Origin of the sequence: Halococcus morrhuae DSM 1307, from assembly GCF_000336695.1 — an archaeon.
Lineage (GTDB): Archaea > Halobacteriota > Halobacteria > Halobacteriales > Halococcaceae > Halococcus > Halococcus morrhuae.
In genome coordinates this window covers 1-56,496 of the sequence record NZ_AOMC01000142.1, presented here as the reverse complement: position 1 = coordinate 56,496, position 56,496 = coordinate 1, and the positions used below count along the sequence as shown (strand labels likewise).

At 64.9% G+C, this 56,496-nt stretch carries 56 protein-coding genes and 3 pseudogenes; 28 read left to right on the top strand and 31 right to left on the bottom strand.

Annotated features, from left to right (window positions below):
- Positions 1-357: 357 nt before the first annotated feature.
- Complete coding sequence (locus C448_RS12070; RefSeq protein ID WP_004055120.1) at positions 358-1,134, bottom strand: SDR family NAD(P)-dependent oxidoreductase; 777 nt, start codon at positions 1,132-1,134, stop codon at positions 358-360.
- Between the two features lie 89 nt (positions 1,135-1,223).
- Here C448_RS12070 and C448_RS12065 point away from each other — a divergent pair, with 89 nt between their 5' ends.
- The 3 genes from C448_RS12065 (at position 1,224) to C448_RS12055 (ending at position 4,019) form a co-directional block, all read left to right on the top strand.
- Positions 1,224-2,405 carry a thiolase C-terminal domain-containing protein gene (locus C448_RS12065; protein WP_004055118.1) on the top strand — a complete coding sequence of 394 codons (1,182 nt, stop codon included), beginning with the start codon at positions 1,224-1,226 and terminating at the stop codon, positions 2,403-2,405.
- A gap of 15 nt (positions 2,406-2,420) precedes the next feature.
- Positions 2,421-3,488 (top strand): FAS1-like dehydratase domain-containing protein, encoded by a 1,068-nt coding sequence (locus tag C448_RS12060; protein WP_004055116.1) that lies wholly within the window; start codon positions 2,421-2,423, stop codon positions 3,486-3,488.
- A 105-nt stretch (positions 3,489-3,593) separates the two neighbouring features.
- On the top strand, positions 3,594-4,019 hold the full coding sequence (locus tag C448_RS12055; RefSeq protein WP_004055115.1) for a Zn-ribbon domain-containing OB-fold protein: 426 nt from the start codon (positions 3,594-3,596) through the stop codon (positions 4,017-4,019).
- A 9-nt stretch (positions 4,020-4,028) separates the two neighbouring features.
- Here C448_RS12055 and C448_RS12050 read toward each other — a convergent pair whose 3' ends face one another.
- Complete coding sequence (locus tag C448_RS12050) at positions 4,029-4,997, bottom strand: MBL fold metallo-hydrolase (protein ID WP_004055113.1); 969 nt, start codon at positions 4,995-4,997, stop codon at positions 4,029-4,031.
- A gap of 109 nt (positions 4,998-5,106) precedes the next feature.
- Positions 5,107-5,889 carry an IclR family transcriptional regulator gene (locus tag C448_RS12045; protein WP_004055111.1) on the bottom strand — a complete coding sequence of 261 codons (783 nt, stop codon included), beginning with the start codon at positions 5,887-5,889 and terminating at the stop codon, positions 5,107-5,109.
- Positions 5,890-6,107: 218 nt separating this feature from the next.
- Between C448_RS12045 and C448_RS12040 the strand changes: the two genes are divergently transcribed.
- Together C448_RS12040 and C448_RS12035 are read left to right on the top strand one after the other, a co-directional pair.
- Positions 6,108-6,899 (top strand): electron transfer flavoprotein subunit beta/FixA family protein, encoded by a 792-nt coding sequence (locus C448_RS12040; protein WP_004055109.1) that lies wholly within the window; start codon positions 6,108-6,110, stop codon positions 6,897-6,899.
- Entirely contained in the window at positions 6,896-7,867 is a 972-nt protein-coding gene (locus tag C448_RS12035; protein WP_004055107.1) for an electron transfer flavoprotein subunit alpha/FixB family protein, read from the top strand. Before C448_RS12040 ends, C448_RS12035 begins: the two co-directional genes overlap by 4 nt.
- A 720-nt stretch (positions 7,868-8,587) precedes the next feature.
- Here C448_RS12035 and C448_RS12030 read toward each other — a convergent pair.
- From C448_RS12030 to C448_RS11970, 13 genes are all read right to left on the bottom strand, one after another.
- The gene (locus tag C448_RS12030) at positions 8,588-9,454 is read right to left on the bottom strand and encodes a universal stress protein (RefSeq protein ID WP_004055106.1); all 867 of its coding nucleotides are present in this window, start codon (positions 9,452-9,454) and stop codon (positions 8,588-8,590) included.
- Between the two features lie 216 nt (positions 9,455-9,670).
- A complete protein-coding gene (locus C448_RS12025; protein WP_004055104.1) occupies positions 9,671-10,318 on the bottom strand; it encodes a TetR/AcrR family transcriptional regulator in 648 nt (215 codons plus the stop codon).
- A gap of 130 nt (positions 10,319-10,448) precedes the next feature.
- Complete coding sequence (locus tag C448_RS12020; protein ID WP_004055102.1) at positions 10,449-11,537, bottom strand: Gfo/Idh/MocA family protein; 1,089 nt, start codon at positions 11,535-11,537, stop codon at positions 10,449-10,451.
- Positions 11,538-11,601: 64 nt separating this feature from the next.
- Positions 11,602-11,805, bottom strand: coding sequence for a hypothetical protein (locus C448_RS12015; RefSeq protein WP_004055100.1), 204 nt, complete (start codon positions 11,803-11,805; stop codon positions 11,602-11,604).
- Position 11,806: 1 nt separating this feature from the next.
- On the bottom strand, positions 11,807-12,988 hold the full coding sequence (locus tag C448_RS12010; RefSeq protein WP_004055098.1) for an ABC transporter ATP-binding protein: 1,182 nt from the start codon (positions 12,986-12,988) through the stop codon (positions 11,807-11,809).
- Positions 12,989-12,993: 5 nt separating this feature from the next.
- Positions 12,994-13,926 carry a carbohydrate ABC transporter permease gene (locus C448_RS12005; protein ID WP_004055096.1) on the bottom strand — a complete coding sequence of 311 codons (933 nt, stop codon included), beginning with the start codon at positions 13,924-13,926 and terminating at the stop codon, positions 12,994-12,996.
- A gap of 1 nt (position 13,927) precedes the next feature.
- Complete coding sequence (locus C448_RS12000; RefSeq protein ID WP_004055094.1) at positions 13,928-14,908, bottom strand: carbohydrate ABC transporter permease; 981 nt, start codon at positions 14,906-14,908, stop codon at positions 13,928-13,930.
- Complete coding sequence (locus C448_RS11995; RefSeq protein ID WP_049916311.1) at positions 14,908-16,353, bottom strand: substrate-binding domain-containing protein; 1,446 nt, start codon at positions 16,351-16,353, stop codon at positions 14,908-14,910. Before C448_RS11995 ends, C448_RS12000 begins: the two co-directional genes overlap by 1 nt.
- An 84-nt stretch (positions 16,354-16,437) precedes the next feature.
- The gene (locus C448_RS11990; protein WP_004055091.1) at positions 16,438-16,896 is read right to left on the bottom strand and encodes a universal stress protein; all 459 of its coding nucleotides are present in this window, start codon (positions 16,894-16,896) and stop codon (positions 16,438-16,440) included.
- 56 nt (positions 16,897-16,952) lie between these two features.
- Positions 16,953-17,429: a hypothetical protein gene (locus C448_RS11985; RefSeq protein WP_004055090.1), complete on the bottom strand. Its 477-nt coding sequence runs from the start codon at positions 17,427-17,429 to the stop codon at positions 16,953-16,955.
- 93 nt (positions 17,430-17,522) lie between these two features.
- Positions 17,523-18,179: a hypothetical protein gene (locus C448_RS11980; RefSeq protein ID WP_004055087.1), complete on the bottom strand. Its 657-nt coding sequence runs from the start codon at positions 18,177-18,179 to the stop codon at positions 17,523-17,525.
- A gap of 201 nt (positions 18,180-18,380) precedes the next feature.
- A complete protein-coding gene (locus C448_RS11975) occupies positions 18,381-19,421 on the bottom strand; it encodes a dipeptide epimerase (RefSeq protein ID WP_004055086.1) in 1,041 nt (346 codons plus the stop codon).
- Positions 19,418-20,431 (bottom strand): DUF1611 domain-containing protein, encoded by a 1,014-nt coding sequence (locus C448_RS11970; protein ID WP_004055083.1) that lies wholly within the window; start codon positions 20,429-20,431, stop codon positions 19,418-19,420. The genes C448_RS11975 and C448_RS11970 overlap by 4 nt, the downstream gene beginning before the upstream one ends.
- Before the next feature lie 99 nt (positions 20,432-20,530).
- On the opposite strand from C448_RS11970, the gene C448_RS11965 reads away from it, so the two are divergent.
- Positions 20,531-21,088 carry a metal-dependent hydrolase gene (locus C448_RS11965; RefSeq protein WP_004055081.1) on the top strand — a complete coding sequence of 186 codons (558 nt, stop codon included), beginning with the start codon at positions 20,531-20,533 and terminating at the stop codon, positions 21,086-21,088.
- Positions 21,089-21,091: 3 nt separating this feature from the next.
- On the opposite strand, the gene C448_RS11960 is transcribed toward C448_RS11965, so the two are convergent.
- Positions 21,092-21,718, bottom strand: a complete 627-nt coding sequence (locus tag C448_RS11960; RefSeq protein ID WP_004055079.1) for a DUF7282 domain-containing protein — start codon at positions 21,716-21,718, stop codon at positions 21,092-21,094.
- Positions 21,719-21,761: 43 nt separating this feature from the next.
- Here C448_RS11960 and C448_RS17100 point away from each other — a divergent pair.
- A pseudogene (locus tag C448_RS17100) lies at positions 21,762-21,908 on the top strand (hypothetical protein); the annotation flags it as partial.
- A gap of 120 nt (positions 21,909-22,028) precedes the next feature.
- Here the strand turns inward: C448_RS17100 and C448_RS11955 are convergent.
- Both C448_RS11955 and C448_RS16360 read right to left on the bottom strand, forming a co-directional pair.
- A complete protein-coding gene (locus C448_RS11955) occupies positions 22,029-22,502 on the bottom strand; it encodes a YbaK/EbsC family protein (RefSeq protein ID WP_004055077.1) in 474 nt (157 codons plus the stop codon).
- A 38-nt stretch (positions 22,503-22,540) separates the two neighbouring features.
- Positions 22,541-22,714 carry a DUF7331 family protein gene (locus C448_RS16360; protein ID WP_162832758.1) on the bottom strand — a complete coding sequence of 58 codons (174 nt, stop codon included), beginning with the start codon at positions 22,712-22,714 and terminating at the stop codon, positions 22,541-22,543.
- Between the two features lie 148 nt (positions 22,715-22,862).
- Here C448_RS16360 and C448_RS11950 point away from each other — a divergent pair, with 148 nt between their 5' ends.
- Both C448_RS11950 and C448_RS11945 read left to right on the top strand, forming a co-directional pair.
- Complete coding sequence (locus C448_RS11950; protein WP_004055075.1) at positions 22,863-23,477, top strand: DUF7547 family protein; 615 nt, start codon at positions 22,863-22,865, stop codon at positions 23,475-23,477.
- A gap of 54 nt (positions 23,478-23,531) precedes the next feature.
- Positions 23,532-24,035 carry an HTH domain-containing protein gene (locus tag C448_RS11945; RefSeq protein WP_004055073.1) on the top strand — a complete coding sequence of 168 codons (504 nt, stop codon included), beginning with the start codon at positions 23,532-23,534 and terminating at the stop codon, positions 24,033-24,035.
- Here the strand turns inward: C448_RS11945 and C448_RS11940 are convergent.
- The 4 genes from C448_RS11940 to C448_RS11925 are packed head-to-tail and all read right to left on the bottom strand — an operon-like array spanning position 24,032 to position 27,528.
- The gene (locus C448_RS11940) at positions 24,032-24,427 is read right to left on the bottom strand and encodes an OB-fold domain-containing protein (protein ID WP_004055071.1); all 396 of its coding nucleotides are present in this window, start codon (positions 24,425-24,427) and stop codon (positions 24,032-24,034) included. The two genes, C448_RS11945 and C448_RS11940, sit on opposite strands and share 4 nt — an antisense overlap.
- Entirely contained in the window at positions 24,424-25,581 is a 1,158-nt protein-coding gene (locus C448_RS11935; protein ID WP_004055069.1) for a thiolase family protein, read from the bottom strand. Before C448_RS11935 ends, C448_RS11940 begins: the two co-directional genes overlap by 4 nt.
- 43 nt (positions 25,582-25,624) lie before the next feature.
- Positions 25,625-25,942 carry a hypothetical protein gene (locus C448_RS11930; protein WP_004055068.1) on the bottom strand — a complete coding sequence of 106 codons (318 nt, stop codon included), beginning with the start codon at positions 25,940-25,942 and terminating at the stop codon, positions 25,625-25,627.
- Positions 25,942-27,528 carry an acyl-CoA carboxylase subunit beta gene (locus tag C448_RS11925; RefSeq protein WP_004055065.1) on the bottom strand — a complete coding sequence of 529 codons (1,587 nt, stop codon included), beginning with the start codon at positions 27,526-27,528 and terminating at the stop codon, positions 25,942-25,944. Before C448_RS11925 ends, C448_RS11930 begins: the two co-directional genes overlap by 1 nt.
- Positions 27,529-27,826: 298 nt before the next feature.
- On the opposite strand from C448_RS11925, the gene C448_RS11920 reads away from it, so the two are divergent.
- The 6 genes and pseudogenes from C448_RS11920 to C448_RS11890 all read left to right on the top strand — a co-directional run bounded on the left by C448_RS11920 (position 27,827) and on the right by C448_RS11890 (position 35,895).
- A complete protein-coding gene (locus C448_RS11920; RefSeq protein WP_004055064.1) occupies positions 27,827-28,993 on the top strand; it encodes an alpha-1,4-glucan-protein synthase in 1,167 nt (388 codons plus the stop codon).
- Between the two features lie 69 nt (positions 28,994-29,062).
- Positions 29,063-29,572 (top strand): cupredoxin domain-containing protein, encoded by a 510-nt coding sequence (locus tag C448_RS11915; protein WP_004055062.1) that lies wholly within the window; start codon positions 29,063-29,065, stop codon positions 29,570-29,572.
- Positions 29,573-29,710: 138 nt separating this feature from the next.
- Positions 29,711-30,979, top strand: a complete 1,269-nt coding sequence (locus C448_RS11910) for an extracellular solute-binding protein (RefSeq protein WP_004055060.1) — start codon at positions 29,711-29,713, stop codon at positions 30,977-30,979.
- Position 30,980: 1 nt separating this feature from the next.
- Positions 30,981-32,585 carry an ABC transporter permease gene (locus C448_RS11905; protein WP_004055059.1) on the top strand — a complete coding sequence of 535 codons (1,605 nt, stop codon included), beginning with the start codon at positions 30,981-30,983 and terminating at the stop codon, positions 32,583-32,585.
- A pseudogene (locus C448_RS17095) lies at positions 32,575-33,856 on the top strand (ABC transporter ATP-binding protein). Before C448_RS11905 ends, C448_RS17095 begins: the two are co-directional and overlap by 11 nt.
- Positions 33,856-35,895 carry a DUF7846 domain-containing protein gene (locus C448_RS11890; RefSeq protein WP_004055057.1) on the top strand — a complete coding sequence of 680 codons (2,040 nt, stop codon included), beginning with the start codon at positions 33,856-33,858 and terminating at the stop codon, positions 35,893-35,895. Before C448_RS17095 ends, C448_RS11890 begins: the two are co-directional and overlap by 1 nt.
- On the opposite strand, the gene C448_RS11885 is transcribed toward C448_RS11890, so the two are convergent.
- The 3 genes from C448_RS11885 to C448_RS11875 form a co-directional block, all read right to left on the bottom strand.
- Complete coding sequence (locus C448_RS11885) at positions 35,896-36,588, bottom strand: dolichyl-phosphate hexose transferase (protein WP_004055055.1); 693 nt, start codon at positions 36,586-36,588, stop codon at positions 35,896-35,898. It lies immediately after the preceding gene.
- Positions 36,589-36,636: 48 nt separating this feature from the next.
- Complete coding sequence (locus C448_RS11880; protein WP_004055054.1) at positions 36,637-37,737, bottom strand: hypothetical protein; 1,101 nt, start codon at positions 37,735-37,737, stop codon at positions 36,637-36,639.
- A gap of 122 nt (positions 37,738-37,859) precedes the next feature.
- Positions 37,860-38,141, bottom strand: a complete 282-nt coding sequence (locus tag C448_RS11875; RefSeq protein ID WP_004055053.1) for a helix-turn-helix domain-containing protein — start codon at positions 38,139-38,141, stop codon at positions 37,860-37,862.
- Positions 38,142-38,318: 177 nt separating this feature from the next.
- Here C448_RS11875 and C448_RS11870 point away from each other — a divergent pair, with 177 nt between their 5' ends.
- Together C448_RS11870 and C448_RS11865 are read left to right on the top strand one after the other, a co-directional pair.
- The gene (locus C448_RS11870) at positions 38,319-39,413 is read left to right on the top strand and encodes a DUF1616 domain-containing protein (RefSeq protein ID WP_049916310.1); all 1,095 of its coding nucleotides are present in this window, start codon (positions 38,319-38,321) and stop codon (positions 39,411-39,413) included.
- A complete protein-coding gene (locus C448_RS11865; protein WP_239640576.1) occupies positions 39,391-40,014 on the top strand; it encodes a metal-dependent hydrolase in 624 nt (207 codons plus the stop codon). Before C448_RS11870 ends, C448_RS11865 begins: the two co-directional genes overlap by 23 nt.
- A 54-nt stretch (positions 40,015-40,068) precedes the next feature.
- Here the strand turns inward: C448_RS11865 and C448_RS11860 are convergent, their stop codons facing one another.
- The 3 genes from C448_RS11860 to C448_RS11850 are packed head-to-tail and all read right to left on the bottom strand — an operon-like array spanning position 40,069 to position 42,956.
- Positions 40,069-41,073: a GNAT family N-acetyltransferase gene (locus C448_RS11860; protein WP_004055050.1), complete on the bottom strand. Its 1,005-nt coding sequence runs from the start codon at positions 41,071-41,073 to the stop codon at positions 40,069-40,071.
- The gene (locus C448_RS11855; RefSeq protein ID WP_004055049.1) at positions 41,070-42,713 is read right to left on the bottom strand and encodes an alkaline phosphatase family protein; all 1,644 of its coding nucleotides are present in this window, start codon (positions 42,711-42,713) and stop codon (positions 41,070-41,072) included. The genes C448_RS11860 and C448_RS11855 overlap by 4 nt, the downstream gene beginning before the upstream one ends.
- Positions 42,714-42,746: 33 nt before the next feature.
- Positions 42,747-42,956, bottom strand: coding sequence for a hypothetical protein (locus tag C448_RS11850; RefSeq protein WP_004055048.1), 210 nt, complete (start codon positions 42,954-42,956; stop codon positions 42,747-42,749).
- A 770-nt stretch (positions 42,957-43,726) separates the two neighbouring features.
- Between C448_RS11850 and C448_RS11845 the strand changes: the two genes are divergently transcribed.
- From C448_RS11845 to C448_RS11810, 9 genes are all read left to right on the top strand, one after another.
- The gene (locus C448_RS11845) at positions 43,727-45,277 is read left to right on the top strand and encodes a flippase (RefSeq protein WP_004055047.1); all 1,551 of its coding nucleotides are present in this window, start codon (positions 43,727-43,729) and stop codon (positions 45,275-45,277) included.
- Positions 45,278-45,425: 148 nt separating this feature from the next.
- The gene (locus tag C448_RS16935; RefSeq protein WP_275039131.1) at positions 45,426-45,548 is read left to right on the top strand and encodes a hypothetical protein; all 123 of its coding nucleotides are present in this window, start codon (positions 45,426-45,428) and stop codon (positions 45,546-45,548) included.
- Positions 45,545-46,135, top strand: coding sequence for an acyltransferase (locus tag C448_RS11840; RefSeq protein ID WP_004055046.1), 591 nt, complete (start codon positions 45,545-45,547; stop codon positions 46,133-46,135). Before C448_RS16935 ends, C448_RS11840 begins: the two co-directional genes overlap by 4 nt.
- Positions 46,132-47,214: a DegT/DnrJ/EryC1/StrS family aminotransferase gene (locus C448_RS11835; RefSeq protein WP_004055045.1), complete on the top strand. Its 1,083-nt coding sequence runs from the start codon at positions 46,132-46,134 to the stop codon at positions 47,212-47,214. Before C448_RS11840 ends, C448_RS11835 begins: the two co-directional genes overlap by 4 nt.
- Complete coding sequence (locus C448_RS11830) at positions 47,211-48,182, top strand: Gfo/Idh/MocA family protein (protein WP_004055044.1); 972 nt, start codon at positions 47,211-47,213, stop codon at positions 48,180-48,182. Before C448_RS11835 ends, C448_RS11830 begins: the two co-directional genes overlap by 4 nt.
- Positions 48,179-49,537, top strand: coding sequence for a nucleotide sugar dehydrogenase (locus C448_RS11825; protein ID WP_004055043.1), 1,359 nt, complete (start codon positions 48,179-48,181; stop codon positions 49,535-49,537). Before C448_RS11830 ends, C448_RS11825 begins: the two co-directional genes overlap by 4 nt.
- The gene (locus C448_RS11820; protein WP_004055042.1) at positions 49,530-50,567 is read left to right on the top strand and encodes a glycosyltransferase; all 1,038 of its coding nucleotides are present in this window, start codon (positions 49,530-49,532) and stop codon (positions 50,565-50,567) included. The genes C448_RS11825 and C448_RS11820 overlap by 8 nt, the downstream gene beginning before the upstream one ends.
- Positions 50,564-51,628, top strand: coding sequence for a non-hydrolyzing UDP-N-acetylglucosamine 2-epimerase (gene wecB / locus C448_RS11815; RefSeq protein ID WP_004055041.1), 1,065 nt, complete (start codon positions 50,564-50,566; stop codon positions 51,626-51,628). The genes C448_RS11820 and wecB overlap by 4 nt, the downstream gene beginning before the upstream one ends.
- Complete coding sequence (locus C448_RS11810) at positions 51,621-52,511, top strand: polysaccharide deacetylase family protein (protein ID WP_004055040.1); 891 nt, start codon at positions 51,621-51,623, stop codon at positions 52,509-52,511. Before wecB ends, C448_RS11810 begins: the two co-directional genes overlap by 8 nt.
- Positions 52,512-52,532: 21 nt before the next feature.
- Here the strand turns inward: C448_RS11810 and C448_RS11805 are convergent, their stop codons facing one another.
- A complete protein-coding gene (locus C448_RS11805) occupies positions 52,533-54,065 on the bottom strand; it encodes an aldehyde dehydrogenase family protein (protein ID WP_004055039.1) in 1,533 nt (510 codons plus the stop codon).
- Between the two features lie 251 nt (positions 54,066-54,316).
- On the opposite strand from C448_RS11805, the pseudogene C448_RS15640 reads away from it, so the two are divergent.
- Positions 54,317-54,475: pseudogene (locus C448_RS15640) on the top strand (carbon starvation CstA family protein); the annotation flags it as partial.
- Positions 54,476-54,663: 188 nt separating this feature from the next.
- Here C448_RS15640 and C448_RS11800 read toward each other — a convergent pair.
- Complete coding sequence (locus C448_RS11800) at positions 54,664-55,149, bottom strand: transposase (RefSeq protein WP_004055037.1); 486 nt, start codon at positions 55,147-55,149, stop codon at positions 54,664-54,666.
- Between the two features lie 237 nt (positions 55,150-55,386).
- On the opposite strand from C448_RS11800, the gene C448_RS11795 reads away from it, so the two are divergent.
- Positions 55,387-56,493, top strand: a complete 1,107-nt coding sequence (locus tag C448_RS11795) for an IS630 family transposase (RefSeq protein ID WP_004055036.1) — start codon at positions 55,387-55,389, stop codon at positions 56,491-56,493.
- Positions 56,494-56,496 lie beyond the last annotated feature (3 nt).

The following is a 56,496-nucleotide window of genomic DNA, read 5'->3' as shown; positions in this document are numbered from 1 at the left end:
GCGACGTGGTGTTCTGGATGCTCCACGAATACGCTGAAGAGTTGACTTCGACATTGTCGAATGTAAAACGTACGTACTGCTACTGGGCCGCAAACCGGGACAGGACCGTCCATGTCTTCGCAGTCGCCGGCCAAACGATCGAGGTCCCAGTATCAATTCGGATTGCACAGTCCACAAAACGGGGATGGAAGATTACCATACTACATTTTCGAAAGTATCGAAACACATCGAGGCATTCGTCCGCATCGAGCCGGTCCCATGCGCCATCTCACGCGACGCTGATCGGACGATCGTGAAACGAAAGGAGGTCGCGGCGTTCGGCCGCGATCGAATCGTCCGCTGTACCGTAGTCTGGCCTTAGAACGCGAACAGATCCGCACCGCCGGTGACACCGACGAGCTGGCCGGTGACGTAGTTCGCCTGCTCGCTCGACAGGTAGGCGATGAGGTTCGCGACGTCTTCCTCGCGGCCGGCCCGCCGCATCGGGATCATCTCCACGATCCGGTGCATGTGCTCGTCCATCGCCTCGATCTCCTCCAGCTCCAGATCGGCGAGCTCGCTCGCCGCGAGGCTCGGCGCGACGATGTTCGCGGTGACGCCCGACTGTGCGCCTTCGAGCGCGAGCGTCTTGCCGAAGCCGATGAGCGCGGATTTCGTCGCCGAGTAAGAGGCCTGGCCGAACCCGCCGAGCCAGCCCGCGATCGACGTCATGTTCACGACCCGACCCCAGCCACGCTCGCACATCGCGGGGAACACCTCGCGGGTGACGTTGTACGTCCCGGTGAGGTTGACCGCCACGTCGCGGTCCCAGAGATCGTCGTCGTAGTTTTCGAGCTTCGAGCGTGCGTCGACCGCCGCCGCGTTGTTGACGAGGATGTCGACGCCGCCGCTCTCCTCGCGGATCGCCTCGATCGTCGAGGCGACGCCATCGCGGTCGGTGAGATCGCACTCGATCGGTTCGACGCTGCCGGCGAGGTCGTCGAGGTCGGCCGCGACCGACTCGGCACCCTCCAGGTCGACGTCGAGACAGTAGACGTCCGCGCCTTCGTCGGCGAGTATCTCACAGTCGGCGCTGCCGATCCGGCCACCGCCGCCGGTGACGACGGCGGTCTTGTCGCTGATTCCGAGATCCATTGCGAACAGCAATTCCGAGGTCGGAGTATTAAACCTACTGCTCCCGGCACGTCCGGGGGATTTATTACTCGGACCATGGATGAGTTGGTATGCCGTGGAATTCAGACGCATGTATCGTCGGACTCGGCGAGACCGAATACGTGAAACAGGGCGAGATGACCGACCGCAGCGAGTTCGAACTCGCCTGTGAGGCGATCGAGAACGCCGCCGGGGACGCCGGCGTCGACATCGAGGACGTCGACGGCTTCTCGTCGTACGCGAACGACCGGAACAAGGGCTCGCTCGTCGCCGACGCGCTCGGCATCCCTGAAGTGAAGTTCTCGAACAAGGTCTGGGGCGGCGGTGGCTGTGGCGGCTCCGCCGCGGTGATGAACGCCGCGATGGCCGTCGAATCGGGCGCGGCGGAGTACGTCGTCGCCTACCGCGCGCTCTGCCAGGGCCAGTTCGGCCGTCGTGGCCAGACCCAAGGGATCGATTACGCGGAGGGCACCGACGCATTCGCCCACTCGCTGGGGCTCGAAACGCCGCCGCAGATGTACGCGCTGCCCGCACAGCGCTACATGCACGAGTACGACGTCCCACAGGAGCATTTGGGTCACGTCGCGCTCACCTCGCGCGCCCACGCGAACCGCAACCCGCGGGCCGTGATGTCCGACCGCGAGATGACGATGGAAGAGTACATGGACTCGCCACCCATCACCGACCCGTACAAGCTCTACGACTGCTGTCTGGAGAGCGATGGGGCCTGTGCCGTGCTCGTCACCTCCGCCGAGAACGCCGCCGACCTGCCACAGCCGGCCGTCGAGATCACGTCGGCCGCGCAGGGCGGTGGGCCTGGTTGGGGCAGCGGCGTCCTCTCTTCGCACAACATGCCGCTTGAGGACTATCCGACCTCGAACGCCGCGCGGGTCGCCGATCGGCTGTTCGAGAGCGCCGGGCTCACGCCCGACGACATCGACGTCGCACAGTTGTACGAGAACTTCACCGGGATGGTGCTGATGACCGCCGAGGACTACGGCTTCGCGCCCCGCGGTGAGGCCGGCGAACTGTTCGTCGACGGCAACGCCATCGGGCCCGACGCCGATCTCCCGATCAACACCTCGGGCGGCAACCTCTCGGAGGCGTATATCCACGGGTTCAATCTGGTCGTCGAGGCTGCCCGACAGGTCAGAGGAACTTCGCCGACACAGGTCGACGACGTCGAGTACAGCCTGGTCGCCAGCGGTCCCGGCGTGACCCCCCACAGCGGGCTGATCCTCTCGCCCGCGTAGTTACACAGCACAAACATGAGTTCAGACAACAGCAACGACGACGTCACGGCGATCGACGTAGCGACGGGATCGTTCGAGGAGGCACAGGAGTGGGTCGGCCGATCGGGAGACACGTTCTTCGCGGCCGAGCCGGTCAACCGCTCGATGATCCAGTTCTACGCCGAACTGATCGAGGACGCGAACCCCTCCTTTTGGGACGAGCGCTTCGCGGCGAACCACTGGGGAGCCATCCGGAGCCCGCCAGGTCTGTTCTGGACCTGGAAGATGGATCCGGAGTGGACGCCCGGGCCGGATGCCGAGGGGGCCGACGGCGAGGACGTCTCGGTGACGGACGTACCGTTGCCGGGCGGAAAGGACACCATCATCAACACGCAGTCGAAGACCACGATCCATCGACCGCTGCTGGTCGGCACGCAGCTGAACTGGCAGACCTCGATCGAATCCGTGAGCGAGGAGAAGGAGACGCGGGTCGGGACAGGTAACTTCGTCACCGAGAAGACGACCTATCGCGACGGCGGTGGCGAACTCGTTGCCGAGGAGTCGAACGTGATGCTCCGCTACAGCGCCGACGACGAGGAGGAACGTACGGAATCGTTCGAGACGCCCTTCGCCGAGGGTCGTCGTGCAGTCGATGTGCCGGATGGACAGGGACCCGACGATCCGTACGCGTCGATCGACATCGACGAGGTTTCGCCGGGTGACGGGGTCGACGGGTTCGAATTCCCCGTCACGTACACGAAGGTCGTTCACAACGCGGCCGCGACGCGGGACTTCTCGGGTCATCACCACGATCCCGAGTACACCCGTTCGCGGGGCAACGAGACGATCTTCCTCAACACGATGGCGCTTCAAGGGTTGGCCGATCGGGTGGCGGTGCAGTGGGCCGGCCCGGAGTGGCGGATCGCCGAACGCGAGATCGCGATCCAGGGAACGGCCTATGCCGGCGACAAACTCTCCGTCGGAGCCGAGGTCACGGACGTCGACGAGAACGAGGGTCGGATCGAGCTCGGCGTGACGATGGACAACGACGGCCGGGACGTCTGCCCGTCGTCGGTCACGCTCGTCAGAGACGGGGTGAAATAGCCCGATGATGGGATACGATAGCCGGATATCGATGCCGTCGAACCACGGGCGGACGAACGGACGGAACGTTTATTCCACGGTGGCCGGAAGGAGAGGACGAGGACAATGAGAGGTACTACCAGAGAGGAGATCTTCCCGCTCCCGGAGAAGGGGATCGACACCGCCCCGTTCTGGGAGGCGTGTAACCGACACGAGCTCGTCGTCCAGCAGTGTGCGGACTGTGGCGCGCTCAGACACCCACCCACGCCGGTCTGTCCCGACTGCCGGTCGTACGAGGTCGACTGGGCCGACGTTCCCGGCACCGGCGAGATCTACACGTACACGACGACCCACTACGCCGCCAGCCCCGCCCACGAGGATCACACCCCCTACAACGTCTCCATCGTCCTGCTCGATGGGACCGAGGACATCCGTCTCATCACGCAGGTCGTCGACATCGATCCCGAATCGGTCGAGATCGGCATGCCGGTCGAAGTGGTCTGGGAGGACGTCAACGAAGATACGACGGTCCCGCTGTTTCGTCCGTCCTGAAACAGCTACTCAGCCGGCGAGCACGCATTTCCTGACGCCGTCGGTTTCGTGCCAGTCGAGTCGGCCCTCGTCGTCCAGCAGATCGAGGTGGCCGACGATCTCGGAGATGCCGACGAACCCTTCCGTTGCGGGCAGTTCCGGAAACAGCTCGTTCATGAGTCGATAGGCCGTCGTTCCCGGCTCCGAATCAGGGATCATCCCCGCGATGTGTTCCTTTCGCTCGTGATGGTGGGCAATCGTCTCGTCGATACGTTTCTGGAGAGATCTCAGTCGATCCCCATGACCGCCGTAGCCGACCGTCTCGTCGACCGTGCGGAGTTTTTCGAGCGACGCGAGATAGGTCGGGAGGCTTCGCGTTCGCTCGTCACTTCTCCCGGGAAGCGTCGTGAGCGTCGGGTTCGGCGTGATGTCCGGAAGTACGTGATCGCCGGTGAAGACGGCGTTCTCGCTCCGGAGCCGATAGCAGACCGAACCGACGGCGTGGCCCGGCGTGTGAACGCAGTCGAGGACGACGCCGAGATCGAGTCGCTCGCCGTCGGCGACCGTCCGATCCGGCGTGACCGGACTCTGGAAATCCGTGTACGATTCGGGAAGCGTGAGAAGCGTTTCGACGGTGTCTTCGGGCATCCCCATCGAGCGCAAAAACCCGTGGAAGAACGCCTGTTCGTCCTCGAACTGGCCGGTCGGGGCCACGAGGCGCTCGACCGCGTCCCCGTGAGCGATGACGCGCGCATCCGCCTCGTCGGCGAGCCGCCGTGCACCGCCGAAGTGGTCCATGTGCGGGTGCGTGATGAGGACGTTCGCAACGTCTTCGACGGAGTAGCCACGCTCGTTCAGACCCGAGCGGAGTGCCTCCCGAGCGTCGGCCGTCTCCGGCCCGGGATCGATAACGGTGAGTTCGGCCGTCGGTAGCAGGTAACAGTTGACGTCCCCGACGCCGAAGGGCGTCGGCAGCCGTATTCGATCGATGCTGGTCACGGAGCGAGTTCGGAGTGCAGTGAAATAACGTTACGGGGTCGATCGTGGCAGTGAAATAAACGGATTCCGATGCGCAGCCGTCGCCGTCGATCGGGGAGCCCCTCTGTCTTCACTGAGTCGTACTGTACTGTGCGTACGTGAGATTGAACTCCAGGACGTTCTTGAGTCTGCGGAGCGCTTCGGGGAGTTCTTCGGTGAGGCGTTCGTCGGTGAACTCGCTCGCCGGGCCGTAGACGAGGATCGAGCCGATGTTGCGGGCGTCCTCGACGAGGATCGGGATCGCGATCTCGTGGATGCCGACGATATCCTCCTCGCGCGAGACGGCGTAGCCGACCTCTCGGATCGTTTCGAGCTCCTCGAACAGCGTCTCCCGATCGGTGATCGTGTTCTCGGTGACTGCGTCGAGCCCAACGTTTTCGACGATCGCCTCGACTCGCTCGTGCGGGAGACTCGCCAGGATGGCCTTGCCGCCCGCGTTGATGTGGAGGTAGTTGCGGTTGCCCGCCCGTGGCTGGATCCGCATCGAATCGTCGTTCTCGACGCTGTAGAGCGTGACGCCATAACCGCTCTCCTCCTTCAACAGGACGATGTTGTTGTCGGTCTCGGCGGCGAACTTGTCGATCTCCGGTTTCGCCGCCGCGTACAATGGGTCCTGGCTCCGTACCTCCGTGCCGACCGAGAGATGGAGCGAGCTGACGTAGTAGCCGTCGTCGCCACGGATGAGGTAGCCGATTTCAGTCAACGTATTGAGATATTCGTGGGTCGTGCTCAGCGGTCTGTCGATCCGTTCGGCGGTCTCGGTCACGCCTGCGCCGTCGTTTTCGACCAAGAAGTCGACGATGTCCTTCGCGGTCCTGAGCGACTGTATCGGCACGGTGTCGGATGCATCCATACAGCAACGGGTCGGCGATTCCACATCAATGTTTCGTGTATATCGAAAGCAGCGCAGTAGGGGAGCGATGCCCGAGGATCGGCAGTGCTGTTACAGCCACATCGACAATTGATGCAACGATGGTGTTTACATCCGAAATGCTGATCGCGAGCGCGTGCCGGACTGCAAGAAGTCGCACACACCGGTATCGTTAATAGCGAGAGGAAACGAACGACTGTATGAAGGTTCTGGTGGCAGTGGCGGAGGTGGCCGACGTCGAGGACGAGTTCGAAATCGACGGGCTGGCCATCGACGAGCAGTACCTGAACTACGACCTCAATGAATGGGACGACTACGCCGTCGAGGCGGGCGTCCAGCTCCAGGAAGCCGGCGAGGACGTCGAAGTGGTTTCGGTGACGATCGGGCCCGAGCGCGCCGACGAGACCATCCGGATGGCACTCGCCAAGGGCGTCGACCGTTCCATTCGTGTCTGGGACGAGAACCTGGAGGGAACGGAGTACCTCGACAGCGAGACCAAAGCCGACGTTCTGGCAGCTGTCGTCGAGGACGAACAGCCCGATCTCGTTCTCACGGGTGTCCAATCGGACGATACCGCCTTCGGCGCGACGGGTGTTGCCTTGGCCGAGGAAGTCGGCTTCGAGTGGGCCGCCGTCGTCAACGATCTCGAATACGAACCGGGGAATGAGACCGCGTCGGTTCATCGCGAACTCGAAGGTGGCGTCGAGGAGTTCACTGACGTCGAACTCCCTGCCGTGCTCACGATCCAGACGGGGATCAACGAACCGCGCTACGCCAGTCTACGTGGGATCCGGCAGGCCCAGTCCAAGGAGATCGCCCCCAAAACCCTCGACGAGCTGGGTCTCGACGCCAGCGTCACCGACAGTGACGTCTCGTTGACGCAGCTCTACGAGCCCGAGACCGAAAGCGATGCCACCCTCTTCGAGGGCAGCCCCGACGAGGAGGCCGACCAACTCGCCGACCTCCTCCGCGACGAGGGGGTCGAAGCATGAGCGATATTCTGGCCGTCGCCGAACACCGCCGCGGTGATCTTCGTGACGTCAGCTTCGAACTCGTGACTGCCGGGCGCGAACTCGCCGACGCCGCCGATGGCGACCTCCACGTGGCCGTCATCGGCGGCGATGTCGACGGGTTTGCCGACGAACTCAATCGGGAGGGAGTCGATATGGTTCACACCGTCAGCGAGGGCGAGGAGTTCAACCACGACATCTATACCCAGTCCGTCGAAGCGCTCGCCGACGAGATCGATCCCGAACTGCTCGTGCTGCCCAACACGGTCAATGGACTCGACTACGCGCCCGCCGTTGCCAACGCACTGTCGCTCCCGCTGGTGACCGACGCCATCGACGTCGAGTACGGCGACGAACCGGCCGTCACCCGCGAGATGTACGGCTCGAAGGTCGAGACAGTGGTCGAGGTCGACGCCGATCGAGTGGCGCTGACGATCCGTCCCGGCGAGTGGCCACCCGCCGAGGGTACTGGTGATGCCGAAATCAGTCAGTTCGACGTGGATATCGACGAATCGGCCGTCCGCTCGACGGTCACGGGCTACCAAGAGGTCGGCGGCGGTGACGTCGATATCACTGACGCTGACGTGCTCGTCTCCGTCGGTCGTGGTATCGAGGAAGAGGAGAACATCGCGCTCGTCGAAGCGCTGGCCGATACCCTCGGCGCGACGCTCTCTTCATCGAGACCGATCGTCGACAACGGCTGGCTGCCCAAAAATCGGCAGGTGGGGCAGAGCGGGAAGGTCGTGACGCCCGACGTCTACATCGCCATCGGGATCTCGGGAGCCGTTCAGCACGTCGCCGGCATGAAAGGTGCCGACACCATCGTCGCCATCAACACCGACGCGAGCGCCCCCATCTACGATCTCGCCGACTACGGTGTCGCCGACGATCTCTTCGATGTCGTTCCCGCGCTTATCGAGGAATTCGGTGGCGAACCACCCGCACTCTGAGAGAGCGAGAGGAGCAACGCCGTTATCGATTCGGCGAGAATCGATCGCCGATTATACGAAGCTGTTTTCCAGGATCATCCGGATGACGATTCTGTCTTACAGTCTTCCATACATATAGAATCTGACTATAACTGAAAAATGTCTTTTCCCGTTTTCAGTCGTCTATATAGAATGTTTTTTGGGTGATGAATACGCTTTCAAGCAGCACGTGATGAGAGATTGTTTCGTTGGTTCGAATGTGGAAGATCTCCAGAGATCATCCTCGTAGAACATGTTGTTGGTACTGTATGCGATCCGATTAAGGACAACATTTTTGACGCAATGCGTCCGAAACAACGGTTAGACCAATGGCTTGTGAACATGGTGAGAGGCGTGCGGACAGTCTTTACAGCGTTATTTGGCCGAGATGTTGGATTGGAGAGGGACGTAGATCGCGGCATGCTCGATGGTGTAGAGTCGGAGGTGGTCAACGACTATCAATCGAAGCATCCGTGATGCCACTACCGGTGCGAAGAGAATGGTTGTCGAGCGCTTATCGCACAACCAGAATCTCAGTTGTGTCACTATTTTGGTCGTATTCAGAAACAGTCAGAATTTGCAAATATATGAGGACCTATACTTTGAGTTGTGAAGATTCGTAAACGAGAGGAGGCTTACTGAACAGTACGAGGGAGTTGCTATTTCCGAGCGATCTCGTTGTGATCGGGTCGGTACTGGTAGCTATCGGGTCGTGAGCACCGGAACGTCGCTCGTTCTGACCGTGCGGGCGGTCACGCTCCCGACGAGATAGCGTTCGAGTCCGGTTCGGCCGTGCGTGCCCATCGTGACGAGGTCGATTCCCTGGTCGTTGACGTATCGTTCGATCGCGCGGTAGGGGGTGCTCTGCCCGACTTCGGTGACGACGTCGATCCCGCGATCCTCGGCCGCGTCGGCGATCTCGGCGACCGCCTGCTCGCAATCGCTTTTCCAGGCTTTGACGATCGAGCCAGTATCGTAGGAGCCGGTGATCGAACTCAGATCCACGACCGAGAGCGCGTGGACGGTGCCGTCGTAGCGATCGGCGACGGCGAGCCCGTGTTCGACGGCGGCGCTCGCGGCGTCGCTGCCGTCGGTCGGGATCAGCACGTCGCCATAGCCGGCGTCCTCGTCCGGTGCTGCACGCGTCGTGAAGACGGGGACGTCGCCCGTTCTGACGACGCGCTCGGTGACGCTACCTACGAACACGCGCTGGAGGCCAGTTCGGCCGTGTGTGCCCATCGCGACGAGATCGGCGTCGTGCTTGTCGGCATGATCGAGGATCGTCCGGTGGGGAATCCCGTGTTCGACGGTCGACTCGAACGGGATGGCGGCGTCGGTCGCGAGATCTTCGAGCGATCGGAGGTTCTCGGCTGCGCCCTCGTCGAGCGCGTCGCGTTGCTCGTCGGCGAGCGAATCGAGTCCGGCGAAACCGCTGCTCGACGAGCGATCGTCGACGATGCTCAGGAAGCGCAGGTCGCTGTCGAACGCGTTCGCGAGCGCCAATGCGTGTCGTGCAGCCGCTTCTGCTCCCTCACTGCCGTCGGTCGGGACCAAGATGGTGTCGTACATCGAGCGTTCTCGACGAGTATTTCGCCTGCGGTGGTTAATACTGTCGGACAGATCTGATCAAGAACCTGTGACGCGAAAATCAGCTCGTTGCAATGGGTTCTCGGAATCGAATCTTCACGTACTTCTGTCCGACAGTATAAATCACACGCGTCTCGCTGCTGTGTGGAAAATCGTGTCGTGAACGATACTGACGCCGGTAGACGGGTGCACACCGTATCAATCGGAAGGTCTTTGCTCGGCGAATAGCGTCGCGTCAAGTCGGTCGTCGATCGCTGCACGCGTGGTATCGAGGATCGTCTCGTCGCCGAGTACCACCAGCTGCAGGCGCGCGCCGTCGATCATCGTCAACAGCAGCGTCGCGATGTAGTCGGGATCGACGGGTGCGAAGACGCCGTCGTCGATCCCACAGTCGATCACCCGCGCGGTCAGCCGGTGGACGTGCGCACGATTCCGGCGGAACTGCTCGCGGTAGGCCTCGTTGAACGGGGCCTGTGAGCGGAGTTCGAGCATCGCGATCTGGAAGGATTCGTTGTCGTCGGGCCCGTACAGCAGGCTGTCGATCAGCCCGTCGAGCTGCGTCACCGGATCCGTGATCTCGCTGGCCGCGACCCGGTTCTTGAAGTTCTCCAGGAGATAGGCGAGAAACGACGAGAGGAGGTCCTCGCGCGAGTCGTAGTGATAGAAGATCAGCGATTTGCTCTTGTCGAACTCGTCGGCGATCGCCTGAACGGAGAGATCGGCCGCCCCATGCGTACAGAGCGCCCGATAGGTCGCCTCCATGATCGCCTCGTTTGCCGTCCCCGACTCCGCCTGCTCCGCAGCACCGTCCGCCGTATCGATGTCGTCCGCGTTCGTCTCGCTCACTAACTATCTAGTTAGCCAGTCGTTCGGTTATAGTTTGTGTCCCACGTATGGCACACGGCGAGAGGCAGGGAGAGCCGATCGTGATTCCGATGCTGGCGGAGAGAACGAAAAACGTCGCGTTGCGGCCGGTTCAGTCGAGTTCGACCGTGGCGTCCTGTGTCCGGTCGAGGCGCACGGCACGCCCGGCGTCGGCCGATCGGTAGATGGCGTCGATGACGCGCTGGACGGTCAGCCCCTCGGCGATCGTGTTCCGTTCGGGCGGCGTCCCGCTCTCGATGCCCTCGATGAACGCGGCCTGTTCGGCCAGCATGTCGTCGTTCGGACGCGTCGTCACCGTTGTGTCGGTGAGATGGTCGACGCCGGCGTTGCTGCTCTCGTAGACCGTCAGCGTGTTCTCGTTGCGGTCGAACAGCGCGCCCGCCTCGGTTCCCCGGAGGAGGAACTCGTGGTTGGTCGGGCGGTTGGTCGCCCACGCGGCTTCGAGGCTCACCGTCGCCCCGTCGGCACACCGGATGAACGCGCTCACCGAGTCGTCGACGTTGAACTCCGAGGGGCCGAGATCCTCGCCGAGCATTTCGAGATAGGCGTAGTCCTCGCGCGAGCCGAACGCCGAGCGCGTCGTCGCCGACACCTCGACGACCTCCGGGAAATCGAGGAAGAACAGGGCGAGATCGATCGCGTGGACGCCGATGTCGATGAGCGACCCACCACCAGAAGCCGACTGGCTGGTGAACCACGAGCCACGCCCCGGGATGCCGCGCCGACGGATGTAGTTCGCCTCGACGTGGCGAGGGGTGCCGAAACGACCCTCCTCCTGAAAGCTCTTGAGCACCTCGACGGGGTTCGAGAACCGGTTTTTGAACCCCGTCATGACGAATCCATCACTACTCTCGGCGGCGGCGGCGATCGCCTCGGCGCTTTCGAGCGAGTGGGCGACCGGCTTTTCGAGCAGGACGTCCAGTCCCGCGTCGAGCGCCGCGATGGCGTACTCCTCGTGGAAGCGGTTCGGCGTCGCGACGATCACGCCGTCGGCGTCGTCGAACAGGTCGGTGACGTCGGCGTAGGCGTTGGTCGCGTACGAGTCGGCGAAGCGGCTGCGGGCGTCGGGGTCGATGTCGCTGCCGATGATATCGGCCCCGTTGTCGACGAGTCGGTCGGCGTGAAATCGCCCGATGTTCCCGAGTCCGATGATTCCGATGGTCGGAGAAGAGGAGGGCATATCCACTAGCTATGGGGGCGCTCGTTGTAAGAATACCGCTCTCGACCGGCTTCGAGGGATGCTCTCAGTACAACTGCTCCTCGCGCTCCTCGCGCTCGGCCTCACGTTCCGCCTCCTCTTGCTCCCGCCGTCGCCCGCGCAGATACTGCCGGGTCAACGGGATGAACGTGTTCTTCACGTCGAGGACGAACGACACCAGCCCGTAGGCCCAGAAGACGAACAGCAGCGACATCCCGCCGACGTAGAGCAGTCCGATATCGGTAACCATCTCAATCGTCCGTCTCGGCCCCCGTTCCGGTCGTTCCCTCGGCCTGCGTCGGCTGGACAAGCCCGTGTTCGAGCGCCTGTCCGGAGTCCGTATCGAACAGATGGAGTTTCTCGCGGTCGAACACGACGGAGACGCTGTCACCGGCCTCGATATCCGAAGCCGGATCGACGCTCATCTGGAGCTGATCGCCGGCCTCGGGATCTTCGAGATCGCTTTCGGCGTCCTCGGCGAGCAGGAGATAGACGAAGATCTCGTCGCCCATCGGTTCGAGCACGTCGACGGTCGTCTCGATCTCGGCCGTGGAATGGGAAACGGAGCCGGCCTCCCCGGCTGGATAGATGTCCTCCGGCCTGATGCCGAGCGTGACCGCATCACCTTCGCCGAGCGCCATCGGTCCGGCGTCGAACGCGACATCGACGTACTCGGAATCGAAGCCGTCCGAACTCACCGTTCCCTCGACGAAGTTCATGCTCGGAGAGCCGATGAACCCCGCAACGAAGAGGTTGTCCGGTTCGTTGTAACAGACCAGCGGCGGATCGATCTGCTGGAGTCGGCCGCCATCGATGACGGCGATCCGATCGGACATCGTCATCGCTTCGGCCTGGTCGTGGGTGACGTAGATGACGGTCGTATCGAGCTCCCGGTGGATGCGCTGGAGCTCCGTGCGCATGTGCACCCTGAGTTTCGCATCCAGATTCGCCAGCGGCTCGTCCATGAGGAAGACGTCGGGCTCGCGCACCAGCGCCCGCGCGATCGCGACGCGCTGGCGCTGGCCGCCGCTCATCTCGCTCGGCATCCGATCGAGCATCCCCTGCATCTGGACGATCTCGGCAGCGTTCTCGACGCGGCGATCGGTCTCGTCCTCGTCGAAGTTCCGGAGTCGCAGCCCGAACGAGATGTTGTCGTAGACGTCCATATGCGGGAACAGCGCGATGTTCTGGAACACCATCGCGATCCCGCGGTCCTTCGGCGGCAGATCCGTCACCTCCCGATCGCCGATGGAGATCGTCCCCTCGGTGGGCATCGTGAGACCGGCGACGGTCTCCATCGTCGTCGATTTCCCACAGCCCGAGGGGCCGACGAGCGTGACGAACTCGCCGTCAGGGATCTCGAGGTTCATGTCGTCGACCGCGACGACGTCGTCGTACCGTTTCGTGACTCCTTCGAGCGTGACGTTTGCCATGGTGATTACTCCTTGAGTGCGCCGCTGGTGAGGCCGCTGACGATTCGCTCCTGGGCGATCACCACGAGGATCGCCACCGGCAACACGCCGATGATGCTCGCGGCCGCCATCAGGTTGTACGATGCCGCGTACTGGGTCTGATAGCCGAGAATCCCCCAGACGAGCGGGCCCCAGTTCTGTGCCTGTCCGTCGGTCATCAGATACGAGAAGAAGAACTCGCTGTAGACGTTGATGAAGGTGAGTACGCCCGCGGTCGCAACGCCGGGTGCCGACAGCGGGATGATGACGCGCACGAGCGCACCAAGCCGAGTCGTGCCCTCGACGCGCGCGGCGTCCTCCAGCCCGTCGGGGATCTGGCCGTAGAACGTCGTCAGAATGAAGATCGATAACGGCATGAACAGCGCGCTGAGCGGCAGGCCGATGCCGATCGGCGAGTTGAACACGAACGGACTGCTCAGCCCCAGGATCTCGACGTTGCCGGTGAAGAGCCGGAACAGCGGCAGGAGGAACGCCGCCGGCGGGAAATAGGAGATGGCGAGCACGAGGATCATCAGGATTCCTCGTCCGGGGAACTCCAGCCGGCCGAAGACGTAACCGACGAGGCTCGCCAGCACGAGGACGACGGCCGTGGTCCCGAGCGCGATGACGAAGCTGTTGAACAGGTAGACGTGGAACGGCAGCTGCTCGAAGATGGTGATGAACGCCTCGGGGTTGAACCCCGCCGGGAGCAGTCCCGCCTGATCGACGAGATCGGTCGGGGTGAGCGCGAGCACCAGCAGCCAGTAGAACGGGAACAGCGTCGTGATCAGGAAGAAGATCGTCACGACGTAGAACATCGCCCGGTAGGTCCGATCGGGGTTGCGGATCGACTTCTGTACCCAACGGGTGAACGGGCCGGCGTCGTCGTCGCTCGTCTCGCTCGCCTGTGCGCCCGCCATCTCAGGCAGCCCCCTGTGAGCCCTGCCAGTATCTGACGATGTAGATCGAGACGACGATGCCGATGATCGCTGCCGTCACGAACGCCACCGCCGAGGCGGTCCCGTACCGTCGGGTGCTGAAGGTCGTGACGACCAGACACGACAACGAGGGGACCGTCGTACAGCTCGCCGTCGTCTCGATCAGCCCGTAGATCCGCATCGCGGCGATGGTCCGGAACAGCATCGCGACCAGCACCGTCGGCAACACCAGCGGGAACGTGATCGTCTTGAACTGCTGCCACTTCGTTGCGCCGGCGACCTTCGCCACGTCGTAGAGGCTGCGATCGACGCTCTGGAGCCCCGCGAGGATCAACAGCGCCATGAACGCGGTCGTCTTCCAGACGTCGGCGAGGATGATGATCGGCAACGCCTCGGCGCTGTTGACCAGTGGCGACGTCGATCCGCCGAGCGCCTCGACGACGGCGACGCCGGGGCCGATCCCCGACCGGAACAGCAGGTAGAACATCATTCCCTGGATGACGATCGGCACCGCCCACGGGATGATGATGGCGACGCGAACCCAGCGCCGGCCCCGGAACTTCTGATCGAGCACCAGCGCCTGGCCGAGCCCGATGATCGTCTCGAAAAAGACGCTGACGATGGTGAAGATGAACGTCACGATGAGCGCGCTCTGGAACGGTGCACTCAGGTCGAAAAACGGCTGTGGCAGCGCCACGGTGTCGAGCTGTCCCGTGAGCAGGTTGACGTAGTTCTCCAGACCGACGAACTCGCCGAGCTGGGCCGCGCCGCTGATGCTGTCGGCGAAGAGCGACATCCGGAAGGTGCTCAACAGCGGCCAGAAGGCGATCACCGCGAGCAGGAGGAAGGCCGGTGCCAGGAGCAGGTAGGCGAACGCCGTCTCGCTCAGGTTTTCGAGCCAGCGGACCGCGCTCGCATATACGCCGGAGCGTCGTTCGGCCTCGGTCGATCGTTCAGTTGCCATTATCGGTTGTAGTTCTCGATCGCCACGAGCTGGTCTTTCAGTTCGTTCATCGCCTGTTTCGGTGGCTTGTCGCCGGAGAGACCCGCGTGGACCTGCTGGGCGATCTGGCCGGACTGTTGTGGCCAGACGACGCTTACTGGGCGTGGAATCGCATTCTCGCCGGCGACGCGCAGCTGTTCGATGTAGTTACCGACGATCGGCACCTGCTTCGCCTGCCGTGAGGCGAGCACCGTCTGGTTCGGCGGGAGCCAGCCGGTGAGCTCGAACAGTTTGAGCTGGAAGGACGGCTGGGTCATCGCCTCGATGACCTGAAGCGCCTTCCCGCGCTGGGACGAGTTCGGATTGACGGTCATATGCCAGCCGCCGAGGGCGGCCACCGGCCCGCCGATGTTCTTGTATTTCGATTTGTTCTCGGAAACGGCGTAGGGGATCGGCATCACACCGAGTTTCTGCGTGCCGAGCGCGTCGTCGGCACCGGCGGTCGCGATCGCGTACGGCCAGTTGCGCAGCGCGACCGCGTTCCCGCCGGAGAACGGGCCCAGTGAGGAGTCCTCGATCCAGCCGAGCACCGCGTTGGGCGAGATCTGCTCGTAGCCGTCCAGCGTATGCGGCGCGTTCGACCCGAAGATGAACGTCCGCACCATCTTCACCGCATCGACGACGGGCTTCTCGCCCACCGTCACCGGCCGCTTGCCGATCGGACCGAACAGGGTGTCCCGACCGCCGAAGTATGCCCCGCCCCAGCTCGTCATGAACTCGTTGAAGTCACAGCAGGCGAGCCCTTCGTAGAGGTTGCCCTGGAAGGAGAAGCCGTACTGGAGGCCCGCCTGTTGCTTCGCGTCGGCGACGACCTTCGAGAACTTCTTCCAGCGCATCGACTTCGTCGCCCAGTTCTCCTGTTTCGGGTTGTAGCCCGCCTGTTTCACCAGGTCCTTCCGGTAGAGCATGACGGGGAAGTCCGGAAACAGCGGCACCGCATAGAGATCGCCGTCGTCACCCTTGGCGGTCTCGACGCTGGCCTGGAAGTAGTCGTTGTTGACCTTCTTCAGGACGCGCTCGGGCAGGTTATCGCTGAGGTTGAGCAGCTGGTCGCGGTTGATGAAGTTGAGCGCCCAGCCGTTGTCCATCATCAGGAGGTCGGGATCTTCGAGTCCGGCCGAGAGCCACCGGGTGTACTGCGACTGGCGCGTACCCGTGTTCTGGGGCCCGGCGATGACGTCGAGATAGATGTCCTTCGACAGCCCCGCGTTCCAGAGCGCCTTCCGTATCGCACCCGCGTTGTCCGCCCCGGTCGAATCGGTCACCCACCGGACGGTGTTCGCATCCGTTTGACTGCCGCCGGCGATACAGCCGGCGAGCGCGACCGCAGCCCCCGACGCGCCCGCGGTCCGCAAGAAGGTGCGACGGGAGCGGTCGCCACCTCCATGTGTGATAGACTCACGCATCGTCCTGAAATGAAACTGCACATATACTTATATCTACTGGAGGCACAGGCAAGCAATCGCCATCCGACGGAGGGATCGGCCCCATCACGACGTATCCGCCCGGACGAACGTCACCGGGCAGGGTGCCGAGAGCATCACCGTCTGGGCCGTCGAGCCGAACACCGCCTTCCCGGCCGGCGAGCGCTGTCGCCCGCCGACGATGACCATGTCGGCCCCCGACTCCTCGGCCAAGCCGACGATGCTCTCGCCGTGTTCGCCGATCGCGCCACCGACGGCGACGGCGACGTCCGCCGCTTCGAGCCGCTCGGCGAGTTCGCGAACCGTCGCGTGACGACCCGCCACCTCCTGTGGCGACACCTCGGTGGCCGTGGGGTCGAACCCCAACTGGTCGATGGCGCGCTCGTACTCGGACTCGGTGAAGACGTGACCCAGAACGACCGTCGCCCCGGATGGACCGGCGATGTCGATCGTCTCCTCGGCCAGCCTGTCGACGCGCTCGGCGTCACCCGGTCCGAGCGCCAGGAGAACGGTTTCAAGTGCCATACCCACACATTCACGAGCTCTTACATAGTTCTATGGGCGCGAGCAGCGGCTGTCCCTCACTCCTCCTGAGAGCGCCGGCTCGCGACGCCACCGATCGTCGGCCAGCACCGACGCAGATAGTTGAGCGCCGCAGCGACCGCGACGAGGGCGTACACGCCGGCGGCGGCGATGATGAAGAAGCCGTACGGGCTGCCGGGACCGCCGACCATCGCATCGAGATACGACGCCAGAGCAACCCCCCACTGGCCGACCAGCAGCCCGATCACGGCGATATCGAGCCAGCCCGCGAAGATCTCGTCGAGAACGCGCGCGTAGAGCAGGACGACGACCGAGCCGACGAGCAGCGAGGAGCCACTCAGCGTGACCCACTCGGGTGCACTACCCATCCCGATCGCCGAGTCGACGAGATAGAGCCGGTAGGCTTCGAGACAGAGGCCGACTGCGAGGCCGACGTAGCCCGACAGCGCCAGCACGTTGGCGAAGGCCGATCGGGAGTCGATGCGTGTGTGGAGATCCGACGTGTCCTGAGTCATGCGGTATGGTGGCTGCGGGTCGCGTGGATGATCGGTCGCTCGATGCGAAAAAGTGTCCGAACGCGTCGTCCGGGTCGGTCGCGGCGGAGTGCGTTACCCGCTGGTGCCGCTGGTGTTGATGTTCCCGGTCGCGTTGGTGGTCCCGGCGTCGTTGTTGAGCGTCACGTCGAACGATCCCGCCGGGTCGGGTGACGTGTCGGTGGCGCTACCGTTGCCGCTCGCGCTGTTGGCAGTCACTGTCACCGCGAAGTCGACGGTTTTCGTGCCGGACGTCCCATCAGTGACACCGCTCGGGAGGTCGGACTGGGTGAGCGCACCGCTGCTCACGAGGCCGATGCCGGCAAGCGAGATATCCGCGATCCCTTCCGAATCACCGTTCGACCCGGTGTTCTGGACGGAGTAGCTCGAAACGCCGGCCGTCGTGCCGTCGCTGACACCGGTCAAATTCGCTGCCGAGCTGAGAGATCCGCCCGACGGTCCGGCCGTGACATCGATATCGAACCCGGAGATCCCCGAACTGAAACTCGACCACTTGAGCGAGAGCACGGGCTCGACAGTCACCTCGGTCACGGCGTTGTTGTTGGCCGTGATCGAGAGGTTGGAGGCTGATATCGGACTGCTGCCGACCGCGGCGAGTGCGGGCTGTGAGGAGTACAGCAGGCTGCCGCCGCCGATGATACCGATACCGGTAGCCACGCCGGCTCCCTTGATGATGCGCCGTCGACTGAGAAACGTGTTGTTGTCGTCCATTTTGTCTCTGTTTCGTGGACGGGGTCGAATCTCGGGTCGCCCCAATTCACACGACTTTCGTCGTAATTCCTACCGTCCACTAGCTAAAATACTGCCATGTCGTATAAATCTTTGCACACTATTCATACACAGAACTGTATCGAATCGCTGGAAGGCAGCCGATAAGAGGCGTTTCGCGACGATTCCCGACCGTGTACCCGCTCAGTCGAGCGCCCGGGCAGCCGTTCCGGAGCGTTCGACACCGTGGAGATCGATCTCGCCGCCCTCGATCGGCACTCCCCCGTAGGGATCGTCGGCGAGCAGCAGCGAGCCGTCGAGATCGGCGTAGTCGAGCAGCGGCGCGAGCTGGCAGGCGGCGGCGATGGCGGCGTTCGATTCGATCATGCAGCCACACATCACCTCCAACCCGTGGGCGCGCGCCGCGTGGATCATTCGTTTCGCCTCGCGCAACCCGCCACATTTCATCAGTTTGATGTTGGCGATGTCGGCGTGCTCGGCGACACGGGGGATATCCGCGAGCGTCACGCAGGACTCGTCGGCGGCGATGGGGAGAGGTGAGCGCTCGTGGACGTATTCGAGCCCCGTCCCATTCTCGGCCGAGACAGGCTGTTCGACGAACTCAACGTCGAAGTCGGCGAGCACGTCGATGTTGTCGAGCGCCTCGTGGGGCGTCCAGGCCTCGTTGGCGTCGACACGCAGGCGAATGTCGGGGGCGACGTCACGGATCGCATCGATGATCTCGCGATCGCGTTCGGTACCGAGCTTTACCTTGAGCACCGAGTGACCCGCCGCGACCGCGCTTTCGGTCTTCTCGCGCATCCGCTCGGTGCTGTCGAGCCCGATCGTGAAGGAGGTCGCCGGCGTAGCCTCGGGATCGAGCCCCCAGTAGCGATGGAGCGGGACGTCGAGGCGTTTCGCCGCGAGATCGTGGAGCGCGATCGAGACCGCCACGCGCGCAGCCGGGTTGTCCCGAACGGTGTGGGCCATCCGGCGTTCGATGCGTTCCAGCGCGTGCGGATCGCCGACCTCTTCGACGACGGCAAGCAGATCGGGAAGGACGGCCTCGACGGTCGCGGCGGTCTCGCCGTAGTGTTCGGAGGGGGCAGCCGCGCCGATACCCTCGTGTTCGCCGTCGGCGATCCGCACGAGGACGTTTTCGGCGGTTTCCTGCGTGCCCCTGGAGATCGTGAACGGGTCGGCGAGGTCGAGCGTCAGCCGCTCGAAGCTCGTTTCGAGATTCACAACAGCGCCTCCAGCAGCTCGTCGCTGCCGAAGCGGATCGGATCGCTCGCCGGCACCGAGAGCGTTCGCGAGTAGGCGTCGACCGCCGAGCGCGCGCCCTCGTCGGTGTCGAGCGATCGGGTGTTGAGCGCGCCCGCGACGACGTCGGCGTCGTGGACCGGGCCGGCAAGACTCTCGTAGAGATCGACGTACTCGGGCAGCGCCGGGAGCGGGGTGTCCTCGTAGCCGTGGATCACCTCGCGGCCCGCCTCGTGACAGAGCACGAGCTCGTCGGGCATCGCGCCGTGGAGGATACCGCAGGTCACCGCCGAGTAGGCCGGATGGACGATCGAGCCCTGCCCCTCGACGAAGAGGTAGTCGTGGTCGTTCCCCTTCTCCAGAATCATCTCCTCGACCGCACCCGCGGTGAAGTCGCTCACGACGCGATCGATCGGGTTGCCCCAGCCCGCGATCATGATGCCCGTCTGGCCCGTCGGGATGAACGCGGCGTCCGCGCCCTGCTCGCGGGCGGCCTCGTAGAGTTCGAGCGTCGCGGTCATCTTCCCGACCGAACAGTCCGTTCCGACAGTGAGAATCACCTCGGCGTCGACCTCGTCGGCGACCCCCTCGCTCACCGTTAGATCGGGCGACGGCTCGCGCACGTCGCGGAGTTCGCAGTCGTTCGCCGCGGCGAGGTCGGCGAACTCCTCGTCGTCGTTCAGGAAGTAGTGCAGTCCGGCGGTGACGTCACAGCCACGTTCCAACGCAGCTCGGACGTCGGGTCGCCACGAGTCGTCGAAGCCGCCGCCGATCGGCGCGATGCCGACGAGCAGTTCGTCGCAGTCGTCGACGTCGTCCATCCCGGCGACGATCGGCGCGTCCTGGACACCCGAGAGGTGATCGCTGACGCGCGTGCCGGCGCGGTCGCGGTCGAGCACCGCGACGATCTCGTCATCGGCGTACCGGAGCATGCTGACGGCGGTTTTCGCGTCTTCCGGGAACTTCTCGTGGGCGAGCAGTGCGACGGTCATGTCTCCCGGGAGGGCGAGCGAGGATTTAAATGCCGACCATCCAGGGGCGCGCCGGACGGCTTCGAAGCGGGTAAGGCGTCGACGGCGGTAGCGGGGTGTATGTGGCCGTGGGGACATCTCGCCGTCGGCTATCTCGTCTACACCGCGCTCTCGCGTTGGCGCTTCGGGAGAACGCCGAGCGCCGGCGCGGCAATCGCGGTCGCCGTCGGTACGCAGTTTCCCGATCTCGTCGACAAACCGCTCGCGTGGACGTTTCACGTGCTGCCGAGCGGGCGCTCGTTCGCTCACTCACTGCTCACAGCGACCATCATTTGTACGCTGATCTACGCCTACGCCCGTCGTCACGGGCTGGCACGGCCGGCGCTGGCCTTCGCCGTCGGCTACATCACCCACCCGTTCGCCGACGCGCTGTCGCCGCTGCTCGGCGGCGAGTACGCCTACGTCCGCTATCTCGGCTGGCCGGTGCTCGACCAGCCCGCCTACGACACGAGCATGGGGTTCGCCATCCACCTGCTCGACTTCGAGCTCACGCCGCTCGTGGCGTTCGAGTTCCTCCTCGTGGCGCTCGCGGTGCTGGCCTGGCTGCGCGACGGTCGGCCGGGGCTCGGCGCGCTTCGCGGCTGGTATCGATCGCAACGAAGCGGGTCGGAGAGCTGAGGGTTATCGCCGACGCCGGACTACAACCGCCGCAAGCACGATCAGCAGGACCACCACGAGCCCGGCGGCGACGATCGGGACGAGACCGATATCGAGCGCGCTGTCGGGGGTCGTCTCCTCGCGCTCGACCGAGACGACGGCGCTCTCGGTGATCGTCCCCGTTCCCGCGACGTACGGTCCGTCGACGCTGCCGTTCGATCGGACGAAGTCGAAGCGGTCGTTCCCGTTCGAATCGAAGTGCGCCATCGCGGTCAGCGAGCCATTCGTCCGCAGGCGCGACTGGTTGAACTGGCGTCCGTCGACCCCGTAGAGCCGGACCCGGACGTCCTGATGCGGGCCGGCACCGAGTTTCTCGGAGACGCCGATGACGCTGCCGACGGTGTCGTTCTCGTCCGTGAGGTTCGCGTCGTGGATCGCCACGAACCCGCCCTGTGAGAGGTTGACGGAGTTGAGTTGAACGGTCGTCCCGTTCGTGGTCTGGTCGGTGAAGACCATCGTCGCGTTCGGCGTCCGCACGCCGTCGCCCTGCTGTGGCTGGGCCTGCTGGGACTGGGCCGCTGCCGGGACGACGGCCATCCCCGCACCACAGAGCAGAACGACGAGACATGCGGCAGTAACTGTCGATCGCATACGTCGGGCGAGGTCGGCGGCGGGTAAAAACCGTCGGCCCGCGATGTTCTCGGAAGTCGATGTCTCCCCCCCCCCTTCTCCTCTCCCCCGGAACGGCGATCCCGATCTCGAAACGCTCGCCACCGATCCGTTGACCGTCCCGTCCGACATCCCGATCAGCGAGCTCGTCGATCGCTTTCGGGAGGAAAATCGGGAACGTGCACCCATCGTCGATACGGACGGCGAACAGGTGGTTGGGCTCGTGACCGCGCCGACGCCTTCGAGGCCATCGCGGGCGACATCGAGGACCCGCCCGACTGACTCGTCGGGCCTACTCGGCCACGTCGACGGGCCGTGCGTCGGCGAGTTCGCGGAGGCGCTCGGGTGCGATCGGGAAGACAGCCTCGGGCGTGCCCGCGGCGGCCCAGACGGTGTCGAACGTCTGGAGCGTTTCGTCGAGATAGACCGGGACGGACGTATCGTGACAGAACGGCGGGACGCCGCCGATCGACCAGCCGACGGTCTCGCGCACCGTGTCGGCGTCGGCCATCGCGACCGCGTTCTCGTCGACGTCGCGAACGGTGGCGAGTTTGTTCTCACTCACGCGATTGGCCCCGCTCGTGACCACGACGACCGGTTCCGGGGCCACGAACACGAGCGAACTCGCGATCTGGGCGACGTCGCAGCCGATGGCCGCGGCCGCGGCGCTCGCCGTCCTGGTTCCGTCGGGGAACTCGTGGACGTCGACCGCGATGCCGTGCTCCTGCTCGGCCCGCTCGGCGAAGGCTGCTGCCCGTCGATGCATGTCGTGCGTGAGAACGAGCGGGCTAAAAACGGTGATGGCTACCGTGCGTCGGCGATCGGGACCGCACCGCTCGACTGGAGCCACGCCGTGTGTTCGCGCTCGTCGTAGATGACGACTGCGCCGTCCTCGCGCTCGAAGGCGACGAGGCGTTCTTCGCGTGCCGGTACGCTCGCCGAGGTGTCGGAGGGCGACTCCTGTGGGGACGTGCTCATTGGTTTTGGGTAGTGTCGGTTTTCGGTGCCGCTAGTTGCACCGAGGGGCCACATCGTGATAAACGTTGTCACCATATTCGAAACGCTGCCGGAGGTTGGGAACGACACGGGAACCCGACCTTTTCACGTTGGACCCCGAACTGCGGATATGAGCGACGCGCCACGCGACCCCGAACTCGAACGCCTCGCCGAGGATCTCTCGTCGACGCTCGCCGAGCTCCGCGACGAACTCGAAACGCGCGGGCCACGCGAACCGCCCCGCGGACCACTGGGACTGCCCCGTCCGCCGACGCCGGGCGAACTGCTCGATCTCGCCGACGAGTTCGCGATCCCCGCGCTCATCGCGTTTCTCGAAGCGAACGTCCGCGCGCTCGAAGCGTTTCAGGCGGCCCTCCGACTGGCACGCGCCGGCGAGGAGGTCAGCGAGCGCGGGCGCGAGACGCGACGACAGGGTGAGCGTCTCGGTCGGGACGCGCTCGATCGTCTCGACGACGTGCTCGACGATCTCCAGGGCGCGCTCGACGGACGACCTCAGGACCCGACCGCGCGCACGCTCGCCGACGAGGCCCGCGCGCTCCGCGACGAGATCGACGATCGCCTCGCCGAGAGCGACCGACGGGAGACCCGCTCCGCACGCGACCGGACCGTTCCCGCCCGCGAGGAACGCGATGAATCGGATGACGACGTCGCGATCGATGTCGACGCCGAGCTCGATTCGATCCGTGATGCGGTCGAGGACGACGACGAGGAAGACGCGGAGTAAACGGTCACTGCGGCCACAAGAGTTTATAGTCTCGATTACATCTCTTCGCATGTGATGGAGGGGGCACGATCGCTGCCGGAGGGGAACGTACAGCTCGAACTGTTCGTACGGTCGTCGGTGCCGGCGGCCGCGCGCGATTCGCAGTCGGGGGTCCGCGAGCGACTCCGGTGGCTCGACGCCGACGGGGAGGTCGCTGGTGCGACGGTCCGAACGTGGGAGAAGCGGGTGCCGGTCGACACCGACTGCTCCGAACGCGAGACACACCATATGCACGCGACGTTCGACGACTGGGCGCGCAGACACGGCGTCAGCCTCGCCCCGTTTTTCGACACGCGCGAGTGTCACTCGTCGATTACCGGCGAATCGCACACCGCGCTCGTCCTGCCGGTGATGAGTCTCGCCGTCTACGAGGGCGACCGACTCAGCGCCGTCTTCCCGCACGCCGACGAGGATCGCTCGTACACCGTCAGTGAGGCGCTCGATGCGCTCGAAGGCGACGAAACGACGGAGGGATCGGAGGAATCGACGCGCGAGGAACTGCCGGTCGGCGCACCCTAATCGATAGGTTCGAACCGATAGCCATCCCACTCTTGACTCGCGGGTTCGCGGATGCCGGCCTCGGGATCGCGGAGTTCCTCGGCATAGACTGGTTTCACGTCGTCGCCGATATCGATCTCGTCCGTCGTGAGCTGGCCGAGCGCGCGCACCGATTCGCCCTCGATATCGAATTCGACGATCGCGAGGTGGTTCGGCTCGCGGACGCCGGGCGGCGTGGCGGTGCTCGTCGTCCACGTGACGACCGTCGCAGTGTGCTCGCTCAGATCCACCGTGCCGGTTCGCTCCGTGCCACCGGGACCGAGCGGATGTGGCGGGTAGGTGATCGAACCGTCCGTGTAGCGGGCCGCCTCCATCGGCGGCTCGCCAGTGCCGGAATCGCTCTCGGGGCTCATGCGCCCGCCTCCAGGATGGTGGTGATGACACAGTTGCCAAATCCACCCACGTTACACGCGAGTCCGACGTCGGCGTCGACCTGTCGCGGACCGGCCTCGCCGAGCACCTGCTTGTAGATCTCGTAGCCCTGGGCGACGCCGCTCGCGCCGAGGGGATGACCCTTCGATTTCAGCCCACCGGAGGTGTTGATCGGCAGCTCGCCGTCGTGTTCGGTCGTTCCCTCCTCGATCAGTTCCCAGGCAGCGCCCTGCTCGGCGAAATCGAGTCCCTCCATCTGGAGGAATTCGAGGATCGTGAACATGTCGTGGAGTTCGGCCACGTCGATGTCCTCTGGACCGTAGCCGCTCATCTCGTAGGCCTCTTTCCCCGACTCGACCACGCCGCCCATCACCGTCGGTTCCGCGCGTTCGTGGACCACGTGGGTGTCGGTCGCGCCGCCGACGCCGCTCACGAGCGCGTACTCGTCGGTGTACTCCTTCGCGACTGATTCCGGACAGAACATCAGCGCCGCGCTCCCGTCCGTGATCGGACAGAAATCGTACAACCGAAGGGGGTCGGCGACGACCGGACTCTCCAGAACGGTGTCGAGATCGACCTCCTTCTGAAACTGGGCGTGCGGGTTGTCGACGCCGTTTCTGTGATTTTTGACCGCGACCTTTCCGAGACTCTCGCGCGGCGCATCGTAGCGATCGAGATAGCGCCGCGCGGTCAGCCCCGCGAAACTCGGCAGCGTCACGCCGTGTTTGTACTCGACGGGATGGGTCAGCGAGGCGATCACGTCGGTGGCCTCGCCCGTCGAGCGATGCGTCATCTTCTCGCCACCCACGAGCAGTGTCATCTCGCTCGCGCCCGAGGCGACCGACTGCCAGGCGGCGTACATGCCGGCACCGCCGGACGAGGATGTCTGATCGACGCGCTGTGTGTAGGCCGGCAGGCAGTCGAGGTCGTGTGCCAACGCGTTCGGCACGCCGGTCTGGCCCTCGAACTCGCCGCTGGCCATGTTCGAGACGTACAGATGCTCGACGGCGTCGGGCGCGACGCCGGCATCGTCGAGACAGGCCGCGCCCGCTTCGGCGAGCAACCCCTGAATCCACGCTTCGCGCTGTCCGAACTGGGTCATCGATGCGCCGATGACGGCCACGTTCGTGCTCATTTCGTCCGGGTCGTCTCCCGCCCCCGTTATGGATGTTTCGACGCTACCGACGGAGTCGCCCCGCCGTCTTCCACTCCTCGCCGCGAGCGACCCCCTGGGGTGGCGTCCGCCCGTCGAGACGGCCACAGAGCGACCACCGATCACAGGATTCCGACCCTTCCTCGTCGGCATTTGCGGCAGCCGCGGCGCGGTCGCGGAGGTGGGCACCGATGGCAGCGGCAATGGCTGCGGCCTCGCCGCGGTCGGCGCTCGCGGGCACCGACAGATTCAGTTCGTCGAGAACCCCCTCGCTCGCGGTCGCTTGCTCGTCGTCCGAGTCGCCCGGATCGTCGGTTTCGGCCAGCAACGATGTCGCTGTCATCAGAGTTGGATGTTACCGTGGTCTTTCGGTGGCCCGTCGGTGCGCTTGCGGTCGAGGACATCGAGGTCGCGGATGAGACGTTTGCGAGTTTCGTTCGGCTCGATGACGTCGTCGACGTAGCCGCGCTCGGCCGCCGAGTAGGGGTTGGCGAACTCCTCGCGGTACTCGTCCATCAGCGCCTGGCGGGTCGCCTCGGGATCGTCCGCGTCGGCGAGCTCGTCCCGATAGAGGACGTCCACCGCCCCGCGTGGACCCATCACGGCGGTCTCCGCACCGGGCCACGCGTAGTTCGTGTCCGCGCCCAGCAGTTTCGAGCCCATGACGATGTAGGCTCCGCCGTACGCTTTCCGGAGGATCACCGTCGAGAGCGGGACCGTCGCCTCGGCGTAGGCGTAGATCAGCTTCGCGCCGTGGCGGATGATCCCGTTGTGCTCCTGATCAGTGCCGGGCATGAACCCGGGCACGTCGACGAAAGTGAGGACGGGGATGTTGAACGAATCGCAGAAGCGGACGAACCGCGCGCCCTTCTGGCTCGATTCGATGTTGAGCGTCCCGGCGTTGACCGATGGCTGGTTGGCGACGATCCCGACCGGCCGGCCGTCCATGCGTGCAAGCCCGGTCACGAGCGTGCGCGCGAACCCGCCGTGAGTCTCGAAAAAGGAGCCGTCGTCGACGATGTTCCCGATCACGTTCGTCACGTCGTAGGGTTTGCGCGGTGCGTCGGGGACCAGTTCGCCGACCTCGCAGCGCCGATCGGGATCGTCCCAGGAGTCGACCCGCGGCGGGTCCTCGACGTTGTTCTGCGGGAGATACGAGAGCAGTCGTTTGATGTCGTCGAGAACCTCCTCCTCTGTCGGGGCGGTTCGGTGGGCGACGCCGCTCTCATTGGCGTGAGCGCTCGCACCGCCCAACTCCTCCATCGTGATCTGCTCGCCGGTGACCGTCTCGATCACGTCCGGCCCCGTGATCATCATCTGGGCGGTGTCCTCGACCATGAACGTGAAATCCGTCAGCGCCGGCGAGTAGGTCGCCCCGCCGGCACACGGCCCCATGATCGCCGAGATCTGCGGCACGAGCCCGCTCGCCTTCGTGTTCCGCTGGAAGATCTTGGCGAACCCCGTGAGCGAGGCGATCCCCTCCTGGATACGTGCACCGCCGGAGTCGTTCAACCCGACGATGGGAACACCATTTTCGATCGCCTTGTCCATCACCTTACAGATCTTGTCGGCGACCGCTTCGCCGACCGACCCACCCAGGACGGTGAAGTCGTGAGCGAAGACGAACACGGTCCGACCGTCGACCTCGCCATAGCCAGTCACGACGCCGTCGCCGGCATACTTCTTCTCGGCCATGCCGAAGTTCGTCGACTGGTGTTCGACGAACCGGTCGAACTCCTCGAAACTGTCCTCGTCGAGGAGGTAGTCGATGCGTTCGCGGGCGGTCAGTTTGTCCCGATCGTGCTGGGCGTCGATGCGGGCCTGGCCCCCGCCAAGCGCCGCCTCGGTGCGGCGTCGCCGCAGCTCCTCGATCGCCGATTCGTCTAGTGCGTCGCTCTCGCCGGTGTTGGCGTCGTCTTCGGCCGCCACGCTACCACCCCATGCCGCCGTTGCTGGCGAGAATTCGGTCGGTCAGAGAGCCCGGTACGGGCCCGGCGACGGTTTGGCCGCTCCCGCGGGACGCGCCGGTGACCACGCAGGTCTGCGTGTCGAGCGTCATGTCTCTGTGTCGTTGCTCTACGTGTAGCTACCTAAATCTGTGCCACGATAGATCACCGTCGCGACTGCGAACACACTCTCACCATTCGTTACCATTGAATGGTACTGGATCTATCGGAGTGACAACGACAGACTCTTTAGGGCGTCCTAAAAAACACGCGACATCGCAATGACGGCCGACATCTGTGTGATCGTTCCGACGATACGCGAGTTCGAGTGCGTACGAGCCTACGCCGAAAACGCCCGCAAGCACGGCTTCGACACCGACCGCCTCCACGTCGTGCTCGTGACCGAGGACTTCTGTGACACCGAGGCGATGGCGACGATGCTCGACGAGCTCGGTCTCGCCGGCGAGGTCTTCGACGGCGCTGCCCGCGAGGCGTGGTACGACGAACAGTCCGTCACGGAGTTCTCGCATCTCGTCCCCGCCGCGAGCCACGCCCAGACGAGCTTCGGGCTGCTCTACTGCTGGGCGAACGGGTTCGACTACGGCGTCTTCATCGACGACGACACCCGCCCGCACATGGACGAGGACTTCTTCGGGACGCATCTCGCGAACCTGAACGGCGAACACGAGATCGAGCGCGTCCGCTCGGACGAGCAGTGGGTGAACGTCCTCCACGAGAACGCCGACGAGCACGGTCTCTACCCGCGCGGCTACCCCTACTCCGCGATGGGCGAGGAAGTCGAGACCGACCGCACGCGCGTGACGAACGTCGTCGCCTCGCAGGGGCTCTGGACGAACGTACCCGACCTCGACGCCGCCCGCATTCTCGCCGACGGCGACCTCCGCGGACAGGCCAAGACACGGCTCTCGGCCGACGATTTCGGCGAGCCGTTCGTCGCCGCGGAGGGCCAGTATCTCACGGTCTGCTCGATGAACCTCGCCTTCCGGCGCGAGGTGATCCCGGCGTTCTACCAGCTCCCGATGGACGACAACCCCTGGGACGTCGGCCGGTTCGACGACATCTGGAGCGGCGTCTTCCTCAAGCGCGCCTGCGACGTGCTGGGCACGGAGATCGTCACCGGCGGGCCGCTCTGTAAGCACAACAAGGCCGAGCGCTCGACGTTCGACGACCTCCGCTCGGAACTCCCCGCGCTCGACGCCAACGAACGCCTCTGGCGGGCCGTCGACGACGCGGCCGCGGACGCCGATTCGTACGCCGGTGCCTTCGCCGCGATGGCCGACGCGCTCGTCGAACGCGACTGGAGCGACTGCGAGAACGGCGAGTTCCTCCCGTACGTCGGCGAGTACATGCACGACTGGCTGGCCTGTCTCGACGCGCTTGATCCGGGCTCGATCGCCGTGCCGGCCGCCGCCAGCGCCGACGACTGAACCGGCAGGTATAACGGTTACCACCCACCACCAATTTTTAGGCTGGCCGAAAACAGCCAGTGATCAACGATGAAAGGACACGATCTCGACAGACGGACGGTACTGAAAGGTGGTATGGCAAGCCTCGCCGCGGCGGCCGGACTCGCCGGCTGCACCGGTGGTGCACAATCAGGAAACGACAGCGCCAACGGCAGCGGCGGCGCGAACGGCAGCGGTGGCAACGGTAGCAACGCCAGCGGGACCCCGGGTGCCTCCGACGACCGGAAGGTGCGCGTCGTGCTCAACGAGTGGCAGGTGAAACCCGACGCGAAGTCGGTGCCGTCGGGTCAGGTGACGTTCAACGCCGTCAACAAGGGCCACGAGGTCCACGAGTTGGTCGTCAGACAGCGCAGCGACGACGGTGCCTACGAGGAGCTCGACGAGGTCGACGACATCGGCAAGGGGACGAGCAAGAAGCTGCAGATGAAGCTCGAACCCGGCACGTACGAGCTCGCCTGCCTCATCGTCGAGAAAGAGGACGGCGAGACCGAGGACCACTACAAACTCGGCATGCACGAGACGATCGAGGTCGCGAACTAACGACGCCGAGCCACGACATGGGCATCGCGGTTTCGTCACCGATACCACAAACGACATACCGCCGAGCGGCGTCGCTATATGCGATGGATCGATCGCGGAACGACAGGGTTTTTAGGCTGTCCTAAATCATATGTGGCAATGACGCGACGCGCTGGTGACGATCCAACGACGAACGGTTCCGACGATCACGGTGCTTCCGGGCTGGGACGGCGACGATTCCTCCGCACGTCGGCCGTCGTGGCCGGCGGCGCGCTGGTCGCCGGCTGTTCGTCCGGCGGGACCAACGCGAGCGCGAACGGCTCCAACGCTTCGAGCAACGCCAGCGGCGGGGCGAACGGCACCGTCGGCAACGCCTCGGGCAACGCGAGCACGAACGGTTCGGTCGGCATCAAATCGTTCCGGGGCTCCGGCCCGCTCGTCGAGAGTCGCCCACCGCTGAAGGGGCCGCGCATCGACGATCTCCCCGATCTCTCGGGCACGCTCAGCGTCTATCTCGGCGGCGGCGAGGGCGGACTCTACACTCAGTTCCTCGATCTGCTGCAGAAGATGTATCCGAAGTTCAACGTGAAGCTCCGGACGGCTTCCTCCTCACAGCTCGCGAACACGCTCATCACCGAGGTGGAGAGTGGCTCGCCGAAGGCCGACGTCTTCTGGGCGGTCGATCTCGGCGCGCTCGGCGTCGTCGCCAACAACGATGCGACGATGAAGCTCCCGAAGAAGGTCGTCAAGCCCGTCCCCAAGTCGTTCCACCCGAACAACCAGTGGGTCGGCGTCGCCGGGCGCGCGCGGAGCGTTCCCTACAACACGAACAAGCTCTCGGCGAACCAGATCCCGAACAAGGTCCAGAAATTCACCGATACGAAGCAGCTACAGGGATCGATGGGCTGGGCACCGACCTACGGGGCCTTCCAGTCGTTCATCACGGCGATGCGGCTGCTCCACGGCAAAGAGCAGACCAAGCAGTGGCTGAAAGGGATGCAGGGACAGAACATCTCCGAGTATCCCGACGAGTTCCTCGTCTCGAACGCCGTCGCCGACGGCGAGCTCGCGGCCGGCTTCGCCAACCACTACTACTCGCTGCGCGTGCGGGCCGCCCGCCCGAACGCGCCGATCGAGCTCGCGTTCACGAAGGGCGACGCGGGCGCGCTCATCAACGCCGCCGGCGTCGAGGTGATCAAAGGGACCGAGCGCCGCCAGCTCGCTATGAATTTCATCAAACACCTCCTGACCGCCGAGGCCCAGGAGTTCTTCGCCACGCGGACGTTCGCCTACCCGATGATTCCGGGCGTCCCGCCCGTCGGCGGACTGCCGACGATCGACGAACTCAATCCGCCTGAGATCGATCTCGCGAAGCTCTCGAACCTCGAACCCACCCTGACGCTCATGCGCGAGACCGGAGTGCTCTGAGATGAGTACCCTCGGCGACGGTCGCATCGATATCGATCGCGGGACCGTCCTCAGAGGGGGATTGCTCGCGCTCGCCGGCGCGATCGCGCTCGCGGTCGTCGCCCCGATCGCGTGGCTCGTCGTCCGCGCGTTCGATATGGGCATCGAGAGCGCACTCGCGCTGCTGTCGTCGCCCTCGACGGTCCAGATCACGATCAACAGCGCGCTGCTCGTGGCCGCGGTTACCGCGGGTTCGGTGTTGCTCGGCGTGCCGCTCGCGGTGTTGACCGCACGCACCGACCTCCCCTTCCGACGGTTCTGGACCGTCCTGCTGGCGCTCCCGCTCGTCGTCCCGAGCTATATCGGTGCGTTCGCGTTCGTCTCGGCGTTCGGCCCGCGGGGGACGCTCGCCGATCTGCTCGCTCCGCTGGGAATCGAGTCGATACCGACCATCTACGGGCTTCAGGGCACGGTGCTGGTCCTCACACTGTTCGTCTACCCGTACGTCTTCCTCACCACGCGCGCAGCGCTGCTCTCCTTCGACGCCAGTCAGATCGAGGCCGCGCGCACCCTGAACCACTCCTATCTCGGCGCGTTTCGTCGCATCGTCCTGCCTCAGATCGCCCCGGGGATCGCCGCCGGCGCGCTGCTGGTGGGGCTCTACACGCTCTCTGATTTCGGGACGCCGTCGATCATGCATTACGACGTGTTCACGCGCATGATCTTCGTCGAGTACAACGCCTTCGGCCGCGGCCGCGCGGCGCTGCTCTCGGTGCTCTTGCTGGGGCTCACTGTCGCCATCCTCGGCATCGAGTCGCGCCTCTCGGCCGACGACGGAAACGCCTACGCCGGCGGACGGCGTGGCTACACCATCTCGCTCGGAGCCTGGAAGTGGCCGGCGCTTGCCTTCTGTACGCTGGTCGTCGCGCTCTGTCTGATCGTCCCGCTCGGCGTGCTGGCGCTGTGGCTGTTCCGCGGCGGGCCGGGCTACTCGGCCGGCGGGTTCGCCTTCGAATGGTCCTACGGCCTGAACTCCGTCGTCGTCGCGGCGCTCGCGGCGCTCGTCGCGACGCTCGCGGCGCTGCCGGTCGGCTATCTCTCGGCGCGGACGGACGGTATGCTCACGGATCTGTTCGATCGGATGACGTATCTCGGCTACGCCGCACCCGGCGTCGTCGTCGGCTTCGCGCTCGTCTACTTCGGCGTGCGCTATCTGCCGGGGCTCTATCAGACGCTTCCCCTGTTGATCTTCGGCTACGTCGTCCGCTTCATCCCGCAGGCGGTCGGCACCACCCAGTCGTCGGTGCTCCAGGTCGATCGATCGCTGCTCGAGGCCGCGCGCACGCTCGGCCACTCGCCGCTCGCGAGCTTTCGGCGCGTGACGCTCCCGCTGATCGCGCCGGGCGTCGTCGCGGGCGCGGCGCTGGTCTTCCTGACGACGATGAAGGAGCTGCCCGCGACGCTCCTCCTGCATCCCTCCGGGTTCAAGACGCTCGTCACCTACATCTGGCAGGTCCAAGACGCAGGATATTACGGGGCGGCCGCCGTACCGGCGCTCGTGCTCGTCGCCGTCTCCGGACTCTCGATGCTCGTCATCCTCACGCAGGAGGGCGATGATGTCCGGTAAATCCACCCAGGAACCGTATCCCGAAGCCGCCACCGACCGCTCCCGCGAGGCCAGCGCCGATGCGCCCGACAGCGCGCCGGGAAGCGCCGACACCGCCGACGTGGTGCTCGAACTCGCCGACGCGAGCAAGGAGTTCGGGGCCGAAACGGCAGTAAACGGGCTCTCGCTGTCGGTCCGCGAAGGGGAGCTACTGACGCTGCTCGGCCCCTCGGGCTGTGGGAAGACGACGACGCTGCGGCTGATCGCGGGGCTCGAAACCCCGACGGCGGGAACGATCACTCTCGACGATGAGCGCGTCGCCGACGACACTCGTTCTGTGGATCCCGAGGATCGCGACGTCGGCATCGTTTTCCAGGACTTCGCGCTGTTCCCACACATGACCGTCGAGGAGAACATCGCGTTCGGCCTCACCGACGCCGACGGCGATCGAACGGACGAGCGCGTGGCTGAACTGCTCGAACTCGTCGGTCTCGAATCGTTCGGCGAGCGGACACCTGACCAACTTTCGGGCGGTCAGCAANAGATGTGTATAAGAGACAGGAACGGACGAGCGCGTGGCTGAACTGCTCGAACTCGTCGGTCTCGAATCGTTCGGCGAGCGGACACCTGACCAACTTTCGGGCGGTCAGCAACAGCGCGTCGCGCTCGCCCGCGCGCTCGCGCCCGAACCCGATCTCCTGCTGCTCGACGAGCCGTTTTCCAATCTCGACGTGCGCCTGCGCGTACGGATGCGCGAGGAAGTCCGTCGCATTCTGGAGGCAGCGGGTGTCACCGCCGTCTCCGTCACCCACGATCAGGAGGAGGCGCTGTCGATCTCCGATCGCGTCGCCGTGCTCAACGATGGACATCTCGAACAGATCGACCGGCCAGAAGTCGTCTTCCAAGAGCCCGAATCACGGTTCGTCGCCGCGTTCCTCGGTCGTGCGGGCTTCCTGTCGGGCAGCGTCGACGAGGCGGGCGTCCACACCGGTATCGGGAGTTTCGAGACCGCGCGCATGCAGGGACTCACCGACGACTACGCCGGCACCGACATCGACGTGCTCGTGCGGCCGGACGATCTCCGGGCGAACCCCGTGGCGGACGAGGATGCGGGCAACGGACGGGTCGTCCACCGGCAGTACACCGGATCGTCGTTCGTCTATCGCGTCGAACTCGATACGGGCGACGTGATCCACTGCGAGCACAACCACACGACCGACATCCACCTCGACCAACGGGTCGCCGTCTCGTTCGTCGCCGACCACCGGCTCGCGTGGTATCCCGCCGAGTGATGGGACGGCTCGGCGAGCGACTCGACGAACGACGGTTCCGACTCGCGGCGCTCGCCCTCGCCCTGATCGGCGGGCTCGTCGTGTGGATCGTCTCGACGGAGCTCTTTCCGTACCTCTCGCTGAATCACGACGAGGGAGTGTATCTCCAGCAGGCCGGCATGCTGCTCGACGGACAACTGTTCCTCCGGCCGCCAGTCCCCGAATCGTTTCGACCGTGGTTCTTCGTCGGGAGCGAACAGGGGTTCTACCCCAAATACGCGCCCGTCGCCGCGGCGATGTTCGCGGTCGGCCGGCTCGCGGGCGACTACACCCTCGCGCTCGCCGCCATCGCGGCGGCGAACGTCGCTCTTTTGATCACTGTCGTCGCCGAGACCTTCCGTCACGAGGGCCGGCGGTTCGCGCGCGCGACCGGGCTGCTCGCCGGCGGACTGCTCTTTCTCTCGCCGCTCTTTCTCATCAACTCGTCGACGTTCCTCTCGTACGCGCCGACGACGCTGTGGAACCTGCTGTTCGCCGCGGCGTATCTCCGTGCCGATCGCACTGGGAATCGAGCGCTGGCGGCGATCGCCGGGCTCGCCATCGGCATCGCCTTCTTCTCGCGACCCTACACCGCCGTGTTGTTCGCCACACCGTTCGTCGTCCACGCGCTCTGGACGCTGCGGGATGGCCGTATCGCCCTGATCCGCAACGGCCTGACCGCCGCAGGCGGACTGCTCGGCGTGGCCGTCGCACTCGGCTACAACGCCTTCCTCACCGGCGATCCGTTCACCTTCCCGTACGCGGCGTTCGCGCCGCTCGACGGCATCGGCTTCGGAAAACGGGCGATCCTCGGCCACGCCAAACGGTACACGCCGACGCTCGCGCTGACGGCGAACGCGAAGGTGCTCGCGACGTTCTTCGGCCGCTGGGGGATCGCCGGCGTGCTCGGGACGGCGCTCGCGGCCTGCGGGACGGCGCTCGCGATCGTCGTCCCGCGAAAGCGGCTGCACGCCCGGACCGCGGTGCTCGCCGGACTGTTCGTGTCGATCCCCGTCGGCAACGTCCTCTTCTGGGGTAACTTCAACATCCTCGGCGATCTCGAAACGTCGGGGACGGGTCTGATCGCCTTCCTGGGTCCGTACTACCACTTCGACCTGCTCGTTCCGACGGCAGCGTTCGCGGCGTACGCCGGCCTCCGGGGCGCGCTTCGACTCCGCCGGCTGCTACAGCCCCGGTTCGATGCCCGACAGGCGCGCGTCGCACTCGCGGTCTGTCTGCTCGTCGCGGGCGCGGCGCTGGCGGGTGTGACGGCGAGTGCGGCGAGCGAGCCGCTCGAACGCAACGGAAACGTCACCAGTGAGTACAAACAGGCCTACCAGCCCTTCGAGAATCGGAGTCTGGCGAACGCGCTCGTCTTCCTCCCGACGACGTACGGTCGCTGGCTCAGCCATCCGTTCCAGGCGCTGCGCAACGATCCCGGCTTCGGCGGCGATGCCGTGTACGCACTCGCCGAACGCCAGTTCGCGGTCGTCGACGCCTACCCGAATCGGACGTACTACCGCTACGTCTACGGCGGCTCGTGGAGCCCGACGACCGGCGACGCCTCCAAGGGCGAGCTCCGACCGATCACGGTTCGTTCGGGCGAGCGACTCGCGGTCGACGGGCATTTCGGGATTCCCGGCTCGCCCGAGAGCGTCACGGTACGCCTCGCGAACGACGACAATCAGAGCTACTACACAACGACGCGCGACAACGGAACGCTCGATCTCCGGCTCGTCGCCGACGAGCGTGCTCGGGTTCGCGGGGAAGTCACACCGGTCAACGGGAGTTCGATACCGCTCACCGGCGACACGCTCACGCTGTCGGTGTTCGTCGATCGGGGACCGACCGGCGGGTTCGGCTACCGCGTCGAGCTCCCGTTCGACCGGTCGGGCGACACGATCCGCGCGCTCACGCCCACGAAAGAGGTCTGTCCGGCCTATCGCTGTGGCGGCGGGCGGGGAGTGGTCAACGGCACCAGCGACGGCGTGTCGATCGACGCGAACCTCACGGCTGCCTGACTACCGACGGCGCTCGTCGAGACCGACCGTGAGTATCGAGCGCGCGATGTCTTTCCCACCCGAGAGCGGATCGAGCGTCGTCTCGCCGAGTCGCTCGCCGTACTCGATCGGTCTCTCTTGAACATCGTAACCGCGCGCGAGCGGGCGGATGAGCAGTTCGGCCGAGAGACCGGTGTTCTCGGTCCACTCGATATCCTCGATGACCTCTTGGCGGTAGGCACGCATCCCGGTCGTCGTGTCGTGGACGCGCTCGCCGAGCAGGACGCTCGCCAGTACGGCGAAGGCGTGGTTGCCGAGGCGGTTGAACGGCGGCATCGTCGCGGCCCCGTGGTAGAGGCGGTCGCCGCTGACGACGTCCGCGCCGTCGTTGATCGCGTCCAGAAATTCGGGGAGGGCGTCCATCGGGTAGGTGCCGTCGCAGTCGGTCGTGACGATCACCGGGCGATCGGCCGCCCGGAGCGCGCGGGCGACGGCGACGCCGTAGCCCTGTGGTTCCTGTTCGATGACGCGCGCACCGTGCTCGCGGGCGATCTCGGCCGTGCGATCGCTCGATCCGTCGACACAGACCGTTTCGGCAGCGCCGTCGGTCGCCTCGTCGATCGAATCGAGCACGCTCTCGATGGCAGCCGCTTCGTTGTACGTCCCCATCACGACGCTCACGTCGTCGAAATCGTAGTTCTCGGATGCACTCATCGACGCGGCTTCGCCCCACCCCTACTTGAATTTTTAGGCTCGCCGAAATCAGCGGCGGCGAGCGAGCGCGACACCCGCGAGCGCGAGGACGGCGAGCAGCGCGGCACCCGTGCCGAACCCGGGCCCGAATGCGTCGCTGCTGTCGGTCTGGGTCGGCGAGCTCGTGCCGACCAGTCCGCCGCCGTCGGTCGCGGTGGCTCCGTCATCGCTCGCGTTGCCGGCGGTTGCGTCACCGCCATCGTCCTCGGCGGACGTCGCCGTCTGCGTGTCGGTCGCGGTCTGCGTGTCGGTTGCGGTCGCCGTCGGGCTGTCGGTCGCGGTTTGCGTGTCGGCCGCGGTCGACTGGCCGGCGGTCGATCCGTCGGTCGTCCCCGCCGTCGCGTTCGCGCCCGATCCATCCGTCGTCGCCGTGAACGTGCTCACGCCGCCGCTACAGCTGCCGGGGCTGATCTCGACGGGACTGCTCATGTCGAGATCGGTCGTCGAGCCGTCGCCCGAGCGGACGATCCAGTTCTCGATCTCGTTGTCGCTGGGCGAGCCGCTCCACTCCTCGAAGGGGTAGCGGTCGACCTCGTCGTTGAACGCGATGTCCGCGGTGATCGTGCTGTAGTCCGAACTCCCCAGTCCGCGGAAGGCTGCACCGTCGGTGCGCTCGCCGTTCGAGTTCCACTGGATCTGTGCGCCCGTGTCGGTGTAGTCGAAGGTGTCGTCGCGGTCGGTGTAGTTGTCGTCCTCGACGGCCCACTCGCCGTCGGCGGGCAGTCCCGAGATGTCACCCGTGGCGACGAACCCGTACGGCTCGTTGATCTTGTCGTGGAGGAAGACGAGGCTCAGCCCGTCGCTGCCGCGATAGACGAACAGCTGGCTCACCTGATTCTCCTGGATATCGGTGGTGCCAAGCGAGCTGTAGTTCGCCTGATCGTCGAGCACCGTGTAGTCGTAGAACTGCTCGACCGTCTGGCTGCCGTCGCCGAGCGGCGTGACCTCCGTACACGTATCGCCCTGCTGGACGATGAACGTCGCGTTCTCTTGTGCCACCGCCGATCCCGGCACGACGGCGAGCGATCCGATGACCATCACCGCGAGCGCGACGGCAGCGAGCCACGATCGCCCGTGCTCGCCCGCCCGCGCTCCCGAACGTTCGCTCATGGAACAGGGTGCTCCGTCCATCTATATAAATGGCGCTTGTCCGTTCCGAACGGGACTCTATCAGTGTGGGGCGAACATCATTCGATCGGCTCCGCTGCCGCCGAGACGGACGATCGGCGGGCTCAGAGCATGTTCTCGGCTTCGAGACGCTCCCAGACGGCTTCGCCCTTCTCGGTGATGCCGTAGACGCGGCCTTTCTTCTGGTCCTCGGAGACGAGCAGCTCGACCATTCCGCGCTCGTCATCGCGCAGTCCCGACAGCGCCCGCGAGACGTGCGCGATGGCGATACCTTCGTCGGTGGCGATACGTGACGGCGTCGCCGGCCCCTCGACCAGCCGCGAGAGCACGTCCACGCGGTACTGCGAGCGAATCACGAAACTGATCGTATCCCAATCCTCTATCATGTGACTCCCCTGTTCGTTCCCCTATACACTGGAGAACCATAACAAGTGCGTATCAGTTACCTACATTTACGTACGTTTTGATCGACGGAACACGGCTCGCCGATGATGGTCGCGCGACCGCCGGACAATGGCGAACGAACACACTCAAGAACCCACCCACCCGAGAGGGCGGATACGGTGTCCCGTGATTCACTCTCGGAGAACACGACGGCCGACCGCTACGCCGAGAGCGCCTCGGCCCTCGGCGGGCTGCCGGGCGACCTCCTCCTCGTCGTCGCCTACGCACTCGTCGGTGGCGGTCTCCTCGTCGTCGGTCTCCCCTCGACGCTGCAGTTCATCGTCGGGATCCCACTCCTGCTGTTCGTCCCTGGTTACACGGTGCTGTCGGCGCTGTTCCCCGGCCGCCCCTCGCGGAACGCAGGCCAGGTAAGCTCACTGTCGGGCATGACGCGGACGTTTTCGAGCCTGCGGTCGATCCAACACCGCGGCGTCCGCTGGGGCGAGCGCGTGGCGCTCTCGTTCGGGCTCAGCCTGTTTCTCGTGCCGCTACTCGCGCTCGTGCTCGACTTCTCCACGCTCGTGTTCGGCACCGACTCACCCTATCACACGGGACCGATCGTCGCGGTGCTCGTGGGCTTTGCGGTGCTCTGTGCCGCCATCGGGTTCGTCCGCCGACTCGGACTGCCACGCGACGAACGGTTCGGCGTGCCGGTCGGCTACTGGATCGACGACTTCGTCGGCGGCCTCACCGGCTCGTCGGTCGACGCGCTCCTCAACGTCGTCCTGGTTCTCAGCGTACTCGTCGGCGCTGCGAGCATGACCTACGCGCTCGCAGTACCACAGGACGGCTCGTCGACGACGAACTTCGCCGTCGGCACACAGGACGGTTCCGGGGAGTTCACGGTCGGCGACTACCCGCAGAACATGACCGTCGGTCAGCCCCAACAGCTCACCGTCCAGCTTCAGAACCACGAGGGCGAACCGGCGAACTACTCGGTGGTGGCCCAGCTCCAGCGCTACGACGGCGAGGAGGTGCTCACGCGGAACACGCTCAAGCGGTTCTCGACGCAAACCGTCCCGGAGAACCGGACGTGGCAGCGCCAGCACACCGTCACGCCGACCATCGCCGAGAACGACCTGCAGCTGGTCTACCTGCTCTACCAGGGTGATCCTCCACAGAACCCCACCGAGGAGAACGCCTATCGGTCGGTCCATCTCTCGGTGAACGTTTCGGGTGGCGGGGGCGGCGGTGGCGGCAACGGGAGCGCCTGACGTGTTCCCGTGGGGCCACGTCGCGGTCGGCTACCTCTGCTACTCGCTGCTCACCCATCTCAGAGGACGGACACCGACCGGTGCGGCGACGATCGCGCTGGTCGTCGGCACGCAGTTCGCCGACCTCGTCGACAAGCCGCTCTCGTGGTCGTTCGATCTACTGCCGGCGGGTGTGCTCGCTCACTCGCTGTTCTTCGCCGTTCCGTTCTCGGCGCTCGTGCTCGTCGTCGCCCGCCGCCTTTCGTACACGCAACTCGCGAGTGCGTTCGTCGTGGGCTATCTCTCGCATCTCCCGGCCGACGTGCTGCCCTCGCTCGCGACCGGCGATCCCTCCTACTGGCCGCTGTTCTGGCCCGCGATGGCTCGCCCGGGCGTCGACGTCTCCGACCCGATCGTCGGCCCCGGGGCCGGTGCGGGGCTGCTCGAAAACGCCGCCTACTACATGAGCGACTTCTTGCCGATGCTGTTCAGCCCCATCGGTGTGGCATACGTACTGTTCATGGCGGGTGTCGTCGCCCTCTGGCTCTCCGACGGGCGTCCCGGCATCGGGATCATCGGGCGTGTCCTCGGTCGGGTGACGGGCCGGAGTTCGCACCGCTGAGTCGGCCAGTCAGAAAAAGAGTGTCGTCGGCGATGGCACGGACTCAGCGCCGACTCAGCGAAGAGTCGTATAGGCCGCCCGCGCGAGTCGCATGGCCGGGCCGGCGCGCTCGGCCTCGTGATACGTTCTGAGATCCGGATCGAACTTCGCCTTGTACTCGTTGAGCCGGCGCGAATCCGCACCGACGAGGTCGTACGAGTCGATGTCGCGATCCATCGCGTCGCGCATGATCCACCAGTCGACGTGATCGTTGACGGGGATGGCAGCATCGTGTTTCGCGCCGCCCTGCCAGCGGTGGATGGTGCCCTCGTCTTCGAGCGTGATCATCCCGCCGGCGAACTGGCCATCGATCCGGCAGACGTACGCGCGCAGACAGCCCTCCGGCAGGCGATCGCGGAGATCCAGGACGAATCCCGGTGTGACGCCGTAGGACTTGTCCTGTGCCTCGTAGCGACGATAGATCTGGGTGACGATGCGGCGGATCGCCCGCTCGCCGCCCTCCTCGATGGTACAGTTTGCGGGCAGCCCGTCGCGGACGTTGCTCCGCGCGTCGCTGCTGAACCGTCCCAACAGCTCGTCCGCGCCGATCGAGAGATCCACCGTGTACGTGTGGCCGAGCGACGCCGCCAGTTCGTTCCATTCGAGCGGGCGGAGGTCCGTGTACCGATAGTCGCTGCGAACGTGGGTGTAACGCGGGTCGAGCTGCTCGTCGACCCACTCGATACAGCCGTCGACGAACCGTTGGTGACGGCGCTCGCGCTTGCGCTGTTTCAGCTTTCCCATGTTGAGCAGCGCTGGTCCGAGATACGGAACCAGGAGATCGGGTGGCGGCGAAAAGGCCATCGGCACCCCCAGTCGCTCGACGGCAAATATCGGGAAGATCCCCACCGGCTCCTGACCCTTGAATCCGATCAAGGGATGCAGGTCGGCGTCGGCGTGCGCCGCGAGCGCCGCGAGGCTTCCCCGTCGATGGAAGGGATTTGACTGCGGCGAGCGCTCTACGTAGCTGTTCCATTTATCCAAATCATCGTCGGTCGCGCTTCGTATCTCGATGCTCATTCCATATACCCCAGATCGGAGAGTCGCTCCTCGACTGCCTGCTCGTCGGTCGTCTCGCGCGCCCGCCCGTCGTACTCCGGATAGGCCCGTTCGCCGGCCGATTCGACGATATCCAGCACCTTGCCGTCCATGTGGTCGCCGCGCGGAAGCCCGAACGACGCGAGCACGGTCGGCGCGACGTCGAACAGATGTGCGTCCGCGAGCGACCCATTGTTATCGATGCCCGTACCCGTCGCGGCGACCATCCCGTCGCGTTTGTGGTTGTAGGGCTCGGTCGGCGGGCCGAACGTCTCCCCGCGCAGCTGCGTCGAGAGGAACTGGTCGAAATCGCGGGGAACGAGCACGATATCGACCGCGTCCTCGGCCTCCGATCCGTGGAAGTAGTCCTCGCGCGGGGCGACATCGTCGAACGCCGGCTTTCCGTCCGGCGTTTCGAGGGTGGCGAGGCGATCGATGAGCACCGCCCGGATCTCCTCGTACTCGTCGGCCGGAACGACACCGTCGGGTTCGCGCCCGGCCACGTTCAGCCGGACGCCGCACTCGATATGTGAGCGCGCGTACGCCGTCGAGGCGGGGAAATCCACACTCTCGGTGCCCGCACGGACCATCGCTTTGGGAGCGTGGGCGACGACGAACTCGGCGAGCCCGAGGCGATCGAGCACGGCGTTGAGCCGCTGGCTCGTGATTCCCACGCGCGTCAGACCGCTCATCACCCTTTCGAGCAGCGCGTCGGTGCCGCTCTCGCCCCCCTCGTCGTCGAAGAACTGCTCGTCGCGGAGCACGTCCCAAGAGGGCATCCCGCCGCCACGGGCCGTCTCGACGTACCCCTCGTCGCGCAGGAGGGAGTTCACGCGCACGTCGTAGCCGCTGTACTTCCCGATGCCGTGATCGCTGGCGACGATGACGGTATCGGGATCGCAGGCGTCGAGGATCTCGCCGACCTGCTCGTCGACGGCTTCGTAGACCGCCTGGAGCGCGGCGAAATCGCCGGGACACTCGTGGAAGACGGTGTCCGTCGTCTGGAACTGCACGAAACCGAACTCGGGCGAGAAGCGGTCGGCGAGATGGCGGAATGCCTCGCCGCGCATCCGCGTCACCGTCCGATATTCGTCGATCTTTGCCTCGGTGCTCGCCTCCTCGCCGCCGGTATGGCGCGGATAGACCCGGTACGCGCCGAGTTCCTCGCGGACATCGTCGAGCAGTCCGTCGGGATGACAGGCTGGCGAATCGGGCGCGACGTAGCCCGGGATCAGCGCGCCGTCGAACTCCTTCGGTGGGTGGGTGACGGGCACGTTGACGACGACGGACGATTTCCCCTCGTCGTCGAGCAGTTCCCAGAGCGCGTGCTCGCGCACGTCGGTCGCGTTCACCACGTCCCAGTCGTAGCCCGAATAGTCGAGAAAGCCGAAGACGCCGTGTTTTCCGGGGTTCGTCCCCGTATAGAGCGAGGGCCACGCGCTCGCGGTCCACGGCGGCAGCTGCGATTCGAGCGGGCCGCTCGCGCCGTCCGCGAGGATTCCCTCCAGCGCCGGCAGCTCGGCCCCGCGCTTTTCGAGGCGGTCGAACACCGGCCCGCAGGCCGCATCCAGCCCGACGAGCAGCGTCTCCAGCCCCGATCCGGGGCGACGTTCGTCGTCCATTCGGTGGTGGTAGTCGGTGCGGCGGCCGTGAATCTACCGATGCACGGCGCGGCCGTCCGGGATGATACCGTCGAACAGAATCGACTTTGCGTATTTCCGTCCGACAGTGTCGGACTCGACGAACGGCTCGATGGTCAGATCGAAGGTCTCGCCCGGATCGACGTTCTTGCGACGATCGACGTTCTCATCGAACTGAAGACCGCGTTTGGGGAGAACAGTCGTATAGCATCGCCCGCTGCGCACCGAGTGCTGTTCGATTCGAAACGCTATCGATCATGTCACAGCAAACGTTCTCGAGATACTCCCCGGTAGTCGGCGGACACTCGCTTGCATTTCGCGTCTGACGTAAATCCGCCCACAGCGAGATGGGGAGTAACGGTGCTCCGAGAACCATGCTTAGTGCGATACCGATAGTGGCGGGGTGGCTGGAGGGGAGAAAGCCGAGCGCTACAGCGATTGCCACCCACACGGCGATGCCCTGTGCGATGACCGGACGCCAGTTGATCGCCGCTGACTGTGTACACGATTGCTCTGTCGACGTCATATTGTGTTGTGTTGTATTGGGATTTTATCGTTTATCCGTGATGCTACTCAACCTGCAAATCATGAATACATTCTCCGTCGGAGAGGGAGCAGATCGTCCTATTTGGACACTCTGAGGCTTACGTGGGTGAAACTGATATATCTGACTACTCCATTGAATCGATCCGAGATGGGCACAATGCAACCACAGTCTTGTAGGAAAATCGAATTCAGAACCCCGTAAAACTCGCCGGGTAGCCGTTTCTGCTACTGCCGAATACTGTCGGACGAGAATCCAGGACACGAACAGCCACACAACAGTGGATTTCCGAACGCCAACCGTCCCGTGTCGGTATCAGACAGTACGAGAACGAAAAGCTGTTTGCCGGCGCTGGAGTCGGACTGAAGTGATGAATCCTTCAGTACAGTTCGCGCGTCGCCCCCGATCGAGATCGGCGCGACCGACACCGACGGCCTCCGACGGGCGCTGAATGGCGAACGAACAGTCGTCGTCGGCCGAGGAGTCGAACCTCTCGTCGCTGGTGTCGAGTGCGAGCCTCATGCTGATCGGTAGTCTACTGGGCGCGTTTTCGAAACTGTTCGAACAGGTGCTGCTCGGTCGCGTGCTCTCCCAACCCGCCTTCGACGCGTTCAGCAAGGGGTTCTCGATACTGATGCTCAGCTCGACGATCGCGCTCGTTGGCTTCAACGAGGGGATCCCGCGATTCATGTCCCGGTTCGACGACGAGCGTGACGTTCGCGGCGTCTGGGTGACGGGTATCGTCATCGCCGGGCTCGCCGGAATCGGGATCGCCGTGGGGCTGCTCGCCGGCGGCGACTGGATCCGGCAGGTGTTCTTCGGTGCCGATTCACCGCCGCTGCTGGTCACGCTGTTCGCGCTGGCGATCCCGCTCGTCGTCGGGCTTCGCGTCGCCGTCGGTGCGATCCGTGGCCACGAGAACACCATCTACCGGACCTACGCCTACGATCTGCTCTACAACGGTCTGCGCGTCGGCATCCTGCTCGTCCTGCTGTTCGGAGTGGGGATGGGTGTGCTCGCGGCGGGCTACGCCTACGTCATCGCGGCGGTGGTCGCCGTCGTCGTCGCGCACGTCCTCCTCAACCGATTGCTCTCGCTCCGGGGCCCCTTCCGGACGCACGCAGGCGCGATGGTTCGGTTCTCCCTTCCGCTCGTGGTCGCCTCGGCGGTCTCGTCGATCCTCTCGCAGGTGGACACGCTCATGCTCGGCGCGCTCGCGTCGGCCCCGAACGCCGCCGGCATCTACAACTACGGCTATCCGCTCGCGGCCGGGCTGCCGGTGATCCTCTCGGTGTTCGGCTTCCTCTATCTCCCGCTGGCCTCGCGCCTCGACGACGACAGCAATCGCGAGGAGGTCGACCGCATCTACAAGATCACGACCAAGTGGATCTACATCGTCGCCTTCCCGCTGTTCCTGACGTTCGTCGCCTTCTCCGGCGACGTCGTCGAGATCGTCTTCGATGTGACCGATCCGCGCTCGTCGACGGCACTGGCGATCCTCTCGGTCGGTTTCTTCTCCAGTGCGGCCAACGGTCGCTGTCAGGACACGCTCTCGGCGTTCGGCTACACGACGTATATCCTCGTGGTGAACACCGCCGCGGCCGTGCTCAACATCGTGCTCAACATCGTTCTCGTGCCGACGTACGGCGTCGTCGGCGCGGCGCTGGCCTCGGCGCTGTCGTTTTTCTCGCTCAACGTCATCGCCATGCTGGTGCTCTGGCGGCTGTCGGGTATCTCGCCGTTCTCGCGATCGACCGTCAAGACCTTCGTCCTCCTGCCGCTCGTGCTGTTCCCGCTCGCGTTCGCGCTTTCGAGCGTCGTCGAGCTGTCAGTCGTCACGCTACCGCTGTTCGCCATCGGTGCCGGCCTCGTCGCGGTGGCGCTGGTCGCCGTCACGGGCTGCCTCCAGGCCGAAGACGAGATCCCGATCGAACAGATCGAGGAGCGCCTCGGCATCCGCATACCCGTGATCCACCGCTACATCCCCTCGCGCCGTGAGTGATCGGCGGCCGGTCACGGATGACGGACGTCTGACGGGCGAACTGCGATGTTCGTCGGATGGGAAAACACATATGTGAGAACGAAGTGTACCTCAATGAGACCGAACACGATCAGTCATTCAATCGCTTCGCTTCACCCACCTCCATCGAATGACAGACCATACCACAGACGACACGACCACTGAAGACGGCCTCGCCGCCGGGACGGACCCCGCCGCCCGTCCGTCCGACGGCACGACGGCCGGCCGACCGACGCCCGGAGATCCCCGATGAGCGACGAGACGCGCGCACGCCTCGGTGCGAACAGTCGTATCGACGACGGCGCGACCGTTGGCTACGTCCACGATGCCGACGCCCCGCCCGCCACGATCGGCGACGACGCGACGGTGCGCGAGGGCACCATCGTCTACGCCGACAGCTCGATCGGCGACGAGTTCACCACCGGTCACAACGCCGTCGTTCGTGAGAATACGACCGTCGGCGACGACGTGCTCGTCGGCACCGACACCACCATCGACGGCTCGTCGACGATCGGCTCACACGTGAGCCTCCAGACCGGGGTGTACGTCCCGACCGAAACGACGATCGGCGATCGGGTGTTCGTCGGGCCGCGCGCGGTGCTCACGAACGATCCACATCCCCTGCGCCGCGAGGCCGACCTCGTCGGCCCGACGCTCGAAGACGACGTCTCGATCGGCGCGAACGCGACGCTACTGCCTGACGTAACCATCGGCGAGGGTGCGTTCGTCGCCGCCGGTGCGGTCGTCGCGGAAGACGTCCCGCCGGAGACGCTGGCGGTCGGCGTCCCCGCGCGCCACGAACCATTGCCGGAAGACCTCACAGGAGCCAACCAGCTATGATCCCGATAGCCGACCCAGAACTCGGCGAGCGCGAGAAGGAACGCGTCATGGACGTTCTCGACAGCGGCCAGTTCGCCGATGGCCCCGAAGTGCGTGCCTTCGAGGAGGAGTTCGCCGACTTCTGCGGTGCGTCCCACGGCGTGGCGACGACCAACGGCACGACCGCGCTCCACACGGCCGTCGAAGCGCTCGGGCTCGGGCCGGGCGACACCGTGGTGACGACGCCGTTCTCGATGATCGCCAGCGCGAACGCCATCCGACTGGCGGGCGCTGAACCGATCTTCGCCGACATCGATCCCGAAACCTACACGATCGACCCGCACGCCGTCGAGGCGATCGTCCGCGAGCGCGACGTGGACGCGATCATGCCGGTCCATCTCTATGGGCTGCCCGCCGCGATGGACCATCTCCTGGAGATCGCCGACGAGAACGATCTCCTCGTGATCGAGGACGCCGCACAGGCCCACGGTGCCGAATTCGACGGCGAGCGCGTTGGATCGTTCGGCGACGCGGCCTGTTTCTCGTTCTATCCGACGAAGAACATGACCACCGGCGAGGGCGGGATGGTGCTCACCGACGACGGTGACGTCGCCGAACGCGCGGCGAGCTTCATCAACCACGGCCGCGATCCCGATGGTGACAGCTACGAGCACCACGCCGTCGGCCAGAACTACCGGCTGACGAGCGTGCTCGCAGCCATCGGCCGTGTCCAGCTCGATCGGTTGCCGGAATACAACGGGACACGGCGCGCGAACGCCGAGCGACTCACCGACGAGCTGCCCGACGTCATCGACACACCCGTCGAACCCGACGATCGACGCCACGTCTACCACCAATATACGATCCGTAGCGAGCACCGTGACGAGATCGAAGCGGCGCTCGACGCAGCCGAGATCGGCAGCGGGATCTACTATCCGATCCCGATCCACGAGCAACCGGCCTACAGCGACATCGAGCGCTCGCTGCCGGTCGCCGAGCGCGCGAGCCGAGAAGTGCTCTCGCTACCGGTACATCCAAACCTCTCCCCATCGGACCTCACGGACATCGTGAACGCCATCGCCACGGAGGTGGTCGAGTGAGTACAGAGCCGACGCGGGTCGGCGTCATCGGCGTCGGCAGCATGGGCCAGAACCATGCGCGCGTCTACGCCGAACTGCCGGACGCCGAGCTCGTGGGCGTCGCCGACACCGACGCCGACCGAGCGTGCGAGATCGCCACGAGCCACGGCACCCAGGCGCGTTCGCGGGCGGAACTGCTCGATCGCGCCGACGCGGTCTCGATCGCGGTGCCGACGGCCCACCACGCCGCACTCGCCCGCGAGTGCATCGAGGCGGGCGTCGACGTGCTCGTCGAGAAGCCGTTCGTCGCCGATCCGGAGGCAGGACAGAAGCTCGCCGATCTGGCGCACGAGCGCGGTGCCGTCATCCAGGTCGGCCACATCGAGCGATTCAACCCGGCCGTGCGCGCCGTCGCCGAGATCCTCGACGAGCAGGAGATCATCGCGGTCGACGCCCAGCGGCTCGGCTCGCCGCGCGAGCGCACCATCGCGGACAACGCCGTGATGGACCTGATGATCCACGACATCGACGTGGTGCTCTCGCTCATCGGCGAGGACGTCACGACGGTGAACGCCCTCGGTGCCGAAGAGAACCGCTATATCGACGCTCAGCTGCGCTTCGACGGCGGCGTCGTCGCCAGCCTCACCGCGAGTCGCGTCACACAGAAGAAGATCAGACAGCTTTCGATCACGACCCGCGAGTGCTGGATCGCCGTCGACTACATCGATCGCTCGGTCGCCATCCACCGCCACTCGCTGCCCGAATACGTCGAGCGGAAGAACGGCATGCACTACCGCCACGAGGGCGTCGTCGAGCGGCCGATGGTCGACAGCGGCGAGCCGCTCAAGGAGGAGCTGGCCTCGTTCGTCGACTGCGTTCGTGAACGGACGTCGCCGCTCGTGACTGCCGAGGACGGCCTCCGCGCGCTGTCGGTCGCCCGCCGGATCGACCGGCTGGCCGACGATCGCATGGAGGCCGAGGCTCGATGAGTCGCGCCGGGTCCGTCGCGCCCTATGGCGGCGCACGTGAGCGCACGCGCGAGGCGTTTCGCGACGGGGAGATCCCCGTCGGAGTGTACGGGCTCGGGAAGATGGGACTGCCGCTGGCAGCCGCCTACGCCGAGGTCTGTGGCAACGTCATCGGCGCGGACGCCGACGAGGCGGTCGTCGACGGGATCGAGCGCGGCGAGTGTCACGTCGAGGGCGAACCCGGTCTCGACGCACTCGTCGAACGGCTCGTCGCGGACGACGCCCTCCGAGCGACCGACAACCGCACGGCGGCCGCGGAAGCGTCGGTCCACGTCGTCATCGTCCCGACGCGACTCACCGACGGGAACGATCCCGACGTTTCGATCCTCGAATCCGTCGTCCGGGACGTCGCCTCGGGACTGTCGACGGGCGATCTCGTCGTCGTCGAGTGTACGGTGCCGCCGAAGACCTGTCGAGAGGTCGTCGCACCCCTGCTCGAAGCCGAGAGCGATCTCTCGGCCGACGAGTTCGGCGTCGCCTTCTGTCCCGAACGCACGTCGAGCGGGCGCGCGCTCGAAGACATCAGGGGAGCCTACCCGAAGGTCGTCGGCGGGATCGACGACGAGAGCACGCAGGCGGCGCACACCATCTACGAACAGCTCAACGCGAAGGGCGTCATCACCGTCGCGGACGCGACGACGGCCGAAGCAGTCAAACTGTTCGAGGGGGTCTATCGCGACGTGAACATCGCCCTCGCCAACGAGCTGGCGCGGTTCACCGACGAGCTCGGGATCGACGTGCGTGAGGCGATCGCGACCGCCAACACCCAGCCGTTCTGTGAGATCCACGACCCCGGCGCGGGCGTCGGCGGCCACTGCATCCCCTACTACCCCTACTTCCTCGCGAACGACCGCGCCGAGGACGCGCCGCTGCTCCGGACGGCGCGCGCGGTCAACGACAGCATGCCGGAATTCACGGTGCGGAAACTTCACGAGGAGTTCGAGGCCGAGGGGCGCTCTCTCGCCGAGACGACGGTGCTCGTCTTGGGCGTCGCCTACCGGCCCGGCGTCGCCGAGACCGCCGCGACGCCCGCCGGCCCCATCATCGATGGGCTCGACGCTGCCGGGGCCGACGTGCTCTGTGCGGACCCGCTGATCGACGATTTCGGCGAGTTCGACGCGACGCCCGTTGCCACGAGCGGACTCACCGATCGCGCGATCGACGGCGTCGTCATGGTGACGCCACACGAACAGTTCGAGCGGATCGACTGGCTGGCCTTCTCCTCGCCGCTGGTCGTCGTCGATGGGCGCGGAGCGCTTGATTTATCAGACACCCCACACAGGGTATACACGATAGGGAGCGGTCGCGATGTATAACGAGAAGCGCGTGGGCGTCGTCATTCCAGCTCACAACGAGGAGGCGTTCGTCGGGCGGGTCATCGAGACCCTGCCGGCGTACGTCGATCGCGTCTACGCCGTCGACGACTGCTCGACCGACGACACCTGGGCGGAGATCCAGCGCCACGCCGAACGCGCCAACCGCAGCCGTCGGGAGGCGACGACGCTCGCCGACGGTGGCGCGACCTTCGAGGGTGTCGTCGAACCGATCCGCCACGAGACAAACCACGGCCGCGGCGGCGCGACCAAGACCGGCTATCGCCACGCCCTCGACGACGACATCGACGTCGTGGCGGTGATGGATGCCGACGGACAGATGAACCCCGACATGCTCGCGCGCATCGTCGAACCGGTCGCGGAGGGATGGGCCGACTACGCGAAGGGGACGCGCCTGCTCCACCGCGACCGCAAGCAGATGTCGAACTGGCGGTTTTTCGGTAACTCGTTGCTCACCTACCTCACCAAGATTTCGAGCGGCTACTGGGGGATGAGCGACCCACAGAACGGCTTTACGGCGATCTCGGGCGACGCGCTCGCACGCATCGATATCGACGGTCTGTACGACGATTACGGCTTTCTGAACGACATGCTCACGACGCTCAACATCCATCGGTTTCGCGTCGCCGACGTCTCCCATCCGGCGGTCTACGGCGAGGAGCAAAGCGGCATTCGCTACTCGTCGTTCGTGCCGCGACTCTCGGTGCTGCTCGCGCGCAACTTCACCCGCCGGCTGGTGGCCCGCTACGTGATCCACGATTTCCACCCGCTCATCCTGCTCTATTCGGCCGGCATCGCCAGTGCGATCGGCGGCGCGCTCGGCGGGCTGTTCACGCTCGGGACGCTGATCGACAGCGGAGTGGGGTTCGTCCAGGGCGCGCTGTCCCTGCTGTTGCTCATCGTCGGCGTGATCGCGATCGCGGTCGGGATGGCCTACGATCTGGAGACGAACGAGGGGCTGCGCGTGCCACAGTACGATGAGACGACCCATGCCGACCAGGAGGGACGATGAAAGTCGTCTCGCTCGTCGGTGCGCGCCCACAGTTCATCAAGGCGTTCCCCGTCTCGCGCGCGCTCGCCGATCGCCACGAGGAGGTGCTCGTCCACACCGGCCAACACTACAGCGAGGCGATGTCGGAGGTGTTCTTCGAGGAGCTCGACATTCCGACGCCCGAGTACAACCTCGGCGTCGGCTCCGGTACGCACGGCCAGCAAACCGGCGAGATGGTGACGCACTTCGGCGAACTCGTCGAGCGCGAGGAGCCCGATACGATCGTCGTCTACGGCGACACCAACTCCACGCTCGCGGGCGCGCTCGTGACCGCCAAGACCGACGCTCCCCTCGCCCACGTCGAGGCCGGCCTGCGGAGTCACAACGATGCGATGCCCGAGGAGACCAACCGCATCCTCACCGATCACGTCTCCGACCTCCTGTTCGCACCGACCGAGCGCGGCGTCACGAACCTCGAAACGGAGGGGATCGAGAACGTCCATCTGACCGGCGACGTGATGTACGACGCCATCCTCTGGGCGCGCACCCGCGCGGCCGACCACTCAACGGTGCTCGACGAACACGATCTCACCGCCGGCGAGTACGTCCTCGCGACCGTCCACCGCGCCGGCAACACCGACGACCGCGAGCGCCTCGCGGCGATCATGCGCGCGCTCGGTGCGGCCGACCGTGAGGTGGTCCTCCCGATCCATCCGCGGACGGCCGACTGCCTCGACACCTACGGGCTCCGCGAGACGGTCGAGCAGCAGCTGACGGTGATCGAACCGCAGGGCTATCTCGATTTCGTCCGCCTGCTCGACGGGGCCGAGCGCGTCGCCACCGACTCCGGCGGCGTGCAGAAGGAAGCGTTCTTCCTCGATACGCCCTGTGTGACACTCCGCGAGGAGACCGAGTGGGTCGAGACCGTCGACGCCGGCTGGAACACGTTGGTGGGGGCCGACGAGGAAGCGATCGAGCGCGAACTCCAGCGAGAGATCACGCTGCCGGAAAAGCCCGAGCTCTACGGCGACGGCGACGCCGCCGAACGGATGGTCGCGCTGCTCGAAGAGACCGATGGCTGAATTCGCTCTCTGTCTCACCCACGACGTCGATCGCCCGTACAAGAGCTATCAGTCGATCGCCGACGCGCTGGTCGAACGCGATCCGTCGCGGCTCGCGGACCTCTCGCCCCAGGTCAACCCCTACTGGCAGTTCGACTCGCTGATGGAGCTGGAGGACGAGCTCGGCGTGCGTTCGGCGTTCTACTTCCTCTCCGAGCGCGGGCTCCGAAACCGCTCCCTCCGGAAGTGGTTGCGCCCGCGCTACTGGATCGAACATCTCGGGCGCTACGACGTGTCGGCCCCGCGGATGGCGAGGGTCATCGAGGAGCTCGATGCGGGCGGCTGGGAAGTCGGCTTGCATGGCTCTTACGACTCCTACGACGATCCCGAGCGCCTCGCGACGGAGAAGAAGATCGTCGAGCGTGTGCTCGGCCACCCGGTGAAAGGGGGGCGTCAGCATTTCCTCAACCGTGTACCCGCGACGTGGGACCACCACCGTACGATTGGGCTCTCCTACGACAGTTCGCTCGGATCGAGCACCGAGTACGGTTTCGCGCACGGCTACGATCCCATCCACCCGTTCGGTGACGAGTTCACCGTGTTTCCGCTGACGCTGATGGAGGTCGCGCTGTTCGAACAGCACGACGACCTCGAATCGGCGTGGGACGCCTGCGAACGACTACTCACGGAGGCCGCCGCGAACGACGCGGTGATGACCGTGCTCTGGCATCCACGCTATCTGAGCGACGACTTCCCGGGCTACCGGACGCTCTACCGGCGGCTCATCGAGCGCGCGCTGGAGCTGGATGCGTGGATCGGCCCACCGGCTGAGTGCTACGGCCGACTCGTCGAGGAGGGAGACGATATCGCCGAACTCGATGCAGCCGCGAACGCTGCCGACTGACGAAAAGATCGAACCGCCGTCTCAGTCGTCTTTGGTCGTGATGTCGGCCGAGAGACCCTGTGCCATCTGGATCCCCTCGGCGTTGTTGAGCGTCCAGGCGGTACGTTCGGTGACCGCCTCGATGATTTCGCGCGCGCTCGGGTAGCCGTTGCCCGATTTCTTCACGCCGCCGAACGGGAGCTGGATCTCCGCGCCGATACACGGGAGGTTGCCGTAGGCGAGCCCGATCTCGGCGTTGTCGCGGAAGTAGTTGATCTCGTGGTAGTTCTCCGAGATGATCGCCCCGGCGAGCCCGTATTCGGTGTCGTTGTGGATTTCGACCGCCTTCTCGATGTCGCCCGAGTAGGGCATCAGCGCGACGTGCGGGCCGAACACTTCCTCGTGAGTGACGCGGAGGTCGGCATCGGGGTCGGCCTCGTAGACGAACGGCCCGATCCAGACGCCGTCCTCGTGGCCCTCGGGGATCTCACTCTCGTCGAGTTCCGTGCGATCGACGAGCACGTCGACGTCCTCGTCGTAGGCGAGCTCGTTGTAGCCGGTGACTTTCTCCTTGTGTTCGTCCTCGATCAGCGGCCCCATGAACGTGTTTTCGTCCAGAGGGTCGCCGACGGCGACGTCCTCGGCGATGTCGACGAACTGCTCCTTGAACTCGTCGTAGATATCCTCGTGGACGATGATTCGCTCGGAGGAGACACAGCGCTGGCCCGTCGTCTTGAACGAGCTCATCACCGCCGAGTGGACGGCGGTCTCCATGTCGGCCTCGTCGGTGATCACGATGCCGTTCTTCCCACCCATCTCGCAGGCCGCGAGCTTGCCGGCCTCGCCGCCGACCTTGCCGGAGATCTCGTGGCCGACCTCTGCCGAGCCAGTGAAGAGCACGGTCTGAACGCGGTCGTCGTCGACGATCGCCTCGCCGGCGTCGCCGTAGCCCTGCACCATGTTGAACACGCCGTCGGGAATTCCGGTCTCCGCGAACATCTCGGCGATGACCTGGCCACACCACGGCGTCTGTTCGGCGGGTTTCCAGACCACAGTATTGCCCTCGACCAGCGAGACGGCCATGTGCCAGAACGGAATGGCGACCGGGAAGTTCCACGGCGTGATACAGCCGATCACGCCGCGGGGCTGGCGGCGCATGTAGGCGTCCTTGCCGGCGATCTCCGAGGGGACGACGTCGCCGTGGGGGTGGCGGGCGTCGGCGGCGGCCCACTCGACCATGTCCCACGCCTCGTTGACGTCGGCCTTCCCTTCGGAGATCTCCTTGCCACACTCCTTGGAGACGATCCCGCCGAGCTCCTCGTGGCGCTCCTTGAGCTCGTGGTAGATATCCCAGAGATACTCCGCGCGGTCGGTGTAGGAGAGCCCGGACCATTCCTCGAAGGCGTCGTCGGCGGCCGCGAGCGCACGGTCGACGTCCGCGTCCGTGCCGCGCTGGAACTCGCCGAGGCTCTCGCCCGTCGCGGGATTGGTGCTCTCGAAGGTCTCTGCGCCGTCACCGTCGATCCATTCGCCGTCGACGTAGTGTTGGGACGGCTCGCTGAGCTGTTGACTCATCTCGGCAAGAATTGCGACCGCCGGGTACAAAAACGTCGCGCTGTCAGAGTGTGTCATCCTTCGTCGGATGGGATCGAGCAGTACGGGGCCTTTCCTCGAACCACGTTCGGAGAAAAGTGTCTCGGTCAGACATATTTCAGTGATGTTCGAGACTGAGTCCGCGGTATAGACGTTCACACTGTCACACACTATACTATCGGACAGTGTATGGAAACCCTTATCATGAAAGTTGAGTAGTGTATCGTGCACATATGGTTGCACTCATCGGATTGGTCGTCGGCGTTCTCGTTCTGTTCAGTATCGGCTATATCGGCTATTCACGCTATCTCGCCCAGTTCGTCGGGCTTGACGAGGACGCCGAGACGCCGGCACACAAATACGAGGACGGACAGGAGTACGTTCCGGCTCGGCTTGGCAAGATCGTTTGACGCAGCGAACTGTGGCTAAAATCACCAGAGACTCCGTATTCGTTTCATCAGAGCTGGGTCTACGAACCAACCATCAATAGAAACCACACTAGTTATTCACTGGAGTATATATTTTGGCAGCTGGAACAAACGAAATCGCCAAAGAAGACCACGAGAACTCACGCACCAGTTCATGCAGTTGCTCCCGTCGCTCCGCTCGNAGTATATATTTTGGCAGCTGGAACAAACGAAATCGCCAAAGAAGACCACGAGAACTCACGCACCAGTTCATGCAGTTGCTCCCGTCGCTCCGCTCGCGGGAGCGACGGGGGAATCTCGTCGGTGATTTCGAGCAACGTCTCAACGAGATACGCTTCCTTGGCGTGATCGAGGCGGACGCTCAGTCCGCCTCGTTCGTCCCAAAACGCCACGTTTGCCCGTTCAGCGAACGTTACGAGCGTCCAAGCGAGAAACACCAGTTGGATGTAGCACTCAATCGCCTGTTTTCCTTCCAGCTGGTACTGCTTGAAGCCGAACTTCGCGTTCGATTCCTCGTGAACCGTCTCGATGTTCCACCTGTGTTCGACGAGTTCGAGGATCTCGGCCGCCGACCGGCCGAGATCCGTACTCAAGTAGTGCCGAGTTGTGTCGTCCGTCTTGCTCGCAACGATCTTCACCGGACCGACGCCTTCGATTTCGACGATCTCGCTTGCGACGTCGTAGGTTTTCTCCTTCCCACGAACTGTGATCGTCGTCGATTCGTACTCCAGCGTCGACGCCTTAGTCCCTAGCGAAAGTTATGAAGATCGCGTGAGATAGCGATCTCATGAGCGGAGATCGTCGCAAGGAGATCGTCCGACATCTCAGTNTAGTCCCTAGCGAAAGTTATGAAGATCGCGTGAGATAGCGATCTCATGAGCGGAGATCGTCGCAAGGAGATCGTCCGACATCTCAGTGAAGACGATCTCGATCGGCTACTCGCCGAAACCGACAACGAAAAAGTCAGCAAGCGACTGACGTTCGTTAAACGACTCTACAAAGGCGCAACGCTTGAGGACGCTGCCGACGATGTCGGCAGGTCCTCTGCAACCGCGACTCGCTGGGTACGACGATGGAACGAGGGGGGACTCGGTCTCCTCACGCCGAACTTCGGGGGCGGCAGGCCCCCGAAGCTCGGCGACGACGAGCAGGAACAATTGCTCGAACTCTTACGAGAGGGTCAGCCCTGGAAATCACAAGAGATCCAGTATCTTCTCAACGAGAAGTTCGACGTTGAGTACCATCCAGCCTACCTCGGAAGATTCCTCAAAAAGCTCGGTCTTTCACGTGCGATTCCACGAACACAGCGTCCCTCTCAACCTGAGAACGCCGAGGGGATCCTCGAAGAACGCGTCGGAGACGCGTTCGACGAGGACGCCGATGAGCCACACAACAAACAAGACGGTGATGACGAGGAAGGCTGGATCGTTGACGATGATGTTTGCACCGATGGCGGAACTGTCCTCGGGTTTTTCGATACGTCCCATCCACAGCCGTGGGACAACTCACAGCGGATGTACTACGTCGATGATCCCCACATCCCCCGACCGCTGGTTCGTCACGACGAACCAACGGTCGGCTTCTACGCGCTCAACGGCGAGAGCGTGGTGAGCTTCCCCGAAAATCAGGAGAAAGAGAAGATCTGTGGGTGCCTCGAACGGATCCGCGAGCAGAATCCGGGCAAGCGGATTCTGCTCGTCTTGGATAATTTCTCCTCGCACATCTGCCCGTACACGCGCAGGCGCGCGCATCAGCTAGGGATCGATCTGGTGTTCCTTCCAGTTGGTTCGCCGGATCTGAATCCGATCGAACCGGTCTGGAAGAGTCTCCGTTGGGAAGCCTCACCGCTCATCGTCGAGAGCGCGGAGGAATTCCGCGCTCTCGTCACCGATCTGTTCGACCGCCTCACTGATCGGCTGAGTTTCGCCGTCTCATGGATCGAGAAATTCCTCGCTCCGTATCTTCAGAAGTTATCCAAATGACTA

Bases quoted from the DNA above. Each gene is read 5' to 3' on its own strand.
- C448_RS12070 (WP_004055120.1), bottom strand. From the start codon at position 1,134: ATGGATCTCGGAATCAGCGACAAGACCGCCGTCGTCACCGGCGGCGGT.
- C448_RS12065 (WP_004055118.1), top strand. From the start codon at position 1,224: ATGCCGTGGAATTCAGACGCATGTATCGTCGGACTCGGCGAGACCGAA.
- C448_RS12060 (WP_004055116.1), top strand. From the start codon at position 2,421: ATGAGTTCAGACAACAGCAACGACGACGTCACGGCGATCGACGTAGCG.
- C448_RS12055 (WP_004055115.1), top strand. From the start codon at position 3,594: ATGAGAGGTACTACCAGAGAGGAGATCTTCCCGCTCCCGGAGAAGGGG.
- C448_RS12045 (WP_004055111.1), bottom strand. From the start codon at position 5,889: ATGGATGCATCCGACACCGTGCCGATACAGTCGCTCAGGACCGCGAAG.
- C448_RS12040 (WP_004055109.1), top strand. From the start codon at position 6,108: ATGAAGGTTCTGGTGGCAGTGGCGGAGGTGGCCGACGTCGAGGACGAG.
- C448_RS12035 (WP_004055107.1), top strand. From the start codon at position 6,896: ATGAGCGATATTCTGGCCGTCGCCGAACACCGCCGCGGTGATCTTCGT.
- C448_RS12030 (WP_004055106.1), bottom strand. From the start codon at position 9,454: ATGTACGACACCATCTTGGTCCCGACCGACGGCAGTGAGGGAGCAGAA.
- C448_RS12020 (WP_004055102.1), bottom strand. From the start codon at position 11,537: ATGCCCTCCTCTTCTCCGACCATCGGAATCATCGGACTCGGGAACATC.
- C448_RS12015 (WP_004055100.1), bottom strand. From the start codon at position 11,805: ATGGTTACCGATATCGGACTGCTCTACGTCGGCGGGATGTCGCTGCTG.
- C448_RS12010 (WP_004055098.1), bottom strand. From the start codon at position 12,988: ATGGCAAACGTCACGCTCGAAGGAGTCACGAAACGGTACGACGACGTC.
- C448_RS12005 (WP_004055096.1), bottom strand. From the start codon at position 13,926: ATGGCGGGCGCACAGGCGAGCGAGACGAGCGACGACGACGCCGGCCCG.
- C448_RS12000 (WP_004055094.1), bottom strand. From the start codon at position 14,908: ATGGCAACTGAACGATCGACCGAGGCCGAACGACGCTCCGGCGTATAT.
- C448_RS11995 (WP_049916311.1), bottom strand. From the start codon at position 16,353: ATGCGTGAGTCTATCACACATGGAGGTGGCGACCGCTCCCGTCGCACC.
- C448_RS11990 (WP_004055091.1), bottom strand. From the start codon at position 16,896: ATGGCACTTGAAACCGTTCTCCTGGCGCTCGGACCGGGTGACGCCGAG.
- C448_RS11985 (WP_004055090.1), bottom strand. From the start codon at position 17,429: ATGACTCAGGACACGTCGGATCTCCACACACGCATCGACTCCCGATCG.
- C448_RS11980 (WP_004055087.1), bottom strand. From the start codon at position 18,179: ATGGACGACAACAACACGTTTCTCAGTCGACGGCGCATCATCAAGGGA.
- C448_RS11970 (WP_004055083.1), bottom strand. From the start codon at position 20,431: ATGACCGTCGCACTGCTCGCCCACGAGAAGTTCCCGGAAGACGCGAAA.
- C448_RS11965 (WP_004055081.1), top strand. From the start codon at position 20,531: ATGTGGCCGTGGGGACATCTCGCCGTCGGCTATCTCGTCTACACCGCG.
- C448_RS11960 (WP_004055079.1), bottom strand. From the start codon at position 21,718: ATGCGATCGACAGTTACTGCCGCATGTCTCGTCGTTCTGCTCTGTGGT.
- C448_RS11955 (WP_004055077.1), bottom strand. From the start codon at position 22,502: ATGCATCGACGGGCAGCAGCCTTCGCCGAGCGGGCCGAGCAGGAGCAC.
- C448_RS16360 (WP_162832758.1), bottom strand. From the start codon at position 22,714: ATGAGCACGTCCCCACAGGAGTCGCCCTCCGACACCTCGGCGAGCGTA.
- C448_RS11950 (WP_004055075.1), top strand. From the start codon at position 22,863: ATGAGCGACGCGCCACGCGACCCCGAACTCGAACGCCTCGCCGAGGAT.
- C448_RS11945 (WP_004055073.1), top strand. From the start codon at position 23,532: ATGGAGGGGGCACGATCGCTGCCGGAGGGGAACGTACAGCTCGAACTG.
- C448_RS11940 (WP_004055071.1), bottom strand. From the start codon at position 24,427: ATGAGCCCCGAGAGCGATTCCGGCACTGGCGAGCCGCCGATGGAGGCG.
- C448_RS11935 (WP_004055069.1), bottom strand. From the start codon at position 25,581: ATGAGCACGAACGTGGCCGTCATCGGCGCATCGATGACCCAGTTCGGA.
- C448_RS11930 (WP_004055068.1), bottom strand. From the start codon at position 25,942: ATGACAGCGACATCGTTGCTGGCCGAAACCGACGATCCGGGCGACTCG.
- C448_RS11920 (WP_004055064.1), top strand. From the start codon at position 27,827: ATGACGGCCGACATCTGTGTGATCGTTCCGACGATACGCGAGTTCGAG.
- C448_RS11915 (WP_004055062.1), top strand. From the start codon at position 29,063: ATGAAAGGACACGATCTCGACAGACGGACGGTACTGAAAGGTGGTATG.
- C448_RS11910 (WP_004055060.1), top strand. From the start codon at position 29,711: ATGACGCGACGCGCTGGTGACGATCCAACGACGAACGGTTCCGACGAT.
- C448_RS11905 (WP_004055059.1), top strand. From the start codon at position 30,981: ATGAGTACCCTCGGCGACGGTCGCATCGATATCGATCGCGGGACCGTC.
- C448_RS11890 (WP_004055057.1), top strand. From the start codon at position 33,856: ATGGGACGGCTCGGCGAGCGACTCGACGAACGACGGTTCCGACTCGCG.
- C448_RS11885 (WP_004055055.1), bottom strand. From the start codon at position 36,588: ATGAGTGCATCCGAGAACTACGATTTCGACGACGTGAGCGTCGTGATG.
- C448_RS11880 (WP_004055054.1), bottom strand. From the start codon at position 37,737: ATGAGCGAACGTTCGGGAGCGCGGGCGGGCGAGCACGGGCGATCGTGG.
- C448_RS11875 (WP_004055053.1), bottom strand. From the start codon at position 38,141: ATGATAGAGGATTGGGATACGATCAGTTTCGTGATTCGCTCGCAGTAC.
- C448_RS11860 (WP_004055050.1), bottom strand. From the start codon at position 41,073: ATGAGCATCGAGATACGAAGCGCGACCGACGATGATTTGGATAAATGG.
- C448_RS11855 (WP_004055049.1), bottom strand. From the start codon at position 42,713: ATGGACGACGAACGTCGCCCCGGATCGGGGCTGGAGACGCTGCTCGTC.
- C448_RS11845 (WP_004055047.1), top strand. From the start codon at position 43,727: ATGGCGAACGAACAGTCGTCGTCGGCCGAGGAGTCGAACCTCTCGTCG.
- C448_RS16935 (WP_275039131.1), top strand. From the start codon at position 45,426: ATGACAGACCATACCACAGACGACACGACCACTGAAGACGGCCTCGCC.
- C448_RS11840 (WP_004055046.1), top strand. From the start codon at position 45,545: ATGAGCGACGAGACGCGCGCACGCCTCGGTGCGAACAGTCGTATCGAC.
- C448_RS11835 (WP_004055045.1), top strand. From the start codon at position 46,132: ATGATCCCGATAGCCGACCCAGAACTCGGCGAGCGCGAGAAGGAACGC.
- C448_RS11825 (WP_004055043.1), top strand. From the start codon at position 48,179: ATGAGTCGCGCCGGGTCCGTCGCGCCCTATGGCGGCGCACGTGAGCGC.
- C448_RS11820 (WP_004055042.1), top strand. From the start codon at position 49,530: ATGTATAACGAGAAGCGCGTGGGCGTCGTCATTCCAGCTCACAACGAG.
- wecB (WP_004055041.1), top strand. From the start codon at position 50,564: ATGAAAGTCGTCTCGCTCGTCGGTGCGCGCCCACAGTTCATCAAGGCG.
- C448_RS11810 (WP_004055040.1), top strand. From the start codon at position 51,621: ATGGCTGAATTCGCTCTCTGTCTCACCCACGACGTCGATCGCCCGTAC.
- C448_RS11805 (WP_004055039.1), bottom strand. From the start codon at position 54,065: ATGAGTCAACAGCTCAGCGAGCCGTCCCAACACTACGTCGACGGCGAA.
- C448_RS11795 (WP_004055036.1), top strand. From the start codon at position 55,387: ATGAGCGGAGATCGTCGCAAGGAGATCGTCCGACATCTCAGTGAAGAC.